Source organism: Pseudoalteromonas neustonica (assembly GCF_001653135.1).
GTDB classification, from domain to species: Bacteria; Pseudomonadota; Gammaproteobacteria; order Enterobacterales; family Alteromonadaceae; genus Pseudoalteromonas; species Pseudoalteromonas neustonica.
Genome location: NZ_BDDS01000001.1, coordinates 1 through 57,671 on the forward strand (window position 1 = coordinate 1; position 57,671 = coordinate 57,671).

49 protein-coding genes and 2 rRNA genes (1 of these 51 running past the window's edge) are annotated in these 57,671 nt (G+C 40.2%); 37 read left to right on the top strand and 14 right to left on the bottom strand.

Features of this window, described 5'->3' with window-relative positions:
* Window positions 1-229: 229 nt before the first annotated feature.
* The 3 genes from rrf (A7967_RS00010) (at window position 230) to glsB (ending at window position 2,388) form a co-directional block, all read left to right on the top strand.
* A 5S ribosomal RNA gene (gene rrf / locus A7967_RS00010) occupies window positions 230-344 on the top strand.
* 57 nt (window positions 345-401) lie between these two features.
* Window positions 402-516: ribosomal RNA gene (gene rrf / locus A7967_RS00015) — 5S ribosomal RNA — on the top strand.
* 948 nt (window positions 517-1,464) lie between these two features.
* Window positions 1,465-2,388 (top strand): glutaminase B, encoded by a 924-nt coding sequence (gene glsB, locus A7967_RS00020; protein ID WP_054204374.1) that lies wholly within the window; start codon window positions 1,465-1,467, stop codon window positions 2,386-2,388.
* Window positions 2,389-2,404: 16 nt separating this feature from the next.
* On the opposite strand, the gene A7967_RS00025 is transcribed toward glsB, so the two are convergent.
* Window positions 2,405-3,709, bottom strand: coding sequence for an inosine/guanosine kinase (locus A7967_RS00025; RefSeq protein WP_054204373.1), 1,305 nt, complete (start codon window positions 3,707-3,709; stop codon window positions 2,405-2,407).
* 179 nt (window positions 3,710-3,888) lie between these two features.
* On the opposite strand from A7967_RS00025, the gene tadA reads away from it, so the two are divergent.
* Window positions 3,889-4,392 carry a tRNA adenosine(34) deaminase TadA gene (tadA, locus tag A7967_RS00030; protein WP_054204372.1) on the top strand — a complete coding sequence of 168 codons (504 nt, stop codon included), beginning with the start codon at window positions 3,889-3,891 and terminating at the stop codon, window positions 4,390-4,392.
* 317 nt (window positions 4,393-4,709) lie between these two features.
* On the opposite strand, the gene mltF is transcribed toward tadA, so the two are convergent.
* Window positions 4,710-6,164, bottom strand: coding sequence for a membrane-bound lytic murein transglycosylase MltF (gene mltF, locus A7967_RS00035; RefSeq protein ID WP_054204371.1), 1,455 nt, complete (start codon window positions 6,162-6,164; stop codon window positions 4,710-4,712).
* A 210-nt stretch (window positions 6,165-6,374) separates the two neighbouring features.
* On the opposite strand from mltF, the gene purL reads away from it, so the two are divergent.
* From purL to A7967_RS00055, 4 genes are all read left to right on the top strand, one after another.
* On the top strand, window positions 6,375-10,259 hold the full coding sequence (gene purL, locus A7967_RS00040) for a phosphoribosylformylglycinamidine synthase (RefSeq protein ID WP_054204370.1): 3,885 nt from the start codon (window positions 6,375-6,377) through the stop codon (window positions 10,257-10,259).
* 112 nt (window positions 10,260-10,371) lie between these two features.
* Complete coding sequence (locus A7967_RS00045; RefSeq protein WP_054204381.1) at window positions 10,372-12,834, top strand: intermembrane phospholipid transport YdbH family protein; 2,463 nt, start codon at window positions 10,372-10,374, stop codon at window positions 12,832-12,834.
* Window positions 12,827-13,009 (top strand): YnbE family lipoprotein, encoded by a 183-nt coding sequence (locus A7967_RS00050; protein ID WP_054204369.1) that lies wholly within the window; start codon window positions 12,827-12,829, stop codon window positions 13,007-13,009. Before A7967_RS00045 ends, A7967_RS00050 begins: the two co-directional genes overlap by 8 nt.
* A gap of 9 nt (window positions 13,010-13,018) precedes the next feature.
* Window positions 13,019-13,354, top strand: a complete 336-nt coding sequence (locus A7967_RS00055) for a YdbL family probable chaperone protein (RefSeq protein ID WP_054204368.1) — start codon at window positions 13,019-13,021, stop codon at window positions 13,352-13,354.
* Between the two features lie 35 nt (window positions 13,355-13,389).
* Here A7967_RS00055 and A7967_RS00060 read toward each other — a convergent pair whose 3' ends face one another.
* Together A7967_RS00060 and waaA are read right to left on the bottom strand one after the other, a co-directional pair.
* Window positions 13,390-13,953, bottom strand: a complete 564-nt coding sequence (locus A7967_RS00060; protein WP_054204367.1) for a DUF1415 domain-containing protein — start codon at window positions 13,951-13,953, stop codon at window positions 13,390-13,392.
* Window positions 13,946-15,223, bottom strand: a complete 1,278-nt coding sequence (waaA, locus tag A7967_RS00065; RefSeq protein WP_054204366.1) for a lipid IV(A) 3-deoxy-D-manno-octulosonic acid transferase — start codon at window positions 15,221-15,223, stop codon at window positions 13,946-13,948. Before waaA ends, A7967_RS00060 begins: the two co-directional genes overlap by 8 nt.
* A gap of 365 nt (window positions 15,224-15,588) precedes the next feature.
* On the opposite strand from waaA, the gene A7967_RS00070 reads away from it, so the two are divergent.
* Complete coding sequence (locus tag A7967_RS00070; protein WP_054204365.1) at window positions 15,589-16,179, top strand: SIS domain-containing protein; 591 nt, start codon at window positions 15,589-15,591, stop codon at window positions 16,177-16,179.
* The gene (gene hldE / locus A7967_RS00075) at window positions 16,179-17,618 is read left to right on the top strand and encodes a bifunctional D-glycero-beta-D-manno-heptose-7-phosphate kinase/D-glycero-beta-D-manno-heptose 1-phosphate adenylyltransferase HldE (RefSeq protein WP_054204364.1); all 1,440 of its coding nucleotides are present in this window, start codon (window positions 16,179-16,181) and stop codon (window positions 17,616-17,618) included. The genes A7967_RS00070 and hldE overlap by 1 nt, the downstream gene beginning before the upstream one ends.
* Window positions 17,619-17,654: 36 nt before the next feature.
* Here hldE and A7967_RS00080 read toward each other — a convergent pair whose 3' ends face one another.
* Complete coding sequence (locus A7967_RS00080; RefSeq protein ID WP_054204363.1) at window positions 17,655-18,377, bottom strand: 3-deoxy-D-manno-octulosonic acid kinase; 723 nt, start codon at window positions 18,375-18,377, stop codon at window positions 17,655-17,657.
* A 127-nt stretch (window positions 18,378-18,504) separates the two neighbouring features.
* Here A7967_RS00080 and A7967_RS00085 point away from each other — a divergent pair, with 127 nt between their 5' ends.
* The 6 genes from A7967_RS00085 to glpG all read left to right on the top strand — a co-directional run bounded on the left by A7967_RS00085 (window position 18,505) and on the right by glpG (window position 23,759).
* Window positions 18,505-19,581 carry a glycosyltransferase family 9 protein gene (locus A7967_RS00085; protein WP_054204362.1) on the top strand — a complete coding sequence of 359 codons (1,077 nt, stop codon included), beginning with the start codon at window positions 18,505-18,507 and terminating at the stop codon, window positions 19,579-19,581.
* Window positions 19,578-20,135, top strand: a complete 558-nt coding sequence (gene gmhB / locus A7967_RS00090) for a D-glycero-beta-D-manno-heptose 1,7-bisphosphate 7-phosphatase (protein ID WP_054204361.1) — start codon at window positions 19,578-19,580, stop codon at window positions 20,133-20,135. Before A7967_RS00085 ends, gmhB begins: the two co-directional genes overlap by 4 nt.
* A gap of 141 nt (window positions 20,136-20,276) precedes the next feature.
* Window positions 20,277-21,473, top strand: a complete 1,197-nt coding sequence (locus A7967_RS00095; protein WP_054204360.1) for a glycine C-acetyltransferase — start codon at window positions 20,277-20,279, stop codon at window positions 21,471-21,473.
* A 51-nt stretch (window positions 21,474-21,524) separates the two neighbouring features.
* Complete coding sequence (gene tdh, locus A7967_RS00100) at window positions 21,525-22,550, top strand: L-threonine 3-dehydrogenase (RefSeq protein ID WP_054204359.1); 1,026 nt, start codon at window positions 21,525-21,527, stop codon at window positions 22,548-22,550.
* Window positions 22,551-22,608: 58 nt separating this feature from the next.
* Window positions 22,609-22,926: a thiosulfate sulfurtransferase GlpE gene (glpE, locus tag A7967_RS00105; RefSeq protein WP_054204358.1), complete on the top strand. Its 318-nt coding sequence runs from the start codon at window positions 22,609-22,611 to the stop codon at window positions 22,924-22,926.
* Window positions 22,923-23,759 (top strand): rhomboid family intramembrane serine protease GlpG, encoded by an 837-nt coding sequence (gene glpG / locus A7967_RS00110; RefSeq protein ID WP_054204357.1) that lies wholly within the window; start codon window positions 22,923-22,925, stop codon window positions 23,757-23,759. Before glpE ends, glpG begins: the two co-directional genes overlap by 4 nt.
* On the opposite strand, the gene A7967_RS00115 is transcribed toward glpG, so the two are convergent.
* Window positions 23,740-24,147, bottom strand: a complete 408-nt coding sequence (locus A7967_RS00115; RefSeq protein WP_054204356.1) for a flagellar basal body-associated protein FliL — start codon at window positions 24,145-24,147, stop codon at window positions 23,740-23,742. The two genes, glpG and A7967_RS00115, sit on opposite strands and share 20 nt — an antisense overlap.
* Before the next feature lie 154 nt (window positions 24,148-24,301).
* Between A7967_RS00115 and A7967_RS00120 the strand changes: the two genes are divergently transcribed.
* Both A7967_RS00120 and ubiA read left to right on the top strand, forming a co-directional pair.
* The gene (locus A7967_RS00120) at window positions 24,302-24,847 is read left to right on the top strand and encodes a chorismate--pyruvate lyase family protein (RefSeq protein WP_054204380.1); all 546 of its coding nucleotides are present in this window, start codon (window positions 24,302-24,304) and stop codon (window positions 24,845-24,847) included.
* The gene (ubiA, locus tag A7967_RS00125) at window positions 24,844-25,722 is read left to right on the top strand and encodes a 4-hydroxybenzoate octaprenyltransferase (RefSeq protein WP_054204355.1); all 879 of its coding nucleotides are present in this window, start codon (window positions 24,844-24,846) and stop codon (window positions 25,720-25,722) included. Before A7967_RS00120 ends, ubiA begins: the two co-directional genes overlap by 4 nt.
* A 1-nt stretch (window position 25,723) precedes the next feature.
* Here ubiA and A7967_RS00130 read toward each other — a convergent pair whose 3' ends face one another.
* The 4 genes from A7967_RS00130 to A7967_RS00145 all read right to left on the bottom strand — a co-directional run bounded on the left by A7967_RS00130 (window position 25,724) and on the right by A7967_RS00145 (window position 29,705).
* Window positions 25,724-26,344, bottom strand: coding sequence for a 2OG-Fe(II) oxygenase (locus A7967_RS00130; protein ID WP_054204354.1), 621 nt, complete (start codon window positions 26,342-26,344; stop codon window positions 25,724-25,726).
* A 368-nt stretch (window positions 26,345-26,712) separates the two neighbouring features.
* The gene (locus tag A7967_RS00135; protein WP_054204353.1) at window positions 26,713-27,600 is read right to left on the bottom strand and encodes a LysR family transcriptional regulator; all 888 of its coding nucleotides are present in this window, start codon (window positions 27,598-27,600) and stop codon (window positions 26,713-26,715) included.
* 120 nt (window positions 27,601-27,720) lie between these two features.
* Window positions 27,721-29,247: a DUF3369 domain-containing protein gene (locus tag A7967_RS00140; RefSeq protein WP_054455107.1), complete on the bottom strand. Its 1,527-nt coding sequence runs from the start codon at window positions 29,245-29,247 to the stop codon at window positions 27,721-27,723.
* 50 nt (window positions 29,248-29,297) lie between these two features.
* Entirely contained in the window at window positions 29,298-29,705 is a 408-nt protein-coding gene (locus A7967_RS00145; protein WP_054204352.1) for a DUF2721 domain-containing protein, read from the bottom strand.
* Window positions 29,706-29,782: 77 nt separating this feature from the next.
* Here A7967_RS00145 and A7967_RS00150 point away from each other — a divergent pair, with 77 nt between their 5' ends.
* Genes A7967_RS00150 through tsaD form a run of 3 tightly spaced genes read left to right on the top strand, consistent with a single transcriptional unit; the run spans window position 29,783 to window position 31,788 of the window.
* A complete protein-coding gene (locus A7967_RS00150; RefSeq protein WP_054204351.1) occupies window positions 29,783-30,139 on the top strand; it encodes a putative signal transducing protein in 357 nt (118 codons plus the stop codon).
* Window positions 30,132-30,722, top strand: coding sequence for a YjaG family protein (locus A7967_RS00155; RefSeq protein ID WP_054204350.1), 591 nt, complete (start codon window positions 30,132-30,134; stop codon window positions 30,720-30,722). The genes A7967_RS00150 and A7967_RS00155 overlap by 8 nt, the downstream gene beginning before the upstream one ends.
* Before the next feature lie 52 nt (window positions 30,723-30,774).
* Window positions 30,775-31,788, top strand: coding sequence for a tRNA (adenosine(37)-N6)-threonylcarbamoyltransferase complex transferase subunit TsaD (gene tsaD, locus A7967_RS00160; RefSeq protein ID WP_064435225.1), 1,014 nt, complete (start codon window positions 30,775-30,777; stop codon window positions 31,786-31,788).
* Here the strand turns inward: tsaD and plsY are convergent.
* The gene (plsY, locus tag A7967_RS00165; RefSeq protein ID WP_054204348.1) at window positions 31,781-32,395 is read right to left on the bottom strand and encodes a glycerol-3-phosphate 1-O-acyltransferase PlsY; all 615 of its coding nucleotides are present in this window, start codon (window positions 32,393-32,395) and stop codon (window positions 31,781-31,783) included. The genes tsaD and plsY overlap by 8 nt on opposite strands.
* 228 nt (window positions 32,396-32,623) lie before the next feature.
* Here plsY and folB point away from each other — a divergent pair, with 228 nt between their 5' ends.
* The 5 genes from folB (at window position 32,624) to A7967_RS00190 (ending at window position 39,190) form a co-directional block, all read left to right on the top strand.
* Window positions 32,624-32,980 (top strand): dihydroneopterin aldolase, encoded by a 357-nt coding sequence (gene folB / locus A7967_RS00170; protein WP_054204347.1) that lies wholly within the window; start codon window positions 32,624-32,626, stop codon window positions 32,978-32,980.
* A 1-nt stretch (window position 32,981) separates the two neighbouring features.
* On the top strand, window positions 32,982-33,470 hold the full coding sequence (folK, locus tag A7967_RS00175; RefSeq protein WP_054455114.1) for a 2-amino-4-hydroxy-6-hydroxymethyldihydropteridine diphosphokinase: 489 nt from the start codon (window positions 32,982-32,984) through the stop codon (window positions 33,468-33,470).
* The gene (locus tag A7967_RS00180; RefSeq protein WP_054204345.1) at window positions 33,467-34,267 is read left to right on the top strand and encodes an undecaprenyl-diphosphate phosphatase; all 801 of its coding nucleotides are present in this window, start codon (window positions 33,467-33,469) and stop codon (window positions 34,265-34,267) included. Before folK ends, A7967_RS00180 begins: the two co-directional genes overlap by 4 nt.
* 129 nt (window positions 34,268-34,396) lie before the next feature.
* Entirely contained in the window at window positions 34,397-38,047 is a 3,651-nt protein-coding gene (locus A7967_RS00185) for a hypothetical protein (protein WP_064435226.1), read from the top strand.
* Window positions 38,048-38,104: 57 nt separating this feature from the next.
* Complete coding sequence (locus A7967_RS00190; protein ID WP_064435227.1) at window positions 38,105-39,190, top strand: hypothetical protein; 1,086 nt, start codon at window positions 38,105-38,107, stop codon at window positions 39,188-39,190.
* A 76-nt stretch (window positions 39,191-39,266) separates the two neighbouring features.
* Here A7967_RS00190 and A7967_RS00195 read toward each other — a convergent pair whose 3' ends face one another.
* Entirely contained in the window at window positions 39,267-42,191 is a 2,925-nt protein-coding gene (locus A7967_RS00195) for a TonB-dependent receptor plug domain-containing protein (protein ID WP_064435228.1), read from the bottom strand.
* Between the two features lie 590 nt (window positions 42,192-42,781).
* On the opposite strand from A7967_RS00195, the gene mpl reads away from it, so the two are divergent.
* The 5 genes from mpl to trmB are packed head-to-tail and all read left to right on the top strand — an operon-like array spanning window position 42,782 to window position 47,138.
* Window positions 42,782-44,134 (top strand): UDP-N-acetylmuramate:L-alanyl-gamma-D-glutamyl-meso-diaminopimelate ligase, encoded by a 1,353-nt coding sequence (gene mpl, locus A7967_RS00200; RefSeq protein WP_064435229.1) that lies wholly within the window; start codon window positions 42,782-42,784, stop codon window positions 44,132-44,134.
* 15 nt (window positions 44,135-44,149) lie between these two features.
* Window positions 44,150-44,773: a flavin prenyltransferase UbiX gene (locus A7967_RS00205; protein WP_054204340.1), complete on the top strand. Its 624-nt coding sequence runs from the start codon at window positions 44,150-44,152 to the stop codon at window positions 44,771-44,773.
* The gene (locus A7967_RS00210; protein WP_054204339.1) at window positions 44,770-45,702 is read left to right on the top strand and encodes an ABC transporter ATP-binding protein; all 933 of its coding nucleotides are present in this window, start codon (window positions 44,770-44,772) and stop codon (window positions 45,700-45,702) included. Before A7967_RS00205 ends, A7967_RS00210 begins: the two co-directional genes overlap by 4 nt.
* Window positions 45,703-46,470 (top strand): ABC transporter permease, encoded by a 768-nt coding sequence (locus A7967_RS00215; protein ID WP_054204338.1) that lies wholly within the window; start codon window positions 45,703-45,705, stop codon window positions 46,468-46,470. It begins immediately after the preceding gene.
* Window positions 46,470-47,138 carry a tRNA (guanine(46)-N(7))-methyltransferase TrmB gene (gene trmB / locus A7967_RS00220; protein ID WP_054204337.1) on the top strand — a complete coding sequence of 223 codons (669 nt, stop codon included), beginning with the start codon at window positions 46,470-46,472 and terminating at the stop codon, window positions 47,136-47,138. Before A7967_RS00215 ends, trmB begins: the two co-directional genes overlap by 1 nt.
* Here the strand turns inward: trmB and A7967_RS00225 are convergent.
* Window positions 47,068-49,005: a bifunctional diguanylate cyclase/phosphodiesterase gene (locus A7967_RS00225; protein ID WP_054204336.1), complete on the bottom strand. Its 1,938-nt coding sequence runs from the start codon at window positions 49,003-49,005 to the stop codon at window positions 47,068-47,070. The two genes, trmB and A7967_RS00225, sit on opposite strands and share 71 nt — an antisense overlap.
* A 271-nt stretch (window positions 49,006-49,276) precedes the next feature.
* Between A7967_RS00225 and panP the strand changes: the two genes are divergently transcribed.
* Complete coding sequence (gene panP, locus A7967_RS00230; protein ID WP_064435230.1) at window positions 49,277-50,905, top strand: pyridoxal-dependent aspartate 1-decarboxylase PanP; 1,629 nt, start codon at window positions 49,277-49,279, stop codon at window positions 50,903-50,905.
* Between the two features lie 48 nt (window positions 50,906-50,953).
* Here the strand turns inward: panP and argE are convergent, their stop codons facing one another.
* Window positions 50,954-52,102, bottom strand: coding sequence for an acetylornithine deacetylase (argE, locus tag A7967_RS00235; protein WP_064435231.1), 1,149 nt, complete (start codon window positions 52,100-52,102; stop codon window positions 50,954-50,956).
* Between the two features lie 214 nt (window positions 52,103-52,316).
* Between argE and argC the strand changes: the two genes are divergently transcribed.
* The 5 genes in view from argC to argH are tightly spaced (at most 55 nt apart) and all read left to right on the top strand, a layout consistent with a single transcriptional unit that may run on beyond the window.
* The gene (argC, locus tag A7967_RS00240; protein ID WP_054204333.1) at window positions 52,317-53,321 is read left to right on the top strand and encodes an N-acetyl-gamma-glutamyl-phosphate reductase; all 1,005 of its coding nucleotides are present in this window, start codon (window positions 52,317-52,319) and stop codon (window positions 53,319-53,321) included.
* Between the two features lie 6 nt (window positions 53,322-53,327).
* A complete protein-coding gene (gene argB / locus A7967_RS00245) occupies window positions 53,328-54,089 on the top strand; it encodes an acetylglutamate kinase (RefSeq protein ID WP_054204332.1) in 762 nt (253 codons plus the stop codon).
* Between the two features lie 8 nt (window positions 54,090-54,097).
* Window positions 54,098-55,018 (top strand): ornithine carbamoyltransferase, encoded by a 921-nt coding sequence (locus A7967_RS00250; RefSeq protein WP_054204331.1) that lies wholly within the window; start codon window positions 54,098-54,100, stop codon window positions 55,016-55,018.
* A 10-nt stretch (window positions 55,019-55,028) separates the two neighbouring features.
* Entirely contained in the window at window positions 55,029-56,231 is a 1,203-nt protein-coding gene (locus A7967_RS00255; protein WP_054204330.1) for an argininosuccinate synthase, read from the top strand.
* Window positions 56,232-56,286: 55 nt separating this feature from the next.
* On the top strand, window positions 56,287-57,671 hold the 5' portion of the coding sequence (gene argH / locus A7967_RS00260) for an argininosuccinate lyase (protein ID WP_054204329.1). It continues 481 nt past the right edge of the window; only the first 1,385 of its 1,866 coding nucleotides appear in the window; its start codon is at window positions 56,287-56,289; its stop codon lies off the right edge, out of view.

The window sequence follows — 57,671 nt, forward strand, 5'->3', positions numbered from 1 at the left end:
GTTAAGCTAACTTGTACTAATTACCCGTGAGGCTTAACCATACAACGCCAAACGCGTTTTATGTGACTGTTTAAGCGCAGAAGTTAAGATTGTAGGTCGTGATTTATCGCGACAACTAAAGTAGATTTACTAACAGCTGTAAGCGATAAGCTTAAAGTTGTAAGAAGACAATTATCAGCATTTTCAAATTTTAGTTAGTGCGTAGAGATACGAACTGACACCCAATTTGCTTGGTGACAATAGCGTTTTGGACCCACCTGATCCCATGCCGAACTCAGTAGTGAAACGAAACAGCGCCGATGATAGTGTAGCATTTGTTATGTGAAAGTAGGTCATCGCCAGGCTCCAAATTAAAAGTCGCATTGCGCAAATATAAAAATAAGAAAATAGAAAAGAATTTTCTTGGTGACAATAGCGTTTTGGACCCACCTGATCCCATGCCGAACTCAGTAGTGAAACGAAACAGCGCCGATGATAGTGTAGCATTTGTTATGTGAAAGTAGGTCATCGCCAGGATTTAAATTAGAGAAAGCCGCTTCAGAGATGAAGCGGCTTTTTTTCGTTTGGAAGAAAGTGATGCAACCGGTCAATTAAAAAATAAACAGACTCATACTAATCGGCTTAAATATTTAACCATTCTAGCGGACTAAATAAAGCGCTAACTGCGTTAGTAATTTTTCATGTACGACTGCATGTATGCAGGAGGTAGAGCAATGCAGGAGCAATTGCCGAGAACAACACCATGTCAAAATATCTGCCTTGTTATCACTGTATTTATCTTTCGCTATAAATGGTCATTAACTTAACACGATTGGTATCAGTCGTAGCATGAGGGATTGCGGCCGAACACGAGAGAATTGAAAGGAAGGCTATTATACCAATCTGCATAAATATTTGAACAATTTAACGAATTAAATCAAGACTATAATGTCGTTAAAGATTTTTTATTTAGAACAACTAGGGCGTGTTGACCTTTCGTGATTGATTTTGCAGCAGTATGTTTGGTATTTAGGCAAGGCAGAGCCTATGTCGTGTGGTTGTTCCCCATAAATAGGCGATAACGCAGTATAAATGCCAAACATGCGCTGCCCAAAGGGTTCTTCCTAGGGGCGATTGACTCTTTGTTGCTCGGTTTTTACTTAGCCCGCTAGGTTACAAACCTCGCGCCGCGATTAAATCGCCCCTAGATTGAACAAATTTCAATCCACAAAGGTCAACACGCCCTAGATATAAAAATTTTTGTCTAGTTATAGCGCAATTTTCTTGTCATTAAATAGACCCCATATCTACGCTGATTGGTATTACATCAGAGATATACCCTATAACAGGATGAAGGGTGATGTAGCTTTTTAATTTTGAAGAACTTTTTCTTTGTGAAATTTACAATTAGAGTAACAAAGTTACCTCGTTTGAAGTTAACATGATAGAATTTTATCTCTCTTTACAATTCCAGTGAGGGTCAAATTGCCTACCTCTGATTATCAACAAGTATTAAATGACATCACCGCAGATGTACAGCCATTACTCTCACAGGGTAAAGTTGCTGATTATATTCCTGCGTTAGCTGAAGTGGATGCTAATCAATTTTCAATTGCGATTTACACAACTGACGGTCAGACATTCTGTGCTGGTGATTGCTCCAAACGTTTTACAATTCAATCAGTCTCCAAAGTGATGACTTTAACGCTAGCGTTACAACGCTATGGTGACGAGTTATGGGAGAGAGTAGGTAAAGAGCCATCAGGAACTGCATTTAACTCGCTAACGCAGCTTGAGTTTGAAAAAGGTATACCACGTAACCCTTTTATTAATGCAGGTGCGATCGTGACCTGTGATGCGCTATATAGTCGATTATCGGCACCGATGCATTCCATGTTAGAAGCGTTTAGAGCTTTATCAGGAAATAAAACGATTCGTATCGATAAAAAAGTTGCTAGCTCTGAGTATGAGTTTCGTCACCGTAATGCCGCGATGGGGCATTTGATGAAGTCCTTTGGTAACTTTAATAATGAAGTTGATGATGTATTGTGGGCATACTTTAACTTTTGTGCGATAGAGTTAAACTGCATTGAACTAGCTAAAGCGTATAATTTTTTAGCAAATAAGGGGGTTGATAATACTTCAAACCGCCAAGTCCTTTCTAGCCTTCAGAGTAAGCAACTAAATTCATTGTTGTTTACGAGTGGCTTATATGATGCAGCTGGGGACTTTGGTTATAGGGTTGGAATGCCTGGAAAGTCAGGTGTGTCAGGAACAATTTTAGCCGTTTTACCTAATAAATTTACAGTGGCTGTGTGGTCCCCTGGGTTAAATTCATTTGGTAATTCTGTTGCGGGAATAGCAGCATTGGAGCTGCTATCTAATAAGCTTGATATCTCTATATTTTAAATAAATACCAAGGGGGCTATTGTTCCCAATAAACTTGTTCAAGGCAATCTTCTCGCTCCGGTAAGCCACGAGATAGACGAGGGGAGTGCTGAACCAATACTTCAAAGCTAGCTCGGTTAGCATACTTACTTATTTGTGATAATGATGAGTAAGTCATTGCTGGTTGTTGGTGCTTAGCTGAATTACCTACATTGAGTTTATGATAAACATTTGCAGATAAGTCATGTAATACGGCTGCTAATGCGCAATCACCTGCACCATTGGTATTTTTAATCGAGTCTGGGCCACCCATAAATGGTGCTGTGTGGCTATATGCACGGGTAGGCTGTTGACAGTCAACTTTGCGCATAGCACGAGAAAATTCATAGCGATTGAAATCTGGTATTGCGCCAGGTAATAATGGGTACTCAGTTTCTCGTTTAAACTGCTCATCGATATAGCCCGCCATAAATAAGCCTTTCTCACCTGCGGTACAGATCACTAAATCGACCCAATCAAGTGCTTTATCTGCGGCGAGCAGAGGGTCTTCAAAGCCTGTTATTGCAAGCCCTTCTTCCTCATTCATTGCCAAAATATCAACGTGCTTATCGACAAAGTTCGCCCACCAAGTAGGGTCTTGTTCGATTAAGAATTTAGTCCCTAATGTAAGTACTACCGGTACGTCGGCATCATTGGCATATTTGACCGCTTGCATTGTAGCTTCGGTCATAGTTTCATTGCCTTGTGTACGCATAAGGTAAGCACTTATCACTAACGCAGATGAGTTTTCGATGAGGTTTTGATCGATTGATTCAGGACGTAAATGATTCATTAAACCTGCGCTGATCGCAAAGGTACGTTCACCAGTATCGTCAATGAGTGTGAAACAACGACCGATTGGACCATCTACAGGTTGCAGATAATCTAGATCTACGCGACTTGAGGTGTTGCATAAAAAACGATAGGCGTAGCTACCAATTTTAATATTTTCGCTCATCACGCCCAACAGTACAGAGCGATCATCTGCTAGTACTGAGTAGTTGTGCATGGTATTGCCAATGGTACCACCGGCAAACTCATAATCGATCATGTCGTTGAGTTTTAAACGATCATATAATGCATTGGTTATGTCATTATCAATAACCTGCGACATACCTCGGCGCAGTTGAAATTCGTCTAGGAAAGCTTGATCGACTTTAGCTTCTATATCAACTACGATTTGATCTATACCTGTGATGTAGCTGCGGTGCAACCTATCACTGGCATTGAGTTGATTAGTAAGTGGATCTTTTGCTTCCACTGGAAAATAATGTTTATGCCTGCGGCGTCCAGGAAATTTCATTTGCTACCCGTGTGTTGTGAGCTAAATAAAAAAAGCGAGGGATTATATCGCAAGTTGCACTGTATGAGCCATGCTAAAGCGGTTTTAATTTGTTTTATTTTTATCACTAATCAGTATGGTTATGATTTTATATCTCTAAATGAGTATAATTAAACAATAATTAGCAAAAGATTAAGTCAATGAGTGAGCTATTGAACGACCAATACTGGATGACACAGGCCTTAGAGTTCGCAAAAAAAGCTGAGCAGCTAAATGAAATTCCCGTCGGTGCGGTGCTGGTCAAAGACAACCAGTTTATTGCTGCTGGTTATAATCGATCTATTACAGATAATGATCCTTCAGCACATGCTGAAATGATTGCGATACGTGAAGGCGGTAAGGTGCTTAATAATTATCGCCTTATTGACTGTACGTTATACGTAACCTTAGAGCCTTGCTCTATGTGTGCAGGATTATTGGTACACAGTCGGATTAAGCGTTTGGTATTTGGTGCGGCGGATGAAAAAACAGGATCTGCCGGCTCTATAATGAACTTATTGCAAGATTGTAGATTAAACCATCAAGTTGAAGTTGAAGCTGGGGTATTAAGTGATTTATGCGGTCAAACCATTTCAGATTTTTTTAAACGTCGCCGAGGAGAAATAAAAGCTGCAAAGCAGGCATTGCGAGACCTGAAGGTTTAACCTACAGGGGCTGCAACGTTTAATTCCGCCATTTGTTGCATGGCAAACATTCTACGACGCCAAATTACTTTTTTCTGCAGGTTACGCAGCATTATTCTGCGACGGGTAGATGATGAATAAATAACATTCCGTTTAAACGAATGTGTGCGACGACGTTTCAGCATGGTTTCCCCTGAAAATGTGAGAGTGAGAAAGATATAATTTAATTATATACTTGATACTACACATTAGTGATCATTTGGTGACAAGTAAATAGATATTTTAGTTTGTACTGTTTTATCTTATTTAAAGTTGTGTGAGTCGCACTATGCTCTACTTTATTGCTTACTTTTAGTCATTACAGGTGCTTTTATTTGACCTTTTTTAGGTTCCGTCTTGTCATTATTTAGATCTGTAGGAGCTAGCAGTATTGGTGCTTCATTAATCGCATTATTTTCATCCAACCAAACTAACGCATCATAATAGCGACGAATATTGTCTACATACTTAACTGCAACATCACCGCGAGAATAGCCATACTTGGTTTTTCGGTAATAACGCTTTTTAATGAGTAGCGGCAATCGTTTTTTTACATCAGCCCACTTATCAGGGCTGGCGCCTTGTTGCTCCGTTATTATGCGGGCATCATTTACATGACCCCAACCAATATTGTATGAGGCTAAAGCCAACCAAGTACGATCAGGTTGTGGAACTCTATCTGGAATTCTTTTTACAAGTTTAGCTAAGTACTCAGAGCCTCCTTTTATATTTTGCTCTGGCGCTAGGCGGTTAGTTACACCCACTTGTTTTGCTGTATTACGCGTTAGCATCATAATACCGCGCACACCTGTCGGCGACCTCGCTCGTGGATTCCACATGGACTCTTGATAGCTTAAAGCCGCTAATAAGCGCCAATCTAAGCTGCCAGCATATTGCTCAAACCAAGGTTGATATTTAGGGAGTGTTTCTTTAATTGCCTCTATATAGGCAAGCGTATTCACATAATTGAACTGACGTACATGACCAAAGTATTTCTCTTCTAAAACATATAGTTGATTGTTTTGTTTGGCATCACCAAAAAATGGCACCATTAACGCATATAAGGAATCATCACCATCTTTACGCAATAACCACGCAATAGGATCGTTGCGAGTAACAGAAAAACCAATACTTAGATTGGGGTGGTAACGTCGAAATAGTGAAAGCGTATGAGAATCTGCAAGTGTGTAATCTATTTCGCCATCTATCACTGCTTGTAATAGCTCTTCTTCATCAAGATCTTCAGTTTCTTGCCAACTAATATCTGGGTGCGTGTTTTTTATCTGCTGCAATGCTAATGAATGGCTACTTTTTGAAAGGACAGTTAGGTTACCTGTTAGATCATCAAAGTCACGTGGGCGAACTCGACCTTGTTTATAAACAAGCTTTTGACTTATTGTGCGGTAGGTTGGACCAAATCGATAGTCTTGGGCTCTGACTTTATTATAGGTTAAACCAGAGGCTATTAAATCTAAATCACCACTATCAAGGCGTGAGAACATATCTGATAAATTAAAAAACGGCACCATTTCCAGTTCAACACCAAGGTGATTAGCAAACTCTTGCGCAAGTTCGTATTCAAAGCCTTGCTCACCTTGGACTGCTTGGTAATAGTTACTTGCGCCCGCGAGGGTGCCTACTCTGATTTTATTTTGAGTTTTTATCTGGCTGAGTTGAGATTGTTGCTGCTGCATATCGCATGCACACAAAAACATTACTAACGTAATGATTGTAATTAGCTTTTGTTTGAACATAGCGAGCCCCTTAAATCCAATAATACACTTATATCAAAACTAAGTGATGACGTCACTTGGCGATTGGTTTTATTGCGTTTATTCCCTGTAGTATAAAATTTAGAAGATAATTTGATGAAAAGTGTAATTTTGAGTTAAATATGAACCCTATTTGAACTATAATGGCCGTCTAAAATATCGTTCAATCCCTAACCCCGGATGAAAATACCTATGTTGATCCTTCGTGGTGCACCAGCACTTTCCGATTTTAGAGTTCAGAAAATTTTAGCCCGTTGCCAACAGGCGCAACTTCCAGTCACTAATGTATACGCTGAGTATGCACACTTTGCAGATCTAACTGCAGAGCTTTCAAGTGACGAGCAAATTAAGCTTGAGAAGTTACTTACCTATGGTCCAACGATTGCCGAACATACACCAGCAGGAACATTGGTGTTAGTAACACCTCGTCCTGGCACAATCTCGCCATGGGCTTCAAAAGCGACGGATATTGCACATAATTGTGGGTTAACTCAAGTACACCGTGTTGAGCGTGGCATTGCTTATTATGTTGAAGGCGATTTAAACGCCGAACAATTAAACCAAACTGCCGCTTTATTACACGATCGTATGACTGAGGCAACGCATAGCGCATTTGGTGACGCTGCTAAGTTGTTCCGTACCGACGCACCGAGCCAAATGTCATCGGTTGACATTTTAGGTGGTGGACGTGAAGCACTTGCTAAAGCAAACGTTGAGCAAGGTTTTGCGCTTGCTGATGATGAAATTGATTATTTGGTAGAAAACTTCCAAAAGTTAGGGCGTAACCCGAACGACATCGAATTATTTATGTTTGCACAAGCAAACTCAGAGCATTGTCGTCATAAAATATTTAATGCAGATTGGACTATTGATGGTGTAGTACAGCCAAAATCACTGTTTAAGATGATTAAGAACACTTATGAGCTTAACCCTGAAAACGTGTTATCTGCTTATAAAGATAACGCAGCAGTAATGAAAGGTTCTAAAGCAGGTCGTTTCTTCCCAAATGTTGAAGGCGAATACGCGTATCATCAAGAGAATATTGAAATCCTGATGAAAGTTGAAACGCACAATCACCCAACAGCAATAGCCCCATTCTCTGGTGCAGCAACGGGGTCTGGTGGTGAAATTCGTGATGAAGGCGCAACGGGTCGCGGCTCTAAGCCTAAAGCGGGTTTAGTTGGCTTTACTGTATCTAACTTACGTATCCCTGGTTACGAGCAACCGTGGGAAACTGATTTTGGTAAACCTGCGCGTATCGTTACTGCGCTAGACATTATGACAGAGGGGCCATTAGGTGGCGCTGCGTTTAATAATGAATTTGGTCGTCCAAACTTAGTTGGTTACTTCCGTACCTATGAAGAAGAAGTGACAAGTCATAATGGTCTAGAGGTACGTGGTTACCATAAGCCTATTATGCTGGCTGGTGGTTTAGGTAATATTCGTACTGATCATGTGCAAAAAGGTGAAATCCCTGTTGGCGCTAAGCTGATTGCACTCGGTGGTCCTGCGATGAACATTGGTTTAGGTGGCGGTGCTGCTTCATCAATGGCGTCAGGCCAATCAAACGAAGATTTAGATTTTGCTTCAGTACAACGTGAAAATCCAGAAATGGAACGCCGTTGCCAAGAAGTAATCGATAAGTGTTGGCAGTTAGGTGATGATAACCCAATCGCGTTTATCCATGATGTGGGCGCAGGCGGTTTATCGAATGCATTCCCTGAACTTGTAAATGACGGTGGCCGTGGTGGTAAATTCCAGTTACGTGATATTCCGAATGATGAGCCGGGCATGGCACCACATGAAATTTGGTGTAACGAATCTCAAGAGCGCTATGTACTTGCTGTAGGCGTTGAAAACTTTGACCGTTTTGAAGCTATTTGTAAGCGCGAACGTGCACAGTATGCCGTGATTGGTGAAGCCACTGAAGAGCGTCATTTAACTGTTGCTGACAGTCATTTTGATAATAACCCAGTTGATTTACCATTAGATGTATTACTAGGTAAAGCACCTAAAATGCACCGTGAAGCACAATCAAAGCAAGTTGTAGGTCAAGCACTAGACACAACGAGTATTGATGTAAGTGAAGCGGCAACACGTTTATTACGTTTGCCAGCGATTGCTGAAAAAACGTTCTTAATTACCATTGGCGACCGTTCAGTAACAGGTCTAGTAGCACGCGACCAAATGGTTGGTCCGTGGCAAGTACCAGTGGCTAACTGTGCAGTGACAGCTGCTACATATGATACTTACCATGGTGAAGCTATGTCACTTGGTGAGCGCACGCCAGCGGCATTACTTAACTACGGTGCATCAGCACGTTTAGCGGTGGCTGAGTCATTAACTAATATTGCGTGTGCTAATATCGGTAGCCTTGAAAACATTAAGCTTTCAGCAAACTGGATGGCTGCAGCAGGTCACCCAGGTGAAGATGCTGGTTTGTATGAAGCAGTAAAAGCTGTGGGCGAAGAACTTTGTCCTGCGCTTGGCTTAACTATTCCAGTGGGTAAAGACTCTATGTCGATGAAAACCCAATGGGATGAAAGTGGTGAGCAAAAATCAGTAACCGCACCATTATCATTGATAATCACTGCATTTGGCCGTGTTGATGATGTGCGTAAAACGGTTACTCCGCAACTACGTACAGATAAAGGCGAAACGTCACTTATCTTAGTTGACTTAGGCGCGGGTAAAAATCGTATGGGCGCATCAAGCCTTGCGCAAGTTTATAAGCAATTGGGTGATGTAACACCTGATGTTGATAGCCCTGAGTTATTAAAAGGCTTCTACAATGCAATGCAAGCGCTAGTCGCCGATAGCAAGCTACTTGCTTATCATGACCGTTCAGACGGTGGTTTATTTACCACTGTAGCTGAAATGGCATTTGCGGGTCACACCGGCGTTACTGTAAACCTTGACGGTTTAACAGGTTCAGATATCGAAGCGCTTTACAACGAAGAGCTTGGTGCTGTTATTCAAGTAGCTAATAGTGATTTAGCTGCTGTGAATGCGGTATTTGCAGAGCATGGTATTACTGCAATCAGTCATGAGATTGGTACGCTAAACAAAGATGATACCGTGGTATTTAATCGCGGTGGCAACGCTGTATTAAGTAATACACGTACAGAATTACGTACTACTTGGGCTGAAACAACGTACCAAATGCAAGCACGCCGTGATAACCCTGATTGCGCTAAGCAAGAATTTGATGCAAAATTTGACGCAACAGACCCGGGCCTTAACGTTAAACTTAACTTTGACTTAAACGAAGATGTTGCAGCACCTTATATTGCTACAGGCGCTAAGCCTAAAATGGCCATTTTGCGCGAGCAAGGTGTTAACTCGCATTTAGAAATGGCAGCAGCGTTTAACCGTGCTGGTTTTGCAGCCGTTGATGTACACATGAGCGACATTCTTGAAGGGCGTTTAAGTCTTGAAGAGTTTAAAGGTTTAGTGGCATGTGGTGGTTTCTCTTACGGCGATGTACTCGGCGCTGGTGAAGGTTGGGCTAAATCAATCTTGTTTAATGATATGGCACGCGATCAGTTCCAAAGCTTCTTTGAGCGTCAAGACTCATTTAGCTTAGGTGTATGTAATGGTTGTCAGATGCTATCAACACTTAAAGAATTGATCCCTGGTACTGAGCATTGGCCACGTTTTGTGACTAATAAATCAGAGCGTTTTGAAGCACGTTTTAGCTTAGTCGAAGTGCAAGAAAATCCGTCTGTATTCTTTAATGGCATGGCTGGTTCTCGTATGCCAATCGCTGTTTCACACGGTGAAGGTCATGCTGAATTTGCAAACGATGCAGCTGTTAAAGCGGCGCTTGAGTCTGGTACTGTGGCAGTGAAGTTTGTTGATAACCACGGTAAACCAACAACGCAATACCCTAACAACCCGAATGGCTCGCCAGAAGGTATTACAGGTATTACATCAGCGGATGGTCGTGCAACAGTAATGATGCCGCATCCTGAGCGTGTTTTCCGTGCTGTTGCTAACTCTTGGCACCCAGATGAGTGGAAAGAAGATAGCCCGTGGATGCGTATGTTCCGTAACGCACGTAAAAATGTAGGTTAATTTACATTTATACAAGCTAGGTTCATACTTTAGCGATAAAATAAAAGGCTGCATTGTGCAGCCTTTTTTGTTTAACTTGTACAAAGGTCAACGTGACTATTTTAAGGATAATATGCTAAAGCGTGTTGGTTGGGGGTTATTAGTTTTATTGATGAGTGTGATCACACTTGGCTATGTTTTTCGTATGCCGATCACTTTACATTTTATAGCGCCAACATTGAGTAGATCTGGCGTCGAGCTGCATTGCTTAGACTGGTCATTAACGACTAAATTAGATTTACACGTGCAACGGGCATGTGTGATTTATCAAGGGCAACAGTTAGAGTTAGCAGATATTACAGTAAATACCCAATACATTACGATTGACCGTGCGAATTTAATACTCTCAAATTCTGATACTTCAACAGAGTCATCAACAGCTAAAAAGCTTGTATTGGCGTTACCGCAAAGTCGCCCGTTATTACATATAAACCGATTAGAGATCACGCAAGCTCAGTTACAAAAACCGTTAACTCTCAGTATTAATGAGTCAGTGATCAATGAGTTTTTTGTAGCTGGTGACGTAAAAGCGGATGTTAAAATAACAAAGACTAAAGTATCGGGGCATATTGAGCTTAATGATACGCTACTAACTAAAATGAAAGCGACAACAGCAAATTCACTCGCAGGCCTTAATTTCACGAGTCAACATAGTTTTACTTTTGATGGTATTGAGTTGAAGTTAAAGTCTAAGCTAGATGCTGGTTTCTCCTCTGTCATTGATAGTTGTCCGATGACCGTTAAAAGTAACGGCGATGTAAGTAGTTACTATCACTTAAATACTAAATTAATAAATGTAAATGCTCAGCAATTAACAAGCACATTCAATGTTAAAAACGAGTGCTTACAAGGTTTAAACGGTGTTATTACTAATCCTGCGCAGCAGCAATTTATCGCTGACCAAATACCGTTAAGTTGGCAATTAACTTTACCCAACAAAATCACTCTGCAAGGCACTCAATTGACAGCGAATGAACTAACTTTGCAGGGAGAGTCACACGTACAGATGCGTATTCAGCAGTTAGCTGTGGACATCAATAGCGCCTTGGAGACTCTATCAGCACAAGTGGATTTACTATTTACCAGCGATGATATTACCCAATTGAAAATAGCCGCGAATACTAGCAACAATCATGTTGATGGTAATTTCCAATTGAAAATGGCTACGCTACCTGATTTTATCGCTGTTGATTTACAAAAAGTGAATACGCAAGGGCATTTTTTAATAAGTAACGCATTGGGCGAACAACCTAAAGTTGAGTTATCAGCAGAGCTGGCGCTAGCGCAACTAAAAGTGGACGATATCCTCCTTGATAATTACCACGCTACATTTAAAGCTAAGTTGCAAAGTGATCAGTATTTAACAGCGAGTTTATCAAGTAAGTTAGATACCGTTAAAGTAGGGAGTATTAAACTGACTCAACTTACTAATCAGTTAACCGCAGCGGGAAGTTTATCTGTTGGGGAGCTGTTTTTTGATTTAACCAGTGAAACTAAGTTGGCCATGTTGCAAAGTGACGAGTTCAAATTTAAAAACATTCGCATTAGTTCACAAGGTTTGCAAAGTAGAGCTTTACAAGCGTCACATCACATATTTATAGACGGCATCGAGTTAGTTGCCAGCCATAATATGAGCAGTACTGCTCACCCTTTTGAAGTTATAATATCGGATCAATTAGTGACTAAGCTTAATCCGCTGCTTCATCAGTTTGAACCGTTAGCAATCTTAACTGATGGGACTATCAGCGGGCGTATTACTGGCGATATAAACCTGCAGCAGGCAGATATCTCCTTGCAGGTTACGGGTGTTAGTGGTTTGTACACAGACTACCTTGCTAAGCAGCTAAATACTCAATTTACGGGGCGGTATGATTCAGGGCAGCTTAATGTTGAACCTACTACATTTGAGCTAAATGAATTACGTGCAGGCGCAGTTGTTGAGCAACTTAATGGGTATTGGCAAGTTCAGGAAAGCGTGCCTGCGCTTTTAAATGTCTCTGGCAATGTTATGGGTGGGCATTTTTTACTTGATGAGTATCGTTTAACAAATCAACCCCAACAAGCGTTGGTTAAGTTTGATAATATCGACGCAAGTAAGCTGATCACACTTGATGAAAAATCGGGGATCAGTTTAACAGGTAGAGTCGCAGGTCAACTACCTGTTTACTTTACTGACGCAGGCATTGAAGTGCGAGGCGGTGAACTTGTCAATAAAGGAACAGCAAAGTTGCTGATCACAGATAACGCAGCATTCAATGCGGTTAAAGACCAGCAGCAAGAACTTGGCCCAGTACTGGGCTTGCTGGAAGATTTGGACATTAAAAAAATTAATAGCAGTGTTAATTTAAAGCCTGATGGTTGGATGACTTTGGGAGTAAACTTACAAGGTTATAATCAACAGCAAGCGCAACAAGTTAACTTTAACTACAATCATGAAGAGAACGTTTTTACTTTACTCAGAGCCTTGCGTTTAAGTGACGAAATTACGCAAAAAGTTGAACAAGAGTATTCAACAAAAGGAAGCAAGAATGACTAGATGGTTAGTAATTATATCGGCGTTGGGGCTACTAAGCGCGTGCACACACCGCGTTGAAGTGGCAGCTAAAGAACCAATAACAATTAACTTAAATGTGAAAGTTGATCATGAAATTCGCGTTAAAGTTGATAAAGAACTCGACAGTTTATTTAGTGATGACAGTGAATTATTCTAAGGAGCAATGATGAGTATATTTAAAAATAAAAAGCTAAATTTTATCACACTTTTGAGTGCCGCTTGTTTGTCGTTCTCTGCATGGGCTATTAGTTTAGATGATGCAAAAAGCCAAGGCTTAGTCGGTGAAGATAGCTCTGGTTATTTAGGATTAGTAGTTCAAAACGCTGAAGCTAAAACAGTCGTTGATGAAATTAATGCAAAGCGTAAAGCGCAGTATTTAAAACTCGCTAAAAAGAACAATCTATCACTTGCGCAAGTAGAGGCGTTGGCAGCTGCAAAAACGATTGAAAAAACCCGAGCAGGGCACTTCGTTGAAGTTAATGGTGAATGGGTTAAAAAATAAACTCAGTGATTACTTAAGGGCATTAAAAACCGAGCTCACATGCTCGGTTTTTTACAGTTCTCTAATAAGGCTTGCCAAAAATCGATACCTTTACGACGTGCTAGGTTAATGTTGTGCTCTGGAATTGACTCAGGCTCGTTGTACTCATCTAACGCGGCACTCATACTCGCCTCGCGAATTAAATGTAAGGTTGGGAAGGGCGCGCGGTTAGTATAATTGGCTGCGTCGCTATCATCACTGTCTGCAAATACATAGTCAGGGTGAAAGTTCGCTATTTGGTATTTACCTTCAAACCCTTGAGCGACTAACAGCGCATTAGCTAAATTAACGAGATCTAAAAATTCTTCAAAATCAGTAAAACCTTGTTCAAACATGAGCAATGTAGTTTCACGCTCAGGCAGCTGATCGAGTTCAATACATTGCTCAATCATTTCCATAACAGCATCATCAATGCTAATGGCATTACTTGTTTGATAATGTATGCAGTTACTCTCAACTTCTTTACGGGCAAATGGGCAAAAATTGTATTTAACAATGACGCTTGAAACCCACTCGCGGGTTTGTTGCTCTGGTAAACTTAGGTTTATTAATTCAGTCATTACGTGGCTCTAAATGTTCATTAATGATAGCGGTAGTCCTAGCGATAGCACCTTGGTTATTTGCAACACACTGTGCAGCGCGTTCGCCTAGCTGTATACAAAGTAAAGGTTGCTGACAAAGTGTAATAAGTTGCTGGCTTAATTCCTCGGTACTCGTGATTTTTTTAGCGCCACCCAGTGCAATTAGCTCAGGGTAAACATGATTAAAGTTATAAGTATGAGGGCCAGTTAAAGCGCCAACTGAAAAAGCGGCAGATTCGAGCGGGTTATGCCCGCCGCGCTCAATTAAACTACCGCCAATATAACTTATATCAGCCATACCGTATAAACACTGTAGTTCACCTAGAGTATCAGCAAGAAGTACGTGTTCGCCCTGGTAGTCATTGTTACTACGGCGGCTGAAGCTCAATGCTGAGTCTTCAAGTAATGAAGCTACTTTATCAAACTGTTCTGGGTGGCGTGGTGCAATAACCAGCAATGCATCTGGGGAGTGCTTTAAAAGCTGTTTATGAGCATTCAAAATTAACGCATGCTCTATAGGATGCGTTGAGCCTGCCACCCAAATGAAGCGCTGGTTGTTGTATTGCTTTTTTAAGTGTTTTACCTTACCTAATTGCTCGATTGTTGGGCTAATATCAAACTTAATAGAACCAGTGATATGAATATATTCTGCATTTAAGCCCAGTTTAATAAAACGGTTTGCATCATCTTGGTTGTGGCTTGCTAAAGCGGTTATTGAGTCCATGATAGCTTTACTTAATGGAGCAACCTTTTGATAACCTTGCAGTGATTTTTCTGAAAGGCGAGCATTGAGTACAAGTACGGGAATACCTTGTTGCTTACACTGAGCCATTAAATTAGGCCAAAGCTCGGTTTCTAAAATACACAGCATGGCGGGCTTCGTACGTTTTAAAAAACGGGCTGTTGCGCATGGAAAATCCATCGGTAAGTAAGATAGGTGCACCGATGAATTAAAATTATTCTTTATTTGCTCTCTGCCAGTCGGTGTATTACACGTAATAAGTAAAGGCGTGTTTGGTAATTGCTGTTGTAATTTTTTAATGAGAGGCGATGCGGCAAGTACTTCACCTACTGACGCACAGTGGATCATAACAGGAGGATTAGTGGAGAGATTAGCGTTTATAAAACCAAAGCGCTCCATAAAATGATCACGATAGGCGGAATTTTTTCTACCGCGCAGTATATAGACGTAAAAAACAATAAGTGGGCTTAGTAGGTAAAGAACAAGCGAATAAAAAAAACGTGCCATTTTTAAGCCTCAAATAATAAAGTGTAATGATAACGTGGATAACTGAGAAGCAAAATATGAAATTGTTAAAAAGCGTTATATCAAAGAGTTTTGGGTGTTTAGTTAGCGCTAATTTGGTAATATTTCGTTATCTTTGCAAAAATAATAATAGTGTTGGTATTTAAATCCGCTATAAAAAGCCGAAGCTCGCTTTGAATGCATCATTATAGGGCTCCTAATACGACAAACCATTTTAGTAGTAGCCGCAAATAAAATATATAAAACTGCTTCGCACACTGTGATAGTGGTTTAGTGAAGACTATGCTTGTTTATCAGTAGCGCCTTTTTGATAGTAGCTAGTCAGACTAATTTTGAGAGGATTATAAATGTCTAATGTTGATTCAGTAGCAAGCAGCTACCTTGAAAGTCTAGCACGTCACCAAGCATTGTTTGAAACAATGCAAATGTACCATCCACAAGTCATGCAATTGCTTGAAGTGTGTCATAGCGCACTCGAAGCTGGTGGCAAAGTGGTATGGTTTGGTAATGGTGGCAGCGCAGCAGATGCGCAGCATTTAGCCGCAGAATTTGTTGTGCGTTATAAATTAGAGCGTGGGCCATTGGCATCAATGGCACTAACAACCGATACGTCAATTTTAACGGCGCATAGTAACGACTATCATTTTGACACTGTATTTGAGCGCCAAGTTCTTGCACTGTGCAAGCCTGAAGATTTAGTTATAGGTTTAACAACCTCAGGTACTAGTGCCAACATTAATTTAGCGTTAGCGGCTGCAAATGAGATTGGTGCTTACACCGTTGCGTTAACTGGGCGTGATGGCGGTAAAGTAAAAGATATTGCTAAGCTACCGATCATAATTAAAGATGATGAAACCGCCCGTATTCAAGAGGCGCACATGTTTATTGGCCATTGGCTTTGTGAAGCGATTGATATGGTTGTAGCGGGGAAAAATTAATGGATTTAGCGCTATTTAAACATTTATCAAATGCGAGAATACTGGTTGTTGGCGATGTAATGCTCGATCGCTACTGGCATGGTGATTCAGGGCGTATCTCACCTGAGGCTCCAGTTCCCATTGTTAAAGTTAGTAAATTTGAAGACAAAGCGGGTGGCGCTGCCAATGTGGCAAAGAACATTGCTCGTTTAGATGGCAAGGTAGGTCTGCTTGGGTTGATTGGTGAAGACGAAAGCGGTCAAATCCTTGAAAATATACTGGCAGATGAGCGTATTGACTCACAACTTGTGAGTGTATGCGATTTGCCGACTATTTCAAAAATGCGTGTTATTAGCCGTCACCAACAAGTAGTGCGCTTAGACTTAGAAGAAATGTTTACAGAGCAGCATAGCCAGTTGTTGTTGAATCGCCTAGAGTTGGTACTAGATCAGTATGATTTTGTATTGTTCTCTGATTACAACAAAGGCTCACTTTCGTTGATCCAGCAAATGATCACAATGGCAAAAAAAGCAGGTAAAACGGTATTAATTGATCCTAAGTCATCGGATTTAAATCTTTATCGTGGTGCTGATTACATTACTCCTAACTTAAATGAATTTAAGCTAGCTGGTGGTAAAACTGACTCTGAGAAAAACCTTACTGACAGTGCGCGTCAGTTAATCAAAGATGCGGGCGTTGCAGCAATGCTACTGACTCGTTCAGAGCAAGGTATGTCGCTTATTAGTGCTAATGAAAAACATGATTTTGCAGCACAGCAGCTTGAAGTGAGTGATGTAACTGGCGCGGGTGATACTGTAATTGCAACCCTCGCTGTTATGCTTGGTGCAGGTATGAAGCCTAAAGATGCGGTAGAAATAGCGAACCTTGCCGCGGGGATTGCGGTGAGTAAATTAGGCGCTGCAACCGTGTCGCCTGAAGAGCTGAGCCGTAAACTAGGTCAGTATTTACAAAAAACGGGTGAGCATTATCAAACCCCATTTGATGATGTGCTTCAGCATATTGAATTTGCTAAGCAAAATGGCGAAACAATTGTATTTACGAATGGCTGTTTTGATATTTTACACGCAGGTCATGTACGTTATTTAGCACAGGCAAAAGCACGAGGTGATCGTCTCGTTGTTGGTTTAAATAATGACGAATCAATTACTCGCTTAAAAGGCCCTGAGCGCCCAATCAATCCGCTTGATGAGCGCGCAATGGTGTTAAGTGCACTGGCTTCAGTTGATTGGGTTATACCATTTGGTAGCTTAGATGAAAACGACACCCCAGCTAAATTAATCGAACAGATCAGTCCTGATATTTTAGTAAAGGGCGGCGATTACACGGTTGATCAAATTGCAGGTGCGGAGCACGTACTGCGCCATGGCGGAAAAGTAGAGGTGCTTGAATTTTTAAATGGCTGTTCTACATCTAAAGTGATCAGTAAAATTAAAGCTTAACTATTTTAATTAGTTACCTTGGGCAATTAGCTTAAGTTAATCCCTTAAGGCTGACTGGTACGCATATTCAAGATGCTGCCAGTCGTTTTGCTGCCAATGCATCACTTGGTTACGACCTTGCTCTTTATTGAACGAACGAGCAAGGCGGGCCATATTAGCTTGCTGCCATTTTTTTGCCGGTGTTTTTAGTTCGCCGCGATCAAAGTCGATAATATAGACCTCACCTGTTTCATCAAACAGGATGTTATTGATATTCAAATCTGCGTGATACACGCCATGATTATGAAAGTTAGCAATCGTATCTGCTACTTTTGTTAACTCTTGCTCGGTGAAAGGGCGTTGCTTTAAAACATCAAGTACACTTTGTGCGCCTGCTATAGCTTGGGTAATAATATCACCACGGTAAATTAAACCACATTTTGAAACTTTAGCTGCAATTGGTTTTGGTACATTTAGGCCTAACTCAGTGAGTTTCATCATCAAATTAAACTCTTGATAAACGCGTGTTTTTTCAAGGCCTAAATACAAGTATTGATCGCTCAATACTTTACCTACTAAACCTCCTCGCCAATAGTGCCTGAGTACCGCTGTTAATTTGTCATGACAAAAAAACCATGCTGTTGCGCGGCCTTTTTTTGTACCGACAATTTTTTTTTGCTGCTGCCAATATTCATTATCAAACCAGTTTAAGCTAACTTGGGCGCTGTGCTCTGGATGACTTAAAAGAATGTGTTCATTAATGGTTTGTTGGTTAAACATAGCGTATTTACTTTATAACAACCGATAAGGGTATATTAACCTGTTTTAAAGCGGAGCATAAGTGCTTGCAATAGCGAGTGGTTAATTTAAGATCAAGCCATAGTTTATTGTTAAGTGAAGAGCGCCAGTGAGCCAAATTCCTAGTTATTCAGACATCTGTATTTTAAGACTTTCAGCAATTGGTGATGTGTGCCATGGCGTTTCAGCGGTACAAGCAATTCAAAAAGCACACCCTAATGCCAAAATAACTTGGGTGGTAGGAAAAATTGAGGCGATGCTCTTAGCTGGTTTACCTGGCGTAGAGCTGGTGGTGTTTGATAAAAAGCAAGGTAAAGTAGCTTATCAGCAGTTAAAGCAACAATTTAAAGGTCGCATGTTTGATGTTTTGCTGCATATGCAAGTTGCATTGCGCGCGAACTTAGTGGCACGTTGTATTCCTGCAAAAACAAAAGTGGGTTTTGATTGGGCGCGGTCAAAAGAGTTACATAGTTTATTTATTAATAAGCGTATAGCACCTGCGCAGCAAGCACATGTATTAGAAGGCTTTAAAGGCTTTACTCACGCCATCGGCGTGCCTGATTATCAGCCTACTTGGAAGATGCCCGTAAGCTGTGAAGATCAGGCTATTGCGGATCAATTACTTGGCGCTGAGCGTTTAGCTGGGCGTATTTTTGTAATATCACCAGCTGCCAGTAAAAAAGAGCGTAATTGGTTGGCAGAGCGTTACGCAAAAATGGCTGAACATGCACATAGTAAAGGGTTTAATGTCGTTATTACGGGCGGACCTACTCCTTTAGAAATTGAGCTTAGCGCGCAAATTATTGCTAATACGCAAACACCTATTTTAAATTTAGTGGGTAAAACGAAGCTCAAAGAACTTTTATGTGTATTAAAACGTGCTGAATTGGTGCTTGCTCCAGATACGGGGCCTGCACATATGGCGGTTACAGTGGGTACTCCAGTGATAGGCTTATATGCACATTCAAACCCAAAACGTACTGGGCCGTATTTATACCAAGACTATGTGGTTGAGGTGTATCATCAAAATTTACTTAAACAAACAGGCAAAACAGCGGAACAATTACCTTGGGGCACGCGCATTAAAGGCAGTGAGTTAATGAGCCAAATACAAGTTGATGATGTGATTGTCATGTTTGAAAGGGTTGTTCTTGAAATAAATAATGATATAGAGCCACCATTATGAATCCCAATAAAGCATTGTTTTTAGACCGTGATGGCGTGGTTAACATTGACCATGGCTATGTTTATGAGCCTGAAAAGTTTGAATTTGTACCCGGCGTTTTTCAAGCCTGTAAAGCATTTGTAGATGCTGGATATAAATTAATTATAGTGACTAATCAGTCAGGTATTGGCCGTGGATATTATAATGAGGCGGACTTCAACGCTTTAACACACTGGATGATTGCACAATTTAATCAGCACAATGTGCGAGTAACCGATGTGTACTTTTGCCCACACCACCCTAAAAACGCACAGCCAAATTATCTTAAAGAGTGCGACTGTCGTAAGCCGGCTCCAGGCATGTTATTACAGGGTATTAAAGAGCATAATATCGACCCTGCGCAAAGTATTATGGTGGGGGATAAGATCAGTGATATGCAAGCGGCAAGTGCCGCGAGTATTGCAACGCGAGTACTTGTACGATCTGGGCAACGTTTTGAGATGAGTGTTATTGAGTCTGCGCACCATGTTTGCGATTCATTAGCTGATTTGCCTCATATATTGTTACCTCAATAATGATCATTAATGGCAGCCTATTTTTTCTGCGACGAACTACAAACAGTGCATTTGTTTAGCTAAACTTTTACAATAGCCACAAAGATGAGCTGCGCGTTATATTATTCGCGCTAACCCCGTTCAATAAATTGGAGACTACAGATGAGAGCATCTGCATTTTTTAGCCAACTTCAACAGCAAATTGAAGATGTTAAAGCCGAAGGCCTATATAAAAACGAACGTATAATTACCTCTCAACAGCAAGCGCAAATTGAAGTTGCTTCTGGAGATAAAGTAATTAACTTTTGTGCAAATAACTACTTAGGCTTAGCCAATAGCCCTGAATTAATTCAAGCTGCGCAAAATGGCTTAAATGATCATGGGTTTGGTGTGGCATCTGTTCGCTTTATTTGTGGTACACAAGATATTCATAAAACGTTAGAGAAAAAAATCAGTGAGTTTTTAGAAACTGAAGATACCATTTTATATTCTTCATGTTTTGATGCTAACACGGGATTATTTGAAACGATTTTGGGTCCTGATGACGCGATTATCTCTGATTCATTAAACCACGCCTCAATTATCGATGGCGTACGTTTGTGTAAAGCTAAGCGTTTTCGTTACGCTAATAACGACATGGTTGACCTTGAAAAACAACTTATTGCAGCAGACGAAGCCGGCGTTAAAAATAAATTAATTGCAACTGATGGCGTGTTTTCAATGGACGGTGTTATTTGTAATTTAGAAGCCGTTTGTGACCTTGCTGATAAATACAATGCATTAGTAATGGTTGATGATTCTCACGCAGTAGGCTTTGTTGGCGAAAACGGCAAAGGAACACCTGAATATTGCAATGTGTTAGATCGTGTTGATATTATTACAGGCACATTAGGTAAAGCGCTTGGTGGCGCATCGGGTGGTTATACATCGGGTAAAAAAGAGATTGTCGAATGGCTACGTCAGCGTTCACGTCCATATTTATTCTCTAATTCACTAGCCCCTTCAATTGTAACGGCCTCAATTAAAGTGCTTGAAATGTTAGCGGATGGCAGTGAGCTTCGTGCTAAATTATGGTCAAATGCTAAGTACTTCCGTGAACAAATGGAAGCCGCAGGTTTTACGTGTGCAGGTAAAGATCACGCGATTATTCCAGTGATGTTAGGTGATGCAAAAGTCGCATCAGCTATGGCTGATAAGTTATTGGCTGAAGGTATTTATGTTACAGGTTTTTCATTCCCTGTTGTGCCAAAAGGCCAAGCACGTATCCGTACGCAAATCTCTGCGGCGCACAGCATTGAACAACTAGACACCGCAATTGCAGCCTTTACCCGCATTGGTAAAGAAATGGGTGTTATCTAATTTATTATTTTAAGCCGCGCTTTTGTCGCGGTTTTTTATTGAGTGTGATTCATGAAAGCATTATCTAAATTAAAAGCAGAACCCGGTATTTGGATGACAGATGCGCCAAAACCTGAAGTTGGCCATAACGATTTATTAATTAAAATCCGTAAAACTGCAATTTGTGGTACCGACGTACATATTTATAAATGGGATGAGTGGGCGCAAAACACCATTCCAACACCTATGGTTGTTGGCCATGAATATGTAGGTGAAGTGGTTGATATGGGCCAAGAAGTCCGTGGTTTTAGTGTTGGTGATCGCGTTTCAGGCGAGGGTCATATTACATGTGGGCATTGTCGTAATTGCCGTGCTGGACGAGTACATTTATGCCGCAACACCACGGGTGTTGGTGTAAACCGTGAAGGTGCGTTTGCTGAGTATTTAGTGATCCCTGCATTTAATGCATTTAAAATACCGGATAATATCAGCGATGAATTAGCCTCTATTTTTGACCCATTTGGTAATGCAGTGCATACCGCATTGTCGTTTGATTTAGTAGGTGAAGATGTTTTGATCACCGGTGCTGGCCCGATCGGCATTATGGCTGCTGCCGTTGCTAAACATGTGGGTGCTCGCCATGTAGTTATTACAGACGTAAACGAATATCGCTTGGATTTAGCACGTAAAATGGGTGCTACTCGCGCCGTTAATGTTGCCAATGAAAAGCTTGAGGATGTAATAAAAGAGCTAGGTATGACAGAAGGCTTTGATATTGGTCTTGAGATGTCAGGTGTACCAGTTGCATTTAATGGTATGTTAAATAACATGAATCATGGCGGTAAAATTGCCATGTTGGGTATTCCTCCATCAGATATGGCTGTTGATTGGAACCAAGTGATCTTTAAAGGCTTGGTGATTAAAGGTATTTACGGCCGTGAAATGTTTGAGACATGGTACAAAATGGCCAGCCTTATTCAGTCTGGTTTAGACCTTAATCCAATTATCACTCATCAGTATTCAATTGATGACTTCCAAGCAGGCTTTGATATGATGATTTCAGGCCAATCAGGTAAAGTTATTTTAAATTGGGATTAGCTCAATTTAGATTTTAAAAAAGGGCGGCTTAGGTCGCCTTTTATATTTAGAGAGTATTATGGCATTTAAGCATATTTCAATTACACAGACGCAAGCACTCCTTAATAAAGAGGATGTAGTGATTGCAGATATTCGTGATCCTAACTCATTCCAAGCAGGGCATATCCCTGGCTCTGAGCATTTATCAAACGCGAACATTAGCGAATTCATGATGAATAAAGAGTTTGATCAACCTATTATTATCGTGTGTTATCACGGTATGAGCTCACAAGGGGCTGCCAGCTATTTAACAGAGCAAGGGTTTGAAGATGTGTACAGTATGGATGGTGGTTTTACGCAATGGGAGGCACAATTGCCGGAGAATGTAGAGCGATGATTGAATTAGGCAGTATTAATAATCCCCGCGCGGCACAAGGCTTTATAGATTATGTAAAAAGCAAAGGCCTTGATGCGCAGTTACGTTCTAGTAATGGACAAGCAGTGATTATTTGTATTGCCTCAAGTGATTTTCATCAAGCCCAACCATTATGGGAAGAATTTGTTGAAAACCCTCATCATGAACGCTACCAGGCTGCTTCATGGCAAGTGGGCAGCACGCAATCTGTTTTAAGTTACCAAGGGCAGTCGCTTAATTTAAAAGCGCGCTTTAAAGCGCTAAGCTGGTTAAATCAGACGGTAACGTTATTATGTGTTGCTATTTATATCGCGTTTACACTCGGTGGATTTGAGCCAATTTATAGTGTGTTGCAGTTTAACCCAAATCAGCCACTAACATGGTTAACGCCTGCTATAGTGCATTTTAGTGCCGTGCATTTGTTGTTTAATATTATTTGGTGGATAACCCTTGGTAATGGTATAGAAAAACTGGCAGGTAAGAGTACTCTAATAGGCCTTTTTCTTATTACAGCGCTATTGAGTAGTTGGGCTGAGTTTATTATGGTTGGCCCTAATTTTGGTGGCTTGAGTGGGGTCGTATACGGTTTACTTGGCTATTGCTGGATTTATCGCGAATTTAATCCTAAACAACCGGAGTTAGTCAGCAATGGTATTATTGGATTTATGCTTGTGTGGCTAGTACTAGGCTTTGGAGATATGTTATTTGTAAGTATGGCCAATTGGGCGCATTTAGGCGGCTTATTAAGCGGTATGGCTTATGCCTTCACCGCTCAATTATTTACAGCAAAAAAATCTAGTGATAAAGATATTTAGTAAAGAGTACTTCGCGAATAACTTCTTGCCCTGTTTCTTGCTTTAATAGGGCTTTTAGTTTTTCAGCACAGCGTTTACGGATCTCTTCACGGCCGGTAAGTGACTTTACTTTTTCTTCAGGCTCTTTCGATAAAATCCCTACAATCGCATCACGTAACAGCGGTGTGTGATGTTCGACGATGGCAATGTTTGCCATATCGCTCAGCATTAAATCGACGGTAATACGCACATAACCGAGTTTTTTGTTACTTTGGCCAATATAGTTGGTAATAATGTCTGGTTCAAAGCCAAAATAGCCTACCGTTGTTTCTGCACGACTCGCAAAGCTGCCAAATAAACTAAGCAACAAGGTGCTAATTAATATACTAGCGTAAAGCGTTTTTTTCATATTAAGTAAAGAGTCCCGTATTTAATTACCATTAGTTTATACGTAATACTGGTCAAGATACAGGCTGAAGGGGTTATTATATTCATTAATCATCACTTTTTCCAAACCGCAGGCAGTGGTATCATTTATCTGGTTATTATTAAACAGAGCTATCGTGATCACATACCCACTACCACTCATTGCCAATTGGCAGCGGGGCGCAGCATTAAATTCATTGTCAACAACTGAGCAAAGCTGGTTGCTTGAACCCGGTTCACTGACCGCTAAATTAAAGTCCCATGGGCGTGATTTTTCAGTACAGGTTTTAAGTGAGTTACAGTGTATTTTAACTCTTGAGCAGCAGCAATTATTGGATTGTTCACATGAAAAAATAATAAACCGTGAGGTACTACTGTGGTGTGATGGCCTGCCTATGGTTTATGCACAAAGTTGGTTGCCGGTTACGGATGATATGCAACAGCAGCAATTACTCGTGCTTGGTAATAAACCTCTGGGCGACATTATCTTTCAACACCCAGATTTAAAACGAACAGAAATTGAAGTTGCATGTTTTGATCGTCAGCATTGTATCCAGCAGCTAGTGAGTCAATATTCTTCAACAGCCACGGATTTGTGGGGACGCCGAAGTGTTTTTTCGTTAATGAAAAGCCGATTCTTGGTCTCTGAAATATTCTTACCTGGAGCCTTTATTTACACATGAAATTAGCCGCATTACAGCAAGCCCACATTCCTTATTACAAACAACTAATGCGCACAGATAAGCCAATTGGCACGTTGTTGTTGTTATGGCCAACATATTGGGCTTTATGGTTGGCAAGTAATGGAACGCCTAGCTTGGTTAATCTAATTGTGTTTAGTTTGGGTGTATTTGTAATGCGCAGTGCGGGTTGTGTGATCAATGATTATGCCGACCGCGAAATTGATGGCAGTGTAAAACGTACTGAGCAACGGCCACTTGCCGCAGGACTGGTGTGTAGTGGTGAGGCATTAAGTTTATTTTTGTTATTGATCATTATTGCCTTTGGTTTAGTTTTACTGCTGAGCTGGCCAACAATGCTATTATCCGTAGGGGCGCTGTTATTGGCTTTTAGTTATCCATTTATGAAGCGTTATACGCATTTGCCACAAATGGTTTTAGGTGCTGCGTTTGGTTGGGCAATACCGATGGCATATATGGCGGCTACAGGAGATGTCCCCCTTCAAGCGTGGTTATTATTTACTGCTAATGTCCTGTGGACTATGGCGTACGATACTATGTATGCAATGGTCGACAGAGATGATGATTTAAAGATCGGGGTTAAATCTACCGCTATCTTATTTGGTCATTTTGACAGGTTAATCATCTTTATCCTTAATACGGTGTTTATTGTTTTATTAGCTGTAGTCGGGGTTATTAATGATTTAGATACCCCCTATTGGCTAGGTGTTTTAGTTGCATGTGGCTTTTTAGTCTATCAACAATCCCTAATTCATACTCGTGATAGAGAGCGTTGTTTTAAGGCTTTTTTAAACAACCACTATGTTGGTATGGCTGTTTTTGTAGGCTTAGTGGCATCCTTGCCACTTAATATATAATTTAGCGTGGTGGATCTATAACACCGCTGATTGATGCATTTTTCCTGAACCATCCTGCGATAGAATAGCGATCATTTGCCGTTGGAAGTACTTCATGCATAAAGCGTTCGCTTTCAAACATTACAAGCGTACCCGACTTTGGTTTAAGGGTTATTTCAGTGTCTTTACTTTTAGGTTTATAAATAACTAACTCACCACCTGATTTTGGAGTGTTTAAGTAAAGTACAGTTGTAAATACACGGTTGGAGCGGCCTTTAAACGCATCGTAATGTTTTTTATAAAAATCGCCTTGTTGATACTTTGCATAATGGCACTCGTAATCAAATAAGCCGAGAAAAAAATAACGGTTAAGGTTGTTACGCATCTCTTCCATTGCGTTCAGATATGCTGTTTGTGCTTGACTACTATGATCAAACCAATAGGTCTTATCGGTACGAATAGATTTATCGACTTGTAAATTTTGCTGACGACCAATACCCGCTAATTTAAACTTAGGGTTAATACGGTGACAGTCATCTAATAACGCATTTATAAAAGTACTATCAAAAGCGTCTTCAATGACAGCATAACCTTTGATTTCAATATCATCTAGGTAGCATTGTGAGGGGGATTTTAAAGTCATTATTTACAGAGTGAGCTTAAGGTGCGTAAGTTTAGCGTAAGGGGGGGGATAAGCTAGCTTTTTCGCTTTTAAGCCCCCTAACCAGATAAAGACCCATGGCTGAGTTTTAGTGAGTAGATGTTTAGTTTTACAGGGGGCTATTGTAATAGGGGATGGTTTTTTAAGTTATTGAAAATAAATTAAAATAATCTTATTGCTGTTGAGGTGTTCACTCTGATTTCGATTGTATTACTTCTAGATTGAACAAATTTTAATTCTGAAAAGTCAACACACCCTAAATAATGTGTAACTACGGCAGATGTGCTTGTTATTTATAACTAAGCACATCATTTGAAACGCTAAAATACCGCGGTTATAACCAACTAAGATTATGAATTAGCTGACAGCGCTGTCTTTTCGATTAGTGACAGTAATTGATTCACGTGATCGCCAGGTGTTACTTGTTGGCTCGTTTGTACAATTAATTGTTCATGAGCTAAATCTTTATTAGTTTTCAGTTGTACTAAATCGTTGTTTTCAGCAACTGTATTTGCATGTTCGATACTTGCAATCGCAAAATGGTTCGATTTACATAGGCCATCCATAACTTGGTCAATGCTACCGACTTTTATACTGGCGGCTTTATTCATACCATCGATTGCTTCATTGAGCATAGTTTGAATTTGTTTTGACTGTGAAAAGCAGCCATACATTGGGTAATCGCTTAAGTCTTGTTTACAAATATCACTTTTATTTGCGAGCGGGTGAAATTTAGAAACAAATAAAATAAGCTGATCCGGTAAGTGAATATCGCTACCGATACTGTTTATTGCTTGAGAGCATACGCTAATATCAATTTCGCCCAATTGTAGCTTACGGACTAATTCACTTTGTTCTTGCAGTTGCATTTCAATTTTAACGTGTGGATATTGTGCTAAAAATTGACCACATGAAATAGGAACTATTGCACTGGCTTTGGTCGTATATCCGATAATAAGCTTTTCATTTGAGCAACCATTAAGAGATTTAAATAAGCGCTTTTTTGTATCTTCTAAGCCTGATAGGGTTTGTTGTGCATATTCTAAAAACAGCTCCCCTTCAGACGTTAGTTTTACCGATCTAGTTGAACGCTTGACTAATTCATAGCCAACTTCATCTTCAAGTGTTTGAATGCTGCGAGTTAAGGCTGATGTGCTAATTTTTGTCGTTTCAGCCGCTTGGCGAAAATGTCGTAGCTGGCCCAAAGCTACAAATTGCTCTAATTGTTCAAATCTCACTTTTATAGTCCTTTGTATAAGTAAGCCGCGCTAATGGCGAACATAAATAGTATTATTTTAATAGATAGTAATGCATTGTACCTAATTTGAAAAGTGCATTTTACACAATTGTTACAATATTTAATCAGGGTAACGTTCTTTTATCTCGAGGAAAAGCTCTAAATTGTTAATAAATATGTCGACTAACTTAGGTTCAAACTGTTGACCACTTTGCTGTTTTATTAAACTAAGTACATCATCTAATGGCCATGCTTTTTTATAACAGCGGTCACTGCCCAGCGCATCAAATACATCTGCAAGAGCTGTAATTCTTCCTACAATATGTATATCTTTACCCGAAAGTTGGTTAGGATAGCCACTGCCATCCCATTTTTCATGATGTAAATGCGCGATCATAGAACCGCATCGTAGTACCTCATTAGACGAACCACTGAGAATATCATAACCCACTTGCGCATGAGTTTGCATGATCTGCCATTCTTTAGGATCAAGCTTGCCAGGCTTATTTAAAATTTGATCAGGAATGCTTATTTTTCCAATATCATGCAGTGGTGAAGCTAGTTTAATTATTTCCGATTCAAAATTATTGAGTCCATATAATTTTGCGAGCAGCTCACTATAAAGCGCAACACGCTTGACGTGTGAACCTGTTTCCTTGGAACGTTTTTCAACAGCTTCACCTAAAATATAGGAAAGTTCTTTTTGTGACTCTTTGACAATTTCACGCAGTTTTAAATTATCGTAGGCTAGGGCAATGTTATTTGCGAAAAATTCCAATAGCTGATGTTCAGTTGGGTCGAGTTGTGAGCCTTTGTGAACATAGAGCATCGTTTCAAGGCCTGCTTGTGTTGGAAAGTAGCCAATATAATCATGCGAGGTTGCCTGCGTGGATTTACGATTGTGAGCTTCTACAAATAAATTTTTAACATTTTCAGGGATTGTATTGTTACTAGGTTGAGTCTCTACACCTGAAACCGCAAGTAGTTTAAAATCTGTAGCTGGTGAAGTTTGTTGGTTTACAGCGGCTGCACAATATATTTCAGCATCATCAAGGCCCATTACGCTTGTGACATGGGATAAAATCGTTGATGCGAATTCATGGACACTTTCACACTTTAAAAAAGAGCTTGAGGCATTAATAATTTTTTCCAAGCCTTTTTTATGTCGTTCAATAATTTGAATATCTCGGTGGGCACGAAGAGCAGAATACAATAATGTTTTCATCTTTATTGCTGTTAATTCTGTTTTATTTTTATAGTCATTGATGTCGTACTCACGGATCACTGATTCTTCAGGTGCCTCACCGGGTTGGCCTGTACGAAGTATTAAGCGGATATCGTGGTTATTAATTTCATCACGAATGAATTTAATAAGATCAAGGCCTGCATGGCTGGTTTCCATAACTACATCAATTAACCCAACTGAAAAATCGAGATCTTGCTCAAGTAATTGTTTTGCGGCTTTAGCCGAATAGGCATGATGAAAACGTAGTGCTTTATCTTCAAATGTGAATCCAGAGAGCACTAGTTTGGTTACTTGGTGGATGTCATCTTCGTCATCTACGACTAGTATTTCCCAAAACGCATGCTCAGTCTGGGCAGTCGACTCTTCAGTAACTACATCTTCAGAAAATAAAAAGTCGTTCACATCTACACCCTTAGTTTTATCATTCACCTAAGTAGTATAGTGCTTGTTTTTTAGTCTGCCTTATTGCTTAATGGTTTTTTTTCAATGTTTTTAAGTTCTATTTCAATTGCATCACAAGAAATATGTATTTCATATAACGAAGTCAATAAAGAGAGGGCGAGGCAGGCTAAGCTGGTGCCAAATAAAATGACACCGGTAGTGTCAAACTTTATAAATAATGCAAACATTGAAAACGTACACATTAAAAATGAAGCAACACCATATACTTGCATTGTTCTTATGAGCTTAATGCGTTTCCTTAGGTTTGTAATTTGTGCTACAACGAGAGGGCGAATAGTATCACCTTCGCGGGCGTTTAATTCCCGAATTAATTGTGCTAACACTAAAAACCGGTTGGTGTATGCCAACAGCAGTAAAGAAATAGCAGGAAAAAGTAGTGCAGGTGTAGTGAGGGTCATGATGACTTCCTAGATAAGAATTATCTTGCTTAGAGTAGCTTAGGGTCAATTAATCACAAAGTAAAAAGAGGTTCGTATTGCAAAATAAAATAACGAATGACAGCGCAGAACAAGCACCTTTTGAATGGTTAACGGTCTATTCTGCGGCTGATGCTATCGAAGCGAACATAGTTAAAGGGTTATTACTAAATAGCTCCATTGAATGCCAGTTACTCGGTGAGTCTTTGCAAGGAGCTGTTGGAGAAATCCCTTTAGATCAAACTCAGGTGAGGGTACAGGTTTTTGCGATAAAAGAGCGCCAGGCGCGCCAAATATTGGTAAACTACGCGCAAGTAAAACAATCCGCTCCTGATTGGGTATGCCCCAATTGTAATGAGCATAATGGACCAACATTTGAAATATGTTGGTCTTGTAGGGCGTTACAGAATGACTAAAGCGAATAATTTTCAGCGTATACGAGAGCTTAACTATTTACAACAAGCGGTATTAGCCGGTGCACTTATTGAGCGTATGCTCCCTAATTACGGTTTGTTCAGTGAGGCAACAGGGTTTGGTGACGAAGCAATATTGCGCAGTGCGCTTAACGTATGTTGGGAAAAAATTCTCTTACCAAAAAGTAAAATCGATTTAGAAAAGCAAATTGAGAAAATAGAGCCTAATGTTCCTGAATTAGCCGATTTTGATATGTTTGGTACTTACCCAGCGATTGATGCAGCTACCGCTTTATTGAGTTTGATGCATGGTTTGATGGCTCAAGATGAGCAAGAATTTATTAGCATTAGTAAAATATCACAAGCGACAGTTGCTCGATTTATTGAGTATCAACTGACAGTAGAAGGTGAGATTGCTGATAATCAAACTATTAGAGAGCATCCGTTAATGCAATATGAAATCGAAGTGCTAGGTGAAATGATCGATTTTGTAGAGCAAATGGGGCGAGTGACATCTGAGAGCACTAAAGCATTAAAGCAGTTGGCAATCGCTGATGGTCAAACCAATATTGGCATAGCTTTATAAAATTAAGCAAAGTATTTGCAAGAGAATAGATTTGGTTTAGGAGAATACAGTCGTGCGAATTTTAGGTATTGAATCATCGTGTGATGAAACTGGTATTGCAATTTACGATGATGAACAGGGTTTACTTGCCCATCAGTTATATAGTCAGGTTAAAGTTCATGCTGATTATGGTGGTGTTGTTCCTGAACTTGCATCACGCGATCATGTTCGTAAAACGTTACCATTAATAGATGCTGCATTTGAGCAAGCAGGATGCGGCCCTGAAGATATTGATGGTATCGCTTATACCGCAGGTCCTGGGTTGGTAGGGGCATTATTAGTGGGTACTTCTATTGGTCGTTCACTTGCGTACGGCTGGAATATTCCAGCCGTTGCAGTACATCATATGGAAGGGCATTTATTGGCACCAATGTTGGAAGAAAACGTTCCTGAATTCCCATTTATTGCTTTGTTGGTATCTGGTGGGCACACCATGATGGTTAAGGTTGAAGGTATTGGCCAATACGACGTTTTAGGTGAATCAGTAGATGATGCAGCTGGCGAGGCATTTGATAAAACAGCAAAACTACTGGGCCTGGATTATCCAGGTGGCCCAAGGTTAGCTAAGCTTGCAGAGCAAGGTGTTGCAAAGCGATTTGTTTTTCCACGTCCGATGACAGATAAACCAGGATTGGACTTTAGTTTCAGTGGTTTAAAAACTGCAACAGCAATAGCCATTCGTAATAATGACGATGATGAGCAAACTAAAGCGGATATTGCACATGCGTTTCAAACGGCAGTGATCGATACGTTAATGATTAAATGTAAGCGAGCGTTAAAGCAAACGGGCATTAAACGTCTTGTGATGGCGGGTGGGGTAAGTGCAAATGTGCAATTACGCGCGCAATTAGCACGTGTGATGCAAGGCATGAAAGGTGAGGTTTACTATCCGCGTACAGAGTTTTGTACTGATAACGGTGCAATGATTGCTTATGCAGGTATGCAGCGTTTAAAAGCAGGGCAGTTTGCAAGCCTTGATATGAAAACTAAACCTCGCTGGCCAATTGATAGCTTAGATCCTATTTAGTCGGTGTATTATTAGGTGGCGACTTTTTCTTGTCGCCAATCTTAGGTTCTTCACCACTAAATAAGCGTTTAATATTTGCGCGGTGGCGAAAAATAATCAAAATAGTTAAAAATGTAACTGGCAGAGTGTAAAGTGGCTTAATCCACCATGTGTAGAGTGGCGCTAAAGAAACAGCGACAAGAGCACCTAAAGATGAGTAACGTGTAATTGCAACTATAACAACCCATGTTGATATTAGTAACCCACCGAGAGATAAGCCAATTGGTAGTAATGTGCCAAAAGCGGTTGCAACAGCCTTACCGCCTTTAAAATGAAAAAACACAGGGTACATGTGGCCTAAACATGCAGCAACACCAATTAAGCCCAGTGTTAATGGATCTAATTGTAAAAAATAAGCACCCCATACCGGAATGGTACCTTTTAGGATATCAAAGACTAAAACTAAACAAGCGGGTAATGTTCCCCCTAGACGGTAAACATTCGTTGCGCCGGGGTTATTTGAACCATGAGTACGAGGATCGGGCAGTTTGAATAGCCGTGACACTAGGATAGCCGATGAAATCGACCCTAGTAAGTAGGCTAAAACTAACATTAAAACGGCTATCACGCGCTTCCTTATTTTTAAATCATTCTTTTTCGGCTATCATTGGCCGCAAAAATAGCCTTGCATATATTTGCGATTTCAATATCCGCGTACTTAATTGTGCCTATAGGCTATTGTATGGTTAATTTTTACATAATAAAACACACTTGAAGTGTATAAGCGTTATAAATACAAAATATAGCGTATGTAAACTCTTAAATAGAGTTTGAATCTTTGTAAGTTGGAGCAGTTATGGATAAGGTTTTTATATCGCAACTACATGTTGACACTATCATAGGTGTATACGATTTTGAAAAAGAAACTAAGCAGAGTTTATATTTTGATATCGAAATGCTGTGTGATATTAAACCCGCGGCAAAAACAGACGATATCAATTTAGCACTTGATTACTCAAAGGTGAGTGAGCGTGTTATTGCTCATACAACAGCAAAACCATTAGAGTTATTAGAAACATTGGTTGAACAATTGGCTGCAATTATTTTGGCTGAGTTTAATACTGATGAAGTAACTATTCGAGTTAGTAAGCCGGCAGCGGTAGCACAGGCAAACACTGTAGGTGTGCAAATTACCCGTCGCAAGGCAAGTTAAGATGGCACAGATTTATATTAGCCTTGGTTCGAATGTTAATAAAGAACATTATATTCAACAAGCGTTACTTGCCCTTAAATCGTATTTTACTCCTATTGAGCATTCTTCAGTGTTTGAAAGCGAAGCTGTTGGCTTTGCTGGTAATAATTTCTTTAACTCTGTAGTTGGCGCGCAAACAGATATGCCGTTATTACAGCTGTGTGAGTTATTAAAAAATATTGAACGAGATAATGGCCGTACTCTAAACGATAAAAAGTTTAGCCCAAGAACACTCGATCTTGATCTACTTTTTTACGATGATATAGTTTGTGATTCGCCAGCTCAGTTGCCTCGTGATGAAATAACAAAAAATGCATTTGTACTTCAGCCGCTGGCTGAGATAGCCCCTGATTTTTATCATCCTGTAGCTAAGCAAACGATCGCGCAGTTATGGGATACATACAACAACCCCAAGCAAAAACTATGGAAGGTGGAGTTTATTAACCCATGAGCATTATTGAAATTATTGTTTTAGCCCTTATCCAAGGATTGACCGAGTTTTTACCTATATCAAGCTCCGCTCATCTTATTCTTCCTTCACAAATTCTTGGCTGGCAAGATCAAGGCTTGGCCTTTGATGTAGCTGTACATGTTGGAACGCTTATTGCGGTTGTTATTTACTTTAGAAAAGAAGTCGTCGAAATACTCGGCGCATGGTTTAAATCATTTGGTGCGCAAGGCACAACAGACGACAGTAAACTAGGCTGGTGGATTATTTTAGGGACTATACCAGCTGCAGTACTGGGTTTACTTTTTAAAGACTTAATTGAGCTTTATTTACGCAGTGCCTGGGTTATCGCCATCACCACAATTTTATTTGGCTTATTACTGTGGTATGCGGATGCAAAAGGCAAGCAAACCAAAACAATTTACCAGTTAAATTGGAAGTCGGCACTAATGATAGGTATGGCGCAAGCCATGGCCATGATCCCGGGTACATCACGTTCAGGCATAACCATGACGGCAGGCTTGATGCTCGGTATGAATAAGCAAAGCGCAGCGCGTTTTTCATTTTTGCTGGCAATTCCTGTCATCACGATGATGGGGCTTTATTACACAGTAGAGCTTGCATTAGGCGATGAGATAGTTGATTGGACTACGTTAATTTTAGGCGCTGGTTTATCATTTATTTCAGCGTATGCCTGTATTTTCTTATTTTTGAAAATCATCGAGCGTATGGGAATGATGCCGTTTGTGATCTACAGATTACTACTCGGTGTAGGTCTAATTGCTTTTTTGATGATTTAACAGTATTGGAATTGAGATAAAATTAGGCAATTTATCTGAGAAAAAACACCTCGATTTCGTAGGTGTTTTTTTTTACTTTTTTGGCTAAACTGAAGTGGTTTTTAATAATTGATTATAAAAGGGATACAAATGGAATTTAAAAAATCATTGTTAGCATTAAGTGTAGTTGCTGTTCTATCAGGGTGTGGAGGGTCTTCAGACAATAAAAAACCAGAAATAACGGATCCTGTTGTTACCGATCCGGTCACCCCAGTTGTAAGTGAAGCACAAGTAAAAGGCGTGGCCTCTAAAGGGACATTAAAAAATGCACAGCTGACATTTTATAAATATGAAAACGGTGAAGCTATTGAATTGACGGCCGATGAGCTTGGAGATTCTAGTTTAGTTACAGATGAAACGGGTCACTATAGTGTTTCGTTGAAGGGGGTAGCAGGGCTTGTTAAAGTGAAAGTATCAGCCAGTCAAGACACCGCATCACCGACAATTATGGTATGTGATGCCCCCGTAGGTTGTGGGAAAAATGAAGCAGATCAAACGATAGCTTATGGTGATGACGTTAATTTAACGGTTCAAGATCCTGAGTTTTCACTTACATCAATATTAAACCTGCCGCAAGGTGAAAGTAATAGCGAGAACACATCTAACATCACCCCACTAACGCATATTGCCACTGAGCTTGCGCAAAGTCGTGGTGCAATTACTGAGCAAACAGTAAGTGATGCACATTCTCAAATTGCGAATGTATTTGGTCTGATCGGAGCATTAAATTCATTAGCGCCTACCGCAATTGAAAATCCTTCAGCGATTTTAAACGAAGAGAATATCTCTGCAGTACGTTATGCGTTGATCAATGCTGGTATTGCAAACGCATTATACTCTGATGCTGGGACAGATAACGTAAGTGCTAAATTGAGCTCAGCAATTACTGATTTAGTCGCCGCTGATGGCGGTATTTTAGTTACTAATGCAGCAGATGATGATGACGAGTTTGAATTTTCAGTCGAAGATGTTTTGTCTGGTGCTGAGCAAGCTACATTGCAATTAATTGAAATAATAAAAAAAGACCCTCAATTAGTTACAGAGTTAAGTGGTTTAGATGCGCTTGAACAGTTAGTAACAAATCTCGTAAACGAAAAAAAGGCTAAGGCCGCAGAAGCGGGCGACAGCGGTCGTATTAAAGGCAAAGTTAGCGATCAAACACAAGGTGATGCTATCGCAAAAGCCGCGGCTATGGTTAATGATATTCGCCTGTTTGCTAATCTATTTGATGTGACTAAATCGTCAGGAGCAGACTTTGAATCTGAAGGTGAAAAGTTTGTTTCTTTAGTTGAGTCTGCAGGAGATATGGTTGCAGAGCAGGGTGATAGCTTTGCGTTATTAAGCGATGTAATAGAGGCAATTACACAAATTAATCAACAACGACAAGAAACTGATAATTCAGCAACTATGTTTGATTTAAAAGATTACTTATCAACAGGTGGCACAGGTACAGTCATACTTGATGAAGAAAATCTAACGTTTAAAGTAACCGCAGCGGCAGGTACAGAGTCACTGACACTTGATATCGCGATCAATGCGTTACAAGATAATCAGCAATATCAATTAGCGCTGTCTGGTATGGCTGAAAATGATGCAGTTAAATTTGAGATTACACAGGGTAGTTATGCAAAAATCAGTTTAGACCGTGCTGTAACACGCGCGCAAATTGAAGCGGGCGATGTGGATGCAGAGCCTACAAAAGGAGAGCTGAGTCTAACTGTGGAGCTTGCACAAAAGTCGACAGAGACAGTAACTAACCCAATTAGTTTTAAAGGGGCGCTCACTGGTGAGCTCTTACCTGTCAATGTTTATAGCGCGGATACTTCTAACTATGATGCAGAAACTGCATGGGATTATACATTAGAGCAAGACACACTTATCTTACCAAAAATGGTTAGCTTAAGTGGCGAGTTTTCATCACAACAAGGTGAAATGATCAAAGCGACCGCAACGGTTAATATTAAAGATTTAGCAACTTATACACCGCCAGAGCTGAAGGGTTTTGGTAAGTTGAAAGAAGATATTGCAGCAGTCACTGTTGATAATGCCGATGCAGAGTTATCACTATCAGTTAATAACGGTGAAACTGTGACTAATTATACTTACAGTAAAACCAATGAGCAGTTAGGTAACTGGCAAGTGAAAGCTCAAAGAACCACTGAAATTGAAGGGTACTTTCAAGGTTCATTTAGCCGTGAAGTATTTGTGTTTGAAGGCACTCAATATTACTTTTATAGTTACGAGAATCAAGTTAATAATTTGACTTATGGCTATGTAGAATACATAGAAAAATCATTAGAAGATGAATATTACCAGCCGTTTGTTATAAAGCGCGTTAACCAATACTTTACTGATTATAATAATGGTTTATTTACCACGCCAAATGGTGAGCAAATAAGTTTAAGTGCACTCAATTTTTATGAGCAACAAGGTGAGTTTTATAGCTACGAAGAAGCCGTTGAAAGCCTCTTTATCGGGATCCAAGTCGACCCAACTACAATTAAAGGTGTGAGTGATTATTTTAATGACGCCTTAAATGGTTGGTTTGGCGTTGCTGTTGGTGGTGAAGGAGATTATCGTTTAATTAATGATGACGTTCAGGTCAGCGCCGGGGCTAACGTAGATTTAGATGCGTACCTTGTATCGCCAATTTTAGATGAATTGTTGACTATAAGTGTTAGCAATAACGCCAATAATCTAGCAGCTACAGTAGAGGGCGGTAGCCAAGATGTTGTTAGCGTAGTGCGCACCGATGAGTTCAATGTTAGCGTTAACAGCACGCGAACCTATTCAGATGGCGGGTCAACTCAATCACAACTTGTGTCATCAAGTAAAGAAAGTGACTTGGGGGATGAATTGTTAGTTGCTTCATGGGACTCTTACAATGATCGAATTAGCCCAAAATTAAGTCGGCTGTATCGCCCAATAGATACCAATACAGATAAAGTTGCTGATTACTATCAATGCTATGACTTAGTATATATGAATGATAATGGTGAATACGTTGATGGTAGCGGCCAAATAATAGATTTTGATACCTATGAATCCTATTGCGGTGAATATGAGTCGTTAGCTTCAGCGATTCGTTATAATAGTGAGATTGGCAGCTTTGGTATTAACAGTAATTTCGCAACGTTTACGGCTGTTGATATTTTTACTGCTCAAATTGGCGGTTTCAGAGGGCAATGGATTTCAGATCCAAATGAACCAGGTGTATTTCAGTGGCGCACTTTTTATGGGTATGTTGATGGTTTAGGAAAAGTTGCAGCTGATTTTACAAGACCTGAACACATGGATTGGGCTGTCGATGGTGAATATAAAATCGATATGTATTTGGCTCAACCTGAACTTGGAACGGTTGTTGAAGATGAAGATACATTCTTAGATATCAATGCTGCACTTAATGTACAGGTCAAGGTCGGTGAATATAATGTTGATTTAAATCTGAGCGGCGAAAGAACGGACCTTGATGATGGTAAGCTGGTTCTTGATGTGAAGTATCAGCTTCCTAATAGCGATAAACAAAGAAGCTTCATGGTCAAATATGATACTAAACTTGAAACTTTATCTGCAGTGAACGCTGAAAATGTGACTTTGATGTTAGCTGAATCTGACGGTGGTGATACAGCAGAGCAAGTATTAGGTACTATTATGGTTGGTGATGAAAAGGCAGCTGAAATAGTTAAGCGAGATGGGCTTGTTCTGATTGTTTATACCAATGGTACAGTTGAAAGTTTATAGTTAGCTTATTGTGAGTCTGGGCCAGCTTTAGCTGGCCTTTTTTATAAGAAATAAAAAATGAACATTAAGAGTTTTTTTAGTTGTACTTTATTGTTTAGTTCAATGCATGTAATTGCGCAGCATGAAGTATCAACCTATGTATATTCAAATAGCTTTAGCAATATAGCGCCTGTTTTGGAGCTTGCTAAAGATGAATGGCAAACACCACCAAAAACCGACGCAGACAACGGTTTTTCACAAACGCGGATTGGCTTAAGTTATCAGCCGAGTGATTGGCAGCAATTTACTTTTCATATAGAGCAGCGGTTGGACTACTTTGTAAAAAGTAACCCCGACACTGCTTTAGGCTACTATCAAGAAAGTAATAAAACGCCCTTACTGAGCAAAGAAAACTACCAGGCTAAACTAGACTACTTTGCAAACCGCAGTAAAGGGCTTGGTATTACATTTGAACATCAGTTCGAATTATTTCTACTTGGTGTAAAAGGGAGTTACTGGGGGGTTGATTATTTTAGGCACTCATTCGTGAGCGGCAATGTTCAAGGTCGCGAAGATAATAGTTTATTAGGCGAGTTAAATTACCAAGAGTACTACACGCACAATAACTTTTTAAAACGTCCAAATAATGGAGGGTGGGATAACAGTGGCAGTGGTTATTCATTTGATGTATTCACAGAGTTTATGCCATGGGAAAATGTGTTAGTTCGCGCAAGTTTTATTGATATTTATAACCAATTTACAGTTGATAATGTCGGTTTTACGCGTGCCAATATTAATACAAAAGGTAGTTTTGTTGATAACCAAGGGTTTAGTAGTTTTCGCCCACTCCTAAAAGGGTTTGAGGGAGAAAGTGAACATGATTTTAGGATCCCAGAACACGTTGCTATTGAGTTGTCATATAAACAGCGAGAGCTGAGTTATGTTGCCAACTTACTCCGTCAAGGTGATATCAATTTTGTACAGCTTGGTGTTCAGCTGCCCTGGCGAGAAAGCCAGATTAAACTACTTATAGACCCTGTTAACTTAGTACCTCAACTGGGTTATGAAAGTGAGTGGTTTGATTTTTCGCTTGCCATGGATAAGTTAAACCCGAATAAAGCGATGCAGTTATCGTTAGCTGCGCGTATAAGCATCTTATTTTAATAAGCTTGCTGTGATTAAAGTAAAACGCCTTACTCGACGAGTAAGGCGTTTTTTATTGCTCTAAAACACGTTTAAATTAGAACGTGTATTTAGCACCTAGTGATATACGGCGTCCTTTCACGTCAAAGAACTCACCATCATCGTAAGTGAACGGATTACGTGGTGGTTCACGGTCTAGAATGTTGTTAACACCTACACGTAATTGTAGCTCATCTAAGATGTTTGTTTTATACATAAAATCAAACGTCGTGTAAGATGGGATATCATTATAGTTATTCTGTTCAATGCTCCAGTCGTTGTCATTAACAGTTGCATGACGATAATTCATTGTTAATACGTAAGCTGAGTCATCATGTGAGTACACAGCATTAAAACGACCTTTCCAACGTGGAGAGGCTATTTCACCTACATCACTACGAAAATCTTCAGCACGACCAGTTGAGTTACTGTTGTCGTCAATTAGGTAGGTTGCAGTTAATTTTAGTGCTAAGTCACCAGAGAACAACTCAGTACGGTATGCTGATTCAACATCAACACCTTTTTTATTAATAACAGCGGCATTAATTGGGCGAGTGAAGAAGTTTTCAATTTCACCCGTTTTTTCATTACGCACAACGTTACTACAGAAAGGGTTATCTAAAGATGATGACTCATAACATAGTTCAACACTATTACGGCCAAAATACTCAATGGCGCCTTCCACTTCGAATGACCAATAATCAAGAGTTAGATCTAAACCTTCAACAAACTCAGGAGTATAAATTACACCAACGGTGTAATCGTTAGATGTCTCATTTTTAAGGTTTTGGTTACCCTGAATATAGCCCGGTAAGCTGCCGGCTGCTAGCCATGCGTCCGAAGGTTTCCATCCTTCAGCTAAACCTGCTGCTTGACAGTTTTTAATTACGTTTGCTTTATACTTACTACCTGATGTAGCAATTGAGTCAGCTCTACAGACATCCGCGCGGCCTGAGCTAAATGTTTTTGAGTTAGGTGTAAATAAATCACCTATATTTGGTGCACGCACTGATTTAGAGCGATTTAAACGAACGCGAAGTTCATCTGTTACACCCCAGTTAAGCGCCAATTTCCATGCATTATCTTCACCGGTGACTGAGTAGTCCATGTAACGTAAAGCTGTTTCAAATGTTAAGTCAGTTGCTAGAAATACATCCTCTAGTAACGGGATGGAAATCTCAGCTGATAACTCATTGACATCAATTTCGCCATCCATTGGTAAGCTTGAATTACCAAAGATTAAGCCTTTTTGCATATTCTCAGATGGTGTTGTAGTTGCTGATTCACGACGGTGCTCTGCGGTGAATGCGGCTGCAACGTAACCAGCTGGAAGTTCAAAAAGTGAACCGTCTACAGTTAATGCAAAAACAACTTGGTCGTGTTGTGCAAAGCGGGTTGCGGTAGTACCAATATAATCTACTTGTGCTTGCGTTGCTGATGTAGCCCCCATAGTATTAAATGGTGTACAGCCTTCAATTGCGCCAATTACTTCGCCATCATCATTACGTTTAGCACAAACAACATTACCTTGATATTCAACGGCATCAATAGAGTTTGCTAGATTTTGCGTTAATACTTCACCAGTCCACAGTGTGTCTTGCTCAATACGACCAAACTGCGCATATGTTGAATAGCCCCAATCATCGCTTATGATGCCTTCAACGCCAATAGAGGTACGGAACACTTCACGCTCTTGGTTATATGCGCGGTCGCCCCATAGATTTTCATTGGCTTGACGAAGAGTGACTGATTTTAGTTCGTTATCATCCATTAACTTAGCCATGTCATTTTTTACAAATGCATTATCACGGCGAATAGTATGACGGAAGAAAGCCGGTGTACTTTCAGTAGTCGATTCAGTGTTTGAGTAAGTAAAGTCAAACGTTAATGTATGATCATCATTTAGTTGATAAGTACCGTAAGCAGAAGCAATAAGGCGCTCTAAAGGAGTTTGAAAGTAGCTTTTATAACCATGACCAAATACGCCGTCACCATTGCCGCCTTCAAAATAGCTATTTGATGGATTTGCAAGCTTGTTCTCGTGATCAATCAATGCTTGGTTTGGATTTGGGATGCGACCAGAACCCATCTGAAAAGGACGAATATTTCCATTTTCATCAAAGGTATAGTGGTGGTTGTTGTAACCATCATCTGTAAAGGCACCTTTTGAGAAGAAATCACCGCCTTCAGAATAATAAGCAAGGCCTGTAGGTTTACCTAAAATAATACGCTCAGGAATACCATCTGTACCATTTAAATTGGCAGGATTAATGTATGTGTTAACTGGATTTCGGTAAAAGTCACGACTTAGCTTGCCGTAACTTTTATTCTCAGTGTAGTTAACTGATGCAATGAACGATAATTTATCACCTTCCATACCACCGGTGATAGAGAAGTTATTTTGCTCACCACCACTTTGCTCAGGGCGAACAGTTGAAACGTCAAACTCAATACCATCCATAGATTTTTTAGTGATGATATTTACAACACCGGCAACAGCGTCAGCGCCATATACAGCTGCAGCACCACCGGTTGCAATTTCAATGCGTTCGATCATCGTCGTTGGAATGTTATTTAAATCAACAGCGGTGTCGCCAATAGAGCCTGGAACAAAGCGACGACCATTAACAAGCACTAATGTACGTTCTGAGCCTAAACCACGAAGGTCAGTAGTATTTAAGCCTGACGCGTAAATTGAATTGGTTGTTGTCTCTGGTGAAAGGCCAACAGTCGCTTGCGGCATGTCTGCAAGTAAATCATTTACATTGGTGATACCTTGGTTTTCTAGCTCAACACCGCTTATCACAGTAACAGGAGTTGGAGAGGTCAAATTAAAACGTTTTATTTTTGACCCTGTTACTTGAATGCGCTCAACGGGTTTTACGTCAGTAGCTTCTTGTGCAAATGCACTTGATGCGCCAATTGTGCCAGTAATTAATACTGCGTTAACTGCTGCTGTAATAAGATTTAATTTTTTCAACATAACACCTTTTTATTTTGACAAGGTTTGCCCGCAGGGCAATTAAACTTGATTGAACTTGCAAAGGGTCAACATTGTTAGCCATATTAACTTTGACGTTAAATATATGCCTTTCAATGTAACCAAATGTAATTTAGCGCTATGTTTTATCACAGTCCCTAAATGGAGTCTTTTATGTGGCGAATGTGAGTTTTGTTGCTAAAAAGTGCTTTTTGTTTTTATTGTGGGTATATGTTGGTATTACATTGTTTTTTATTAATATTATTTGTAATCATAGGTTTACATATTTACTTTTTGTAATTTATTAAGTTGTTTTTATATTTTACAATTAACTATTTTGCAATTGTACGTCAATAACTTTGCTTTAAAATTGAACTGCAATGTTAATTTTGCTCAAAAAGTGACGAGTGATATTTGAGCAGTTGAGCAAGGGTAGGGGAACTTTTTAGTTTATATGCTATTAGTTACCATCTAGCACAAGTGTTGTGTTAGATGGTAATGGTAACTGAGCACTATTTTTGGCATTATGTCAGCTTCATTTTTTATCTCTTTTTTAGTGCTGCATAAGCTATTTTTAGCGGCAAAGGAATAATATGCATATTCATATTTTAGGTATTTGTGGCACTTTTATGGGCGGTATTGCGGCGATTGCTAAGTCGCTTGGGCATACTGTAACGGGCTCAGATCTAAACGTGTATCCACCAATGAGCACACAACTCGAAGAGCTAGGTATTAAATTAATGCAGGGCTATGATGTCTCTCAGTTAGACCCTGCGCCAGACATGGTTGTGATTGGTAATGCAATGAGTCGCGGTAACCCATGTGTTGAATATGTATTAGATAAAGGGCTACCTTATACCTCTGGCCCTGAATGGTTGAAGCATAATTTGCTGCAAAATTCATGGGTACTGGCTGTTGCAGGTACTCACGGTAAAACCACTACCGCAAGTATGCTGGCCTGGATTTTAGAGTATGCAGGTTTAAAGCCGGGTTTTTTAATCGGTGGCATTGTGCAAAATTTTGGCTTGTCTGCCCGAGTTGGCGAAACGCCATTTTTTGTTATTGAAGCCGATGAGTACGACACTGCATTTTTTGATAAGCGCAGCAAGTTTGTTCACTACCTACCACGCACGCTTATTTTAAATAACCTTGAATTTGATCATGCGGATATTTTCGACGATTTAAACGCCATTAAAAAACAATTTCATCATTTGATGCGTACTCTACCAAGTAGTGGCAAAGTAATTTGGCCCCAGCAAGATAACGCATTGCAAGCTGTGGTAAAGCAAGGCTGTTGGAGTGAAAGTGAAACACTCGGCGCAGATTGGGACTATCAGCTAATCAAGGCTGATGGTAGCGAGTTTACTGTGTTACTTAATGATCAGAGTCAAGGCACTGTAAAATGGCAAGCGTTTGGTGAGCATAATGTGAAAAACGCGATTATGGCAATTGCTGCCGCGCGTCATGTAGGTATTGCTATCCCGCATAGTATTGCGGGGTTAGGAGAGTTTATTAGCCCAAAACGCAGAATGGAGCTTAAAGCGGATATTGCCAATATTAAAGTGTATGACGATTTTGCTCATCACCCTACGGCTATCACTACAACACTTGCAGGGCTGCGCGCAAAAGTGGGTGATGAAAAAATTATCGCTATACTCGAGCCGCGTTCAAACACTATGAAAATGGGTGTGCATCAACATACCTTATTAGCGTCGTTAGTCGATGCTAATGATGTGTATCTATTTGAGCCTGACAATTTAGCATGGTCATTAAGCGAACAAGCAAAACAAGCAGAAATGGTATGCTTAAGTAATATCAATGAGATTATTGAGCAAGTCGTTGCAAGCGCTCAGCCACAACAACATATTTTAATCATGAGCAATGGCGGCTTTAACGGCCTTCATGATAAGTTAATTACCGCTTTGCAGCATAAATTTATACAGTAATAAACCGGAGCGACAGTGCAATATAAAGAAACCATTACGCTTGCCTTTAGTGGCGCGTCAGGTGCGCCATATGGCTTACGATTACTTGAAGTATTGCTCGCGCAGCAGTTTCGCGTGTATGTGTTGATCTCAAGTGCTGCTCGTGTAGTACTTGATACTGAATCAAACATAAAGTTATCAGGTAATGAAGATAAGGCGACCGAGCAATTAAGTACATTATTTAATGCACCAGCAGGTCAGTTACAAGTATTTGGTAAAGATAACTGGTTTAGCCCGGTAGCGTCAGGCTCTGCCGCACCGAAAAAAATGGTTGTATGCCCGTGTAGCGCAGGGTCAGTCTCTGCGATTGCAATGGGGGCGTCAGATAATCTATTAGAGCGTGCAGCAGATGTAGTGATTAAAGAGCGCGGTCAGTTAATTTTAGTGCCACGAGAAACACCATTTAGTGAAATTCATCTTGAGAACATGCTAAAACTCGCCAAGCTTGGGGTGACCATAATGCCTGCGGCACCAGGGTTTTATCATCAACCGCAAACCATTAATGACTTAGTTGACTTTATGGTTGCGCGTATTCTAGATCATTTAAATATTGAACATACCCTCACTAAGCGTTGGGGTTATGGGGAAGGGAAATCATGAGTAAAGCACTTGCTTTGAATATTGAAGGCCTTACTAAGGTTTATAAAAATGGTGTTGAAGCAGTCAAAGGCATTGATCTGCAAGTGTATGAAGGCGATTTTTTTGCATTACTTGGGCCTAATGGCGCGGGTAAATCAACGACCATAGGCGTGATTTCGTCATTGGTTAATAAAAGCCAAGGCAAAGTGGAAGTATTTGGTCATAACATTGATACCGATTTAGAAGCCGCTAAATCGCAGCTTGGTCTTGTACCGCAAGAATTTAACTTTAGCCAGTTTGAAACCCTTACACAAATATTAGTTAATCAAGCTGGTTACTATGGTGTGCCGCGAAAATTAGCCCATCAGCGAGCTGATAAATACTTAGCACAATTAGGCTTACTCGAGAAAAAAGACAAACAAGCGCGTACTTTATCGGGCGGTATGAAGCGTAGGTTAATGATTGCCCGTGCGTTAATGCATGAACCAAAACTGCTTATTTTAGATGAGCCAACAGCGGGTGTTGATATTGAGCTGCGCCGTTCTATGTGGGATTTTTTACGCCAAATTAATGAGCAAGGTGTAACGATTATCCTTACTACACATTATTTAGAAGAAGCTGAATTATTGTGTAAAAATATCGCTATTATTGACTCAGGTATTATCGTTGAAAATACCACGATTAAAGCATTGCTTGCCAAATTAGATAAAGAAACGTTTATTCTGGATTTAAAACAACCAGTACAGCCGGTTACAGTCACGCTTGATGGCTATAAATTTACAATGGCTGATGATCATACCATTGAAGTAGAAGTGGCAAAATCACAAGGTTTGAATGCGGTATTTACAGCATTAACTGAGCAGGGTAATACCGTACTTAGTATGCGTAATAAAGCGAACAGGTTAGAAGAGTTGTTTGTCGGTTTACTAGAACAAGGGCGGGGCAAGTAGATGTTTAAATATGGCGTAGCCTTAAAAAGTTTATGGTTTAAAGAATGCATTCGATTTTTACGTATTTGGATTCAAACCTTAGTGCCACCTGCGATTACCATGAGTTTATATTTTGTGATTTTTGGTAATTTAATAGGCTCTCGTATCGGTGATATGGGCGGTTTTAGCTATATGGAGTTTATTGTTCCTGGTCTAATCATGATGTCGGTGATCACTAACTCCTACTCTAATGTGGCTTCAAGTTTTTATTCAACCAAGTTTCAAAAAAGTATTGAAGAGCTATTAGTCGCGCCAGTGCCTAATTATATCATTGTGCTGGGTTACATGGGCGGCGGTATGACGCGTGGTATGCTGGTGGGGTTAATTGTTACGTGTGTATCTTTGTTATTTGTTGATATTCAAATCCATAACGTATTTGTGATCATAGCGACGGTAATATTAACATCAGCGGTATTTGCATTAGGTGGTCTGATTAATGCTATTTACGCGAATAGCTTTGACGATATTAGTATTATTCCTACCTTTGTTCTAACACCGCTGACTTATTTAGGTGGGGTATTTTACTCAATCACGTTATTACCAGAATTTTGGCAGGGGGTATCGCAGATTAACCCAATTATTTATATGGTTAATGCCTTTAGGTATGGCTTTTTAGGCGTATCAGATGTTGATTTATCTGTTGCATTTGGTGTGTTGTTGTTATTTATTACAGCACTATTTACAGTCGCGTTGACGTTAATTAAAAAAGGTGTGGGGTTAAGACACTAATGAGTGATGCAAATTCACGAAGTATTGTATCTAATCAACAAGGCTTGCATGAAAAGCTGGATGAGATAGTTAATAAACATTTAACTGCTGAGTTTAAAAAACCCATTGCAGCGCATACGCAAATGGCATTTGATCAAGTAAATGAAAAAGTGCAGGCTTTTGCTGGGCCCATTATTTTAGATTCGTGTTGTGGCGTAGGCGAAAGCACTGCTAATTTAGCAAAGCGTCACCCAGATGCGTTAGTGATAGGTATTGATAAGTCATCACATCGTTTAGATAAGCATGACATTGAATACAAGCAAACAGACTCGGGCCAGTATATTTTAGTGCAAGCTGACCTTAATGATTTTTGGCGTTTAGCTGTCGCTGCCAATTGGCAGCCAACGCACCATTATTTGTTGTATCCAAATCCATGGCCTAAAGCTAAGCATATTCAACGGCGTTGGCACGGCGCTGCTATCTTCCCATTCATCGTTAAGTTAGGCGGGTTACTCGAAGTTCGCAGTAACTGGGATATCTACGTAAAAGAGTTTGCTCAAGCATTACAGTTAACTGGGCAGCATTGTGAGGTAGAACTATTTAGTAGCGATACCGCCATTACTCCGTTTGAGAGAAAGTATTGGGCGAGCTCTCAGCAGAGCCACCGATTAGTGATTGCGCTGTTATAGTCTTTTTTAAACGACTACTTATTTGTGGCGCTGGTTCGGCAAAGTAATAACCTTGCATCAGCGTCACATTTGCCTTTAACAAGGCATCGACAATCGCTTTATTTTCTACCCATTCAGCAATCAGTTGTAAGTTTAGTTGCTTTGAAAAGCTGGCAATGTGCTCAATATAGAGATATATATCTTTATCGTGAATTATTTGTCTGATCAATGTACCGTCTAGTTTAATGCCATCAACTTCTAATTTTAAGACATTAGATATATTAGAATACCCAGTACCAAAATCATCAATGAAGACCTTTACGCCTCGTTGCCTAACCATTGCAATAAACGCTTTAACTTCAGAAAAGTTAGCGATAGCTTCTGTTTCGAGTAACTCTAAGGTGATATTTCTAGGTTGAGGATAACGTTTTAGTTCACTTTCTAAAAACTCACTTAAACCGGGGTCAAGCATATCTTGGGCGGTAATATTTATACTCCAGCATATACTGGTTTTTCGGAATCGTTCAAAGCATTGCGTTAGCATAGATCGCGTTAACATGCCGTCCATGCGCGAGCGGTTTACAACATTTAAAAATGCGTCAGGTTTTAATATTTCACCTTGGCAAGTAATCATCCGAGCTAAGCATTCATATTGGATTATTTTGTTATGCGTACTGTCATAGATTGCTTGAAAATAGGGAACAATGCGGTTGTTTTCAAAGGCCTCTCTAACTTCTTTTGCCATTTCAACATTGTATTGGTATTGGCTTTTTACATCATGTAGAGCTTTTGAGTAATTAACAACAGTATGACGCCCTTGCTTTGCTTGTAGTGCGGCAATGTGGGCATTCTCAAGTAGCATAGATTTATTGCCGTTAGCGATACCAGCGCATAAAGTAATATAAATAAATGGGTTAGTAAGTAGTGGGGTGCTGCAATTATACTCTTCAATAATGTTAACAAAGCTGTTGTTATTATCATCGAATGAAGTAAGTAGAACAATCTTATTCGTTGCTAAACGAAATATTCGGCTGTCGGTTGGCCGACGTTTATTAAAATGCTCTAACAGGTTTTTCATTACTCTGTCGCCAACTTCGGTGCCATAAAAGCTATTTATATCTTCTATTTCATTGACCCAGATAACAGCAAGTTGCATATGGTGAAGTGGTGATTTTTTGATGAAATATTCAAGCGCAATATGATTGGCAAAGCCACTAGCTGAATCAGTCGATATGGCACGTTTTAATAAAAATATATAAATGCCAGCAACCAATAACGCAATGAAAAAGAAAAAGCTAGCCATAGCAGCTGCTTTTGAAGCACTTAACTGTAGACGTTGATTTAGGTCATAAATAGTAATATCGGCACCAGTAATATAAGTAACACCATTACTATCAACAAAAGGAATAAAGATTGTTTTAAAGTGGCCCCATTGATCTTTTGATATTTCGAATATAGGTTCAGTAGAATAAAAAGCGCCTTTATTAGCATCGGTTGCTTCAGGATAGAGGTCAAGAAGCTGTGTTACTTTCCCGGTATTTTGATCCTTTTGGGTATAACTTGAGGCGCTGAAATGGACTTGTCCATCTTTTAAAATCATCGCGTAAACATAGGCAATATCGAGAGTATTGGCAAACTCTGATAGTTGGCGACTTTTTTGTTGATATTCGCTGCGGCTGACATGTAGCCCCGCATTGAGTTGACGATGATAATCATCACCCAATATATGCTTTACACTTAGTGCCGCATTAAGCAAACGAGTATCAACACTTTGCATAATATCATTACGCGTGCTGTGGTATGTGTAGTAAACGTAAGCAAGTAAGCTGATAACAAAAACGACAAAACCGGCCATTATCCATTTGGTTCGTATACTTCCTTTTATCATGTGTGCCTCTTTTGTGGTCGCTACACCATTATACAAAAAATGGCTGTCTCAGCTATAAATAAATTACGGCGCATTTTAGCAGCAAATATTAATCAATTTATCATTAATTTGTCATGCAATTGACTGCTTTTATGGCTTTATACGAGACATTACTACTCTATTGCAGTAAAGTTAACGCATTTCGTAGAATCATTGTAGCTGGCGTTGTTTATGCTAAGGGCCTTTAATTGGGTCTTTGGATAAAAGAAAGCTACATTTACTGGGTATAAAGATGGATCAAAAGCGTTGTGCCGTCGCCTCTAAAGAAACTCTGATGCGTATATTTACCGTGCCTGAAGCACCTGACTCAACTTTGAGTAAAATCGAACTTGAGATCTCGAGCAACTTAGCAGGTTTTTTAAATGAGAACATTGCGGCAATTGAAAAGCCATTGCATGAAATTGAAAAAGATTTTCAATCAGCGGTGATCCCAGAAGATCCAACTTTTGTTTCAGCTTATGCGCAGGACATTATGGAGCAACTTGTTGCTCATTCAGTGCATACAGCCGCGCCAAGCTTTATTGGCCATATGACTTCAGCGCTACCGCATTTTGTGCTGCCACTATCTAAGTTGATGGTGGGCCTTAATCAAAACCTGGTAAAAATTGAAACCTCCAAAGCATTTACTCCCCTTGAACGCCAAGTGCTTGGCATGATGCATCATTTAGCATACGGGCAAGATGACGGTTTTTATAGTAAATGGATGCACAGTGCTAAAACATCACTCGGTGCATTTTGCTCTGGTGGCACAATTGCAAATATTACCGCGTTGTGGATTGCCCGTAACCGTTTGCTTAAAGCGGATGGGGAATTTAAAGGGATTGGTACACAGGGTTTAATTAGTGCCATGCTGCATTATGGTTATAAAGGCTTAGCGGTACTGATTTCTGAGCGTGGCCATTATTCATTGGGTAAATCAGCTGATTTATTAGGTATTGGTCGTGATAACTTTATAGCCATTAAAACGGCTGATAACAATAAGGTCGATGTTGATGCAATGCGCGCGAAAGCACATGAGTTAGAAGCGCGAGGCATAAAAGTGATGGCCATAGTAGGCGTAGCGGGCACTACTGAAACCGGCAATATTGATCCACTTGATGCCATGGCTGATTTAAGTGCAGAGCTTAACTGTCATTTTCATGTAGATGCTGCCTGGGGTGGGGCAACTTTATTATCGCAAACTCACCGATCACTTCTAAAAGGTATTGAGCGAGCAGATTCAATTACTATTGATGCGCATAAACAAATGTATGTGCCAATGGGGGCGGGGCTCGTGTTATTCAAAGACCCCACAGCGACGGATGCTATTGAGCATCATGCTGAATATATTTTACGCAAAGGCTCAAAAGACTTAGGTAGCCATACGCTCGAAGGCAGTCGCCCAGGTATGGCGATGTTAGTGCATGCTTGCTTACGAGTAATTGGCCGTAAAGGCTATGAAATATTGATTGATAAAGGCATAGAAAAAGCACAGTATTTTGCTGAATTAGTTAAAGCGGATGACGATTTTGAGCTGATCTCAGAGCCTGAATTATGTTTGCTAACATACCGTTATGTACCAAAGAAAATTAAGCAAAAAATAGCAGAAGCAGACGAGCAAACACGGCTAGATATTTTTGCCTCACTAAATCGTTTTACCGCCAGTATGCAAAAACGTCAACGAGAAGCAGGGCGCTCATTCGTTTCGCGTACACGTTTAACACCAGCTCAGTATGATCATCAACCTACCGTGGTATTTAGAGTGGTACTTGCTAACCCACTTACATCACAGAGTATCTTAAAAGATATTTTGGCTGAGCAAAAAGAACTGGCTAAAACAGATCCTGTCTTTAAAAAATACTTATCTAAGTATATGAAGTAATAATTAATGGTGTTAGTTATGTAATTAACACCATTAATGCTTTGTACATTAGCTAAAGCAACTCGCTTTAATCATTTCACTAATAATAGTTTGCGATGGTTTTATTTTTTCCATCGCTAAAAACTCATCTGGCTGGTGAGCTTGATTAATAGAGCCTGGCCCCATAACAATGGTTTCACAGCCTAATTGCTGAATAAACGGTGCTTCAGTACAGTAATTAACTGCGACCGCTTTCTCGCCAGATATTTTTTCTGCCAGTTTAACCAATGCCGAATCAGTGCTGCCGGTGAAAGCGGGAATTGGCTCGTGCATATCGACCACACTCACTGAATCTGGGTATTGATTGTTTATTTCAGCGGCCATTTTTAGCAGCATCATTTGCAATTCTTGTACGCTTAAACCCGGCAATGGGCGCATATCAATGTGCATTTCGCAGCAGCCACAGATACGGTTTGCATTATCGCCACCGTGGATATGGCCTAAGTTTAAAGTAGGGTAAGGAATAATAAAATGCTCAACTGCATACTTATTCTTTAATTCTTCTTTTAAAACTAATAATTTTGCAATCACTTTATGCATTACTTCAATGGCGTTTAAGCCGCGCTCAGGATCAGAACTGTGACCTGAACGACCCACTACTCTAATAGCACTGCTCATATGCCCTTTATGCGTGAAAACAGGCGTCATATCAGTAGGTTCACCAATAATACAGCGGGCGGGCTTTAAATTTGAGTGCTTACAAATTTGTTGCGCGCCGGCCATGGTCGTTTCTTCATCGGCGGTGGCTAAAATCAAAATTGGCTGTGTTTGTGCGCCTTTATCTAGTTCATTGATAGCGTGCAATACAAAAGCAAAAAAACCTTTCATATCAATGCTTCCTAATCCATATAATTTATTATCGTGCTCACTTAATTTAAACGGATTGTAGTTCCAGCGGCTATCATCAAATGGCACGGTATCAGTATGACCAGCAAGCATTAAACCGCCATCCCCTTGGCCTCGTTTTGCGAGTAAATTAAAACGACCTTTAGCGCCCGACAATTCTGTTATTTCACATTCAAATCCAAGGCTTGTACACCAAGTGGCTAATAAATCAATCACCCCTTTATTACTCATAGACAATGACTCATCCATAGCATTAATTGAAGGCGCAGCGATCAATTGCTGATACATAGATAAAAAAGACGGTAATGACATAAAAAAATCCAAAATAAGTATTCAATCTAATTGCATAACAATATAAAAGTATTTATGATGAATATCAATTCACTTTTTAAGCATAAATATATTAAAGCGACGCAATGAATATAAAACGACGATAACCCAGTTTCATTCCTAAAATAGTGTGTTTATGCACTGTTAAACCCGATTTGAACATAAATGTAGTAATAAAAACCAAAAAGAGTAACGAATGAAAGTAGTGATTATTGGCGCAAGTGGTTATAGCGGCGCAGAATTAGCCAGTTTAGTCGCAAAACACCCACAATTAACCTTAGCTGGTTGCTATGTATCTGAGCAAAGCTTAGATAAAGGTAAATTATTAAGTGACTTGTACCCTGAGCATCTAGGTTTACTAGATTCTCCTTTATTACCGCTGAGCGAAAGTGCGTTTAGCGATATTGACAATACGGCTGACTTTGTTTGTTTATGTACTGATCATAAAGTGAGTGTTGATTTAGCGCCACGTTTTTTAAGCATGGGCAAAAAAGTATTTGATTTATCAGGTGGCTATCGTTTAAGCAGCAATGAAGATTATCAAACCTATTATGGCTTTGAACATCAGCATACAGAGTTATTGAGTGAAGCGGCATACGGATTAGTTGAGTGGAATAGCGAAACAATTGCAAAAGCAAAGCTTGTGGCTGTGGCGGGTTGTTATCCAACAGCTGCATTAAACGCGTTAAAGCCATTACAACAAGCCGGATTATTGGCTGATCAAACTATTATTATTAATGCCGTATCAGGTGTTACAGGTGCAGGGCGTAAAGCCAGTGTGGGCACGCATTTTTGTGAAGTGTCATTAGCGCCATACGGATTATTTAATCACAGGCACAGCCCTGAAATTGAACAATATTTAGGTCATAAAGTGTTATTTACACCGCATTTAGGTAATTTTCCACGCGGTATTTTAGAAACCATTTATGTACAACTAAAAGCAGATGTAACGCCAGAGCAAGTTACGCAAGCCTACCAAGTGCTTGTTGATGAGCCACTGATCCGATTACTGGGTCGTAAAATACCATCAATTAAAGGGGTGGCTAAGCAGCCGTTTGTGGATATTGCTTGGCAACAACAAGGGTGCCAACTGATTGTAATGGCAGCCATTGATAACTTATTAAAAGGTGCTGCTGGGCAAGCACTACAATGTATTAATTTAGCGATGGGGATACCTCATAGCACTGGTTTAAAAGGGTAATTAGTAATGCAAACATGGGTCATTAAACTCGGTGGTGCAGTACTCAATACAGAAGACGCGGCAAAAGCGTTATTTGAGGCGCTGGCATCGCAAACTCAAGCGCAATTTGTCATCGTTCATGGCGGTGGCTCACTGGTAGATAATTGGTTGAGCGAGGCGGGGTTTGCCAGTGCGAAACATCAAGGCTTACGCATCAGTCCGAAAGAGCAAATGCCTTATATTGTAGGGGCATTGGCAGGCTGTGCGAATAAACAATTAATGAGCCAAGCAATTATTGCAGGTCATAAACCGGTCGGACTTAGTTTATACGAAGCGGGCATTATTTCGTCACAAAAATTAAAAGCGCTTGGTCAAGTGGGTAATTGTGAAAGTGGTGAGCAAAGCGTGCTCCCTGAGTTGTTAAAGCTCGGACGCTTACCGCTGGTGAGCTCTATTGGCTTTGGTGATGATGGCCTTTGGTATAACGTAAATGCCGATGAAGCTGCTGCGGCAATTGCAAAAGAACTTAATGCAGAAATTATTTTTATGACTGATGTAGAGGCAGTGCTTGATGCAAATAAACAGCCGTTACATCAACTTGACACAAATCAGATCAATACTCTGATTACAGATGGAGTAATTTTGGGTGGGATGGAGGTCAAAGTAAAGACCAGCCTTCTTGCTGCCCAGCACTTACGACGCGGAGTGTATATTTCGAGCTGGCAAAAGCCAGAAAATTTAGTCGCTCTACTTGCCGGTGAGCACGTCGGAACAAAAATTACACCATAGGTTTTTATATGTTTAATCATTTTTTATCGGGTCTTGAACTAGACCAACAAGGCGCACTTAAGTTACTTAATCTTGCGCAAAAAATTAAAGCGAATCCTGCTGATTTTAGTCAAGCCCTAGCGGGTAAATCCGTGGTTACTTTATTTGAAAAGCCGAGCTTACGTACGCGTTTATCATTTGATATTGGTATTAATAAGTTAGGTGGTCATGCGGTGTATCTTGATTCGCAAAATGGTGCCATGGGCGCACGTGAATCAGTGAAAGATTTTGCTTTGAATATCGCCAGTTGGGCAGACGGCATCGTGGCACGGGTATATCAACATAAAACGTTAACTACACTTGCTGAGTTCTCGAGCGTTCCTGTGGTTAATAGCTTGTGTGATTTATATCACCCATGCCAAGCACTTGCTGACTTTTTAACACTGCAAGAAGTGTATGGTGATGTAAGCCAACTAAAATTGGCTTATTTAGGTGAAGGTAACAACGTAACTCATTCACTAATGTTGCTTGCAGCTACTTTAGGTACTGATTTCGTTGCTGTATGCCCTAAAGGCAGCTCACCGGATTCGCAAATTTTAAAGCAAGCAGAACAAATTGCAGCAATGAATGGTGCATCAGTGATGGTCAGTGACCGTGTTGAAGCGGCTGTAGGTGCTAACGCTGTGTATGCAGATACATGGGTATCAATGGGTGATGAAACGCCACTTGATCAAGTAAAAGAAAAGTACATGCCGTATCAATTAAACAAGGCGTTACTTGAACTAACAGGGGCTGACACTGTACTGCATTGCCAGCCTGCACACCGTGAGTTTGAAATTACTTCAGAAGTAATGGATGGTCCGGCGTCAAAAATTATACAACAAGCAGAAAATCGTATGCATGCGCAAAACGCGTTGCTTGTTTCATTATTAAATCCAAATTTTGTGTAAGGTATCACCAATGCGTTCTATTAAAAAAGTTGTATTAGCCTATTCTGGTGGTTTAGATACGTCGGCCATTGTGCCATGGTTAAAAGAGAACTACGGCTGTGAAGTCATTGCGTTTGTGGCCGATGTAGGTCAAGGCGCAGAAGAGCTTGAAGGTGTTGAAGCAAAAGCGATCGCTTCTGGTGCATCTGAATGTTATGTTGTTGACTTAAAAGATGAAATGGTTAGCGATTACATCTACCCAACGCTTAAAACTGGCTCAATCTACGAAGGTACTTATTTATTAGGTACGTCAATGGCACGTCCTATTATTGCAAAAGCGCAGGTTGAAATTGCTCGTAAAGTAGGTGCCGATGCACTTTCTCATGGTTGTACTGGTAAAGGTAACGACCAAGTGCGTTTTGAATCGTGTTTTGCCGCGCTTGCTCCTGATCTTCAAGTAATTGCGCCATGGCGTGAGTGGGATTTATCAAGCCGTGAGTCGTTATTAGATTACTTAGCTGAGCGTAATATTCCATGTTCAGCGTCTGCAACTAAAATTTACAGCCGTGATGCAAACGCATGGCATATTTCGCACGAAGGTGGTGAGCTTGAAGATCCGTGGTGCCAACCAAGTGAGCAAGTTTGGACATGGACTAATTCACCAGAGCAAGCGCCGAATGAACCTGAGTTTGTTACCTTAAAGGTAGTTGAAGGTGAAGTAGTTGCGGTAAATGGCGAACAACTTAAACCGTATGACTGTTTAGTTAAACTTAATGATATTGCATCCCCGCATGGCGTTGGTCGTGTTGATATCGTTGAAAACCGCTTAGTGGGCATGAAATCACGTGGTTGTTATGAAACACCAGGTGGGACAGTGATCATGGCTGCATTACAAGCGATTGATGAGCTAGTACTTGATAAAGCAAGTCGTAAATGGAAAGAAGTATTGGGCGGCGAGTTCTCACACCTAGTCTATGACGGTCGTTGGTTTACACCACTTAAAGACTCAATATTAGCGGGCGCAGAAGCATTATCAACTGTTGCTACTGGCGAAGTTATTCTTAAGCTTTATAAAGGCCAAGTAACTGCGGTTCAGAAAAAATCACCAAATAGCTTATACAGCGAAGACTTTGCAACATTTGGTGCAGATGATGTGTACGACCAATCGCATGCTGAAGGTTTTATTCGTTTATTCTCGCTTTCAAGCAGAATTTCAGCACTCGCGAAGAAGTAATTTTACAAAAGCCCCGTACATAAAACGGGGCAATTTCAGGGTTTGGAGATATTTCATGGCATTATGGGGCGGACGTTTTTCTACGGGTCCAGATGAGGCGTTTAAACAATTTAACGACTCACTTCCCTTCGATTATCAACTCGCAGAGCAGGACATTGTTGGCTCTGTTGCATGGGCTGGTGCCTTAAAGCAAGTTGATGTATTAAGCAGTAGCGAGCATCAATCGCTAGTAGCAGCATTAAATGAATTACTCGACGAAGTAAAAGCTGATCCACAAGCAGTGGCAACTTCGGGCGCTGAGGATATTCATTCTCATGTTGAAGCTGCTTTAATCGAAAAAGTGGGCGATTTAGCTAAAAAACTACACACTGGACGTAGCCGTAACGACCAAGTTGCTACAGATTTTCGTCTATGGTGTCGTGATTCCGCCGATCATTTACTTGAAGCGCTAGCGCAGTTAAAAGGTGAATTTATTGCTTTAGCTGAACGTGAGCTAGGAACTATTTTACCGGGTTACACCCATTTACAACGTGCTCAACCATTGCTATTTAGTCATTGGTGTATGGCGTATGTTGAAATGCTTGAGCGTGATGAAAGTCGTTTAGCTGATGCTAAAGCCCGTATGAATTTTTGCCCATTAGGCAGTGGCGCACTTGCCGGTACGGCGTACCCAATAGATAGGCAAACTCTTGCCGCAGGGCTAGGTTTTACCGCTGCGACAAAAAATAGTTTAGATGCTGTGTCAGACCGGGACTTTGTTGTTGAGTTATTAAGCTGTGCGTCAATCTCCATGATCCATTTATCGCGTATGTCAGAAGATTTGATCTTCTACAACTCGGGTGAAGCCGGGTTTATAGAGTTGGCAGATAATGTCACTTCAGGCTCATCATTGATGCCGCAAAAGAAAAACCCCGATGCACTAGAGCTTATTCGTGGTAAAACAGGCCGTGTATTTGGTGCCTTTAGTGCCATGATGATGACCTTAAAAGCCCTGCCACTTGCTTATAATAAAGATATGCAAGAAGACAAAGAAGGCTTATTTGATGCAATGCCTACATGGCTTGCGTGCATTCATATGGCTCAGGCGTGTCTCAAGGGGGTTAAAGTTAACGGCGAACGAACTTTAGCAGCAGCTAAGGGTGGGCACTCAAATGCAACCGAACTTGCAGACTACTTGGTAGCTAAAGGTATACCCTTTAGAGAGGGGCATCATATTGTGGGTGTGCTTGTGCAAATGGCTATCGCACAAGGGAATAACTTAGAGGATTTAAGTTTAGAACAGTTCCAATCAGTGCATAGTATTTTTGAACAAGATGTATATGCTGTATTAGAAATAGACGCATGTATAAAAGCACGTCAAGCATTGGGTGGCACATCGTTAGAGCAAGTTACCATTGCAGTTAAAGATGCCAAAAAAAAACAGCAAATAACGGTACGCGA

What these genes read in the sequence shown, in the direction of transcription:
- tadA (WP_054204372.1), top strand. Translation starts at nt 3,889, where the DNA reads ATGAGTGAGCTATTGAACGACCAATACTGGATGACACAGGCCTTAGAG.
- mltF (WP_054204371.1), bottom strand. Translation starts at nt 6,164, where the DNA reads ATGTTCAAACAAAAGCTAATTACAATCATTACGTTAGTAATGTTTTTG.
- A7967_RS00055 (WP_054204368.1), top strand. Translation starts at nt 13,019, where the DNA reads ATGAGTATATTTAAAAATAAAAAGCTAAATTTTATCACACTTTTGAGT.
- A7967_RS00155 (WP_054204350.1), top strand. Translation starts at nt 30,132, where the DNA reads ATGACTAAAGCGAATAATTTTCAGCGTATACGAGAGCTTAACTATTTA.
- A7967_RS00180 (WP_054204345.1), top strand. Translation starts at nt 33,467, where the DNA reads ATGAGCATTATTGAAATTATTGTTTTAGCCCTTATCCAAGGATTGACC.
- A7967_RS00060 (WP_054204367.1), bottom strand. Translation starts at nt 13,953, where the DNA reads ATGACTGAATTAATAAACCTAAGTTTACCAGAGCAACAAACCCGCGAG.
- A7967_RS00225 (WP_054204336.1), bottom strand. Translation starts at nt 49,005, where the DNA reads ATGATAAAAGGAAGTATACGAACCAAATGGATAATGGCCGGTTTTGTC.
- panP (WP_064435230.1), top strand. Translation starts at nt 49,277, where the DNA reads ATGGATCAAAAGCGTTGTGCCGTCGCCTCTAAAGAAACTCTGATGCGT.
- trmB (WP_054204337.1), top strand. Translation starts at nt 46,470, where the DNA reads ATGAGTGATGCAAATTCACGAAGTATTGTATCTAATCAACAAGGCTTG.
- A7967_RS00045 (WP_054204381.1), top strand. Translation starts at nt 10,372, where the DNA reads ATGCTAAAGCGTGTTGGTTGGGGGTTATTAGTTTTATTGATGAGTGTG.
- A7967_RS00080 (WP_054204363.1), bottom strand. Translation starts at nt 18,377, where the DNA reads ATGTTTAACCAACAAACCATTAATGAACACATTCTTTTAAGTCATCCA.
- mpl (WP_064435229.1), top strand. Translation starts at nt 42,782, where the DNA reads ATGCATATTCATATTTTAGGTATTTGTGGCACTTTTATGGGCGGTATT.
- ubiA (WP_054204355.1), top strand. Translation starts at nt 24,844, where the DNA reads ATGAAATTAGCCGCATTACAGCAAGCCCACATTCCTTATTACAAACAA.
- A7967_RS00095 (WP_054204360.1), top strand. Translation starts at nt 20,277, where the DNA reads ATGAGAGCATCTGCATTTTTTAGCCAACTTCAACAGCAAATTGAAGAT.
- A7967_RS00185 (WP_064435226.1), top strand. Translation starts at nt 34,397, where the DNA reads ATGGAATTTAAAAAATCATTGTTAGCATTAAGTGTAGTTGCTGTTCTA.
- A7967_RS00250 (WP_054204331.1), top strand. Translation starts at nt 54,098, where the DNA reads ATGTTTAATCATTTTTTATCGGGTCTTGAACTAGACCAACAAGGCGCA.
- argB (WP_054204332.1), top strand. Translation starts at nt 53,328, where the DNA reads ATGCAAACATGGGTCATTAAACTCGGTGGTGCAGTACTCAATACAGAA.
- hldE (WP_054204364.1), top strand. Translation starts at nt 16,179, where the DNA reads ATGGATTTAGCGCTATTTAAACATTTATCAAATGCGAGAATACTGGTT.
- folB (WP_054204347.1), top strand. Translation starts at nt 32,624, where the DNA reads ATGGATAAGGTTTTTATATCGCAACTACATGTTGACACTATCATAGGT.
- gmhB (WP_054204361.1), top strand. Translation starts at nt 19,578, where the DNA reads ATGAATCCCAATAAAGCATTGTTTTTAGACCGTGATGGCGTGGTTAAC.
- A7967_RS00195 (WP_064435228.1), bottom strand. Translation starts at nt 42,191, where the DNA reads ATGTTGAAAAAATTAAATCTTATTACAGCAGCAGTTAACGCAGTATTA.
- A7967_RS00115 (WP_054204356.1), bottom strand. Translation starts at nt 24,147, where the DNA reads ATGAAAAAAACGCTTTACGCTAGTATATTAATTAGCACCTTGTTGCTT.
- argE (WP_064435231.1), bottom strand. Translation starts at nt 52,102, where the DNA reads ATGTCATTACCGTCTTTTTTATCTATGTATCAGCAATTGATCGCTGCG.
- A7967_RS00070 (WP_054204365.1), top strand. Translation starts at nt 15,589, where the DNA reads ATGTCTAATGTTGATTCAGTAGCAAGCAGCTACCTTGAAAGTCTAGCA.
- A7967_RS00255 (WP_054204330.1), top strand. Translation starts at nt 55,029, where the DNA reads ATGCGTTCTATTAAAAAAGTTGTATTAGCCTATTCTGGTGGTTTAGAT.
- A7967_RS00190 (WP_064435227.1), top strand. Translation starts at nt 38,105, where the DNA reads ATGAACATTAAGAGTTTTTTTAGTTGTACTTTATTGTTTAGTTCAATG.
- A7967_RS00210 (WP_054204339.1), top strand. Translation starts at nt 44,770, where the DNA reads ATGAGTAAAGCACTTGCTTTGAATATTGAAGGCCTTACTAAGGTTTAT.
- glpE (WP_054204358.1), top strand. Translation starts at nt 22,609, where the DNA reads ATGGCATTTAAGCATATTTCAATTACACAGACGCAAGCACTCCTTAAT.
- tdh (WP_054204359.1), top strand. Translation starts at nt 21,525, where the DNA reads ATGAAAGCATTATCTAAATTAAAAGCAGAACCCGGTATTTGGATGACA.
- A7967_RS00050 (WP_054204369.1), top strand. Translation starts at nt 12,827, where the DNA reads ATGACTAGATGGTTAGTAATTATATCGGCGTTGGGGCTACTAAGCGCG.
- purL (WP_054204370.1), top strand. Translation starts at nt 6,375, where the DNA reads ATGTTGATCCTTCGTGGTGCACCAGCACTTTCCGATTTTAGAGTTCAG.
- waaA (WP_054204366.1), bottom strand. Translation starts at nt 15,223, where the DNA reads ATGGCACGTTTTTTTTATTCGCTTGTTCTTTACCTACTAAGCCCACTT.
- argC (WP_054204333.1), top strand. Translation starts at nt 52,317, where the DNA reads ATGAAAGTAGTGATTATTGGCGCAAGTGGTTATAGCGGCGCAGAATTA.
- A7967_RS00130 (WP_054204354.1), bottom strand. Translation starts at nt 26,344, where the DNA reads ATGACTTTAAAATCCCCCTCACAATGCTACCTAGATGATATTGAAATC.
- A7967_RS00215 (WP_054204338.1), top strand. Translation starts at nt 45,703, where the DNA reads ATGTTTAAATATGGCGTAGCCTTAAAAAGTTTATGGTTTAAAGAATGC.
- A7967_RS00145 (WP_054204352.1), bottom strand. Translation starts at nt 29,705, where the DNA reads ATGACCCTCACTACACCTGCACTACTTTTTCCTGCTATTTCTTTACTG.
- folK (WP_054455114.1), top strand. Translation starts at nt 32,982, where the DNA reads ATGGCACAGATTTATATTAGCCTTGGTTCGAATGTTAATAAAGAACAT.
- glpG (WP_054204357.1), top strand. Translation starts at nt 22,923, where the DNA reads ATGATTGAATTAGGCAGTATTAATAATCCCCGCGCGGCACAAGGCTTT.
- A7967_RS00025 (WP_054204373.1), bottom strand. Translation starts at nt 3,709, where the DNA reads ATGAAATTTCCTGGACGCCGCAGGCATAAACATTATTTTCCAGTGGAA.